The sequence below is a fragment of the Aeromicrobium panaciterrae genome (assembly GCF_039537165.1).
GTDB classification, from domain to species: domain Bacteria; phylum Actinomycetota; class Actinomycetes; order Propionibacteriales; family Nocardioidaceae; genus Aeromicrobium; species Aeromicrobium panaciterrae.
The window spans coordinates 478,407-534,532 of record NZ_BAAAZZ010000002.1; the positions used below are offsets into that span (position 1 = coordinate 478,407).

A 56,126-nucleotide genomic window follows, 5' to 3' on the forward strand; every position below is an offset into this window, starting at 1 on the left:
CAGGCAAGGCGGTAGATCGCGAGCTGCAGCGGATCGGCGCCGGCCTGCCTGTTGGTCTTCCAGTCGACGACCTCGTACGCGCCCGGCGCCGAGGAGAACACGGCATCGATGCGGCCGATGAACTGCTGACCGCCCAGCACGAGCGAGAACGGCGCCTCGATCTGCACCGGCGTGAGGTCGGCGTAGGGGCCGGCGAGGAACGCGGCCTTGACCTCCTCGAGCTCATCGTCGGAGCCAATGCCGACATCTCCGCGACCCGGCAGGTCGGTGGGATCGAGAAGCGTCTGCTGGCCGCCGAGCGCCTGGGAGAAGTGTGCCTCCACCCAGGCATGGAAGCGGGTGCCGAATCGCGCGGCGCCGGACGGTCGACGCGGCATCGGGCGGGCCAACGACCTGGTGAATTCTGCAGGGTTGTCCTGCAGCGCCATGGCCGTGGTCGCGGACATCGACGTGGGCCAGGGCACGGTCTTGAGCGGGCTCTCGGCCTCGTCTGCCTCGGCGAGGAGGAGCTCGATGTCGGCCTCCAGCTCATCGATGCGCCCGTGCTCGGGCGACACATCGTCGTCGGGCATCGCGAGGTTGCCGGCAGCGGCGGCGCGCACGTCATCGGCGAGCGCCCGCCGGCCGGCGAGTTCTGGTCCGGCTGCCGGCCAGGCGATGCCGTCGACGTCGACAAAGTGTGGATTGGTCGCCTCGTCCGGCGGCGGGTCGGCCCAGTGCACAGGCTGACGCCCCTGCTCCGCGAGCCAGTCACGGGTGGCGACGAGGTATTCGGACGCACCGAGCGGCTTCTGCTGGGTGCGGCCCCAGATGTGACCCGACACCACGAGGCGGCGGGCCGCGCGGGTGTAGGCGACATAGCCAAGCCGACGCTCCTCCATCTGCGCGTCGAACTTGTCGGCGGCAGTGAACGCCTTGGCCTCCGCCGGCGACCAGCCAGTCAGCGCCGGAAGGCTGTCGCGGTCGCCGCGCAGCGCGTTGGGCAGGGTCTGTGCGTTGCTTGTCCAGCGGCCACGACCTCGCGCGGACGGGAAGATCGTCCGCGAGGTCAGGGGCACGTAGACGCTGTGCCACTCCAGACCCTTGGACCGGTGGATCGTCAGCAGCTTGACCGAGTCTGCGTCCGAGGGAGTCGCGACGGACATGCCTTCGTTGTAGAAGTCCTCGGCGGCGAGGTAGGCGACGAGCCCGGACAGGGACGCATAGCGGTCGGACTGCGCGTAGTCGGAGATCGCCTCGAGGAACAGCGCGATGTTGTCGGCACCACCCGTGATGGCTCCGGCTTCGAGCTCCAGGTCGAGATCGAGGGCACGGATTGCCCGGCGCGCCAGCTCGAGCAGCGGCTCGCTGGCATGCCGGCGTACGGACGCGATGAGCTGCGAGATCTCGCCGAATCGCTGCAACGCCTCGGGCGAGTAGGCCAGGTCTCCCGGATCGTCGACGGCGTCGGCGAGCGCGACGATCTCGGTCGGATCGGTGCCCTCGACGGCCTTCTTGAGCTCAGACTCCAACGACTTCTCGGTCGAGCGGCCGAACGTACGTCCACTCAGCGTCGACGCCCGACGACCGAGCAGCGCGAGGTCGCGGGCACCGATGCGCCACCGCGGCCCCGTCAGCAGACGCAGCATCGCCGGGTTGGCCGTGACATCGTTGACGACCTCGAGCACGGCCAGCAGGTCGAGCACCTCAGGCTGTGACAGCAGACCCTCGAGGCCCACGATCTCGAACGGTATGCCGGCGGCCCGCAGTGCCTGGACGATCGCGCCGTTCTCGCGGCCGATGCGCACCAGGATCGCGGTATCGCGCAGGGGCGCAGGATCGGCCTTGATCGCCTCGATCAGCGCGTCGATCTCCTCCCCGACCGTCCCGTAGAGCGCGACGTCGACCGTGCCCGGCTCGGTGACGGCCGACTGCAGCGGCTGGACGACCGACGAGGTGGCATAGAAGTCGGCGGCGAGCGAGTTGGCCGCATCGATGATCGGCTTGGCGCAGCGGCGGGTCTCGACGAGGGAGAACAGCTCACCTCGAGAACCGTCACGTGCCGGGAAGTCGTCGAGGAACTGGGCGAGGTTGCCGGCCGCGGCGCCGCGCCAGCCGTAGATCGCCTGGGCTGGATCGCCGACTGCCGTGACGGCGTGCCCACGCCCGTGCTCGGCGTCAGGCCCGCTGAACAGCGCCCGCAGCAGGTCGCGCTGGGCCACCGAGGTGTCCTGGTATTCGTCGAGGAGCACGACACCGAACCGCTCGCGCAGCACCTCGCCGACCTCGGGCAGCGCGGCGAGCCGGGCTCCCCATGCCATCTGGTCGGAGAAGTCCATGACCCCGGCGTCGGCCTTGGCCTGGCGGTAGCGGTCGACCAGGTGGCTCAGCTCGATGCGCTTGCGGGCCTTCTCGGCGGCGTCACGCAGCAGCGTCGGCGGCTTGTCACCGGCAGCCTCCCACTCGGCGATCAGGGCCTCGTCGTGCGCGCGCAGCTCGTGTGGCGTGACGAGGTGCTCGGCCAGCTGGCCGTCAAGCGCGATGGCCTGGCTGACGATCGACGGGATGTGGGTCGACAACTGCTGCAGCTCTCCGCCGTATGACTCGATCGCCTTGGCCATGCGCTGGAAACGCGACGCGTCGGCGACGAGGCGCAGATCGGGCTCGATGCCGAGACGAAGCCCGTGCTCGGCGATCAGCTGGCCGGCAAATGCGTGATAGGTCGAGGTCGTCGGCTCGCCGTCGAACTCCATGCCGAGCCGCTCCAGATCAGCCCGCACCTTCTGCCCGAGCTGCGCCGCGGCCTTGTTGGTGAACGTCAGGCCGAGCACCTTCTCGGGAGCAACGCCAAGATGTCCGACCAGCCACACGACCCGGGCAGCCATGACGGTGGTCTTGCCCGAGCCGGCACCAGCGATGATCGCCGTCGGCTGGTCGAGGCTCGCGGTGATCGCCGCCATCTGCGCCGGCGTGTAGTCGATGCGAAGCAGCTCGCGAAGGTGCTGCTCATCGCGGACGAGACTCATACGGGATCACCACCAGTCGGACGGGTGAGGATCGTCTGGCCCTCGTCGTACGCGGGGCAGACCCGCTTGAACTCGCAGTACTGGCAGGCCGAGTCGGACTTGGTCGCCGGGAACGACTCGTCGGCGATCGCGTGCACCGAACGGCGCAGGTTGTCGACGGCGAAGAACGGCTCACCCTCGACCGGAGCGGGCTGGGGCTGGACCTTGGGGAGACCGGGTGCCCGCTTGTCGTCGGTGCGGAGCTGGACGAGCTCGGCCCCGGCCGACTTCAGACCCTCGGCGACATCGTCGGTCGCCCCCAGGTCGACCGCAAGCTGGTAGAACCCGAGCTGCGCGTTGGTGGTGACGTCCTTGTCGGTGGCCGGGTTCTTCATGGTCTTGAGGTCGATCACGTGCACGCCGTCGACGTCGACCTCGACGCGGTCCATCGAGCCGTTGAGGGTGACGGTGAGCCCGTCGACCTCGTGGGTGATCGTGAACTCGTGCTCGGACGCGACGACCTCGCGACCGTGCGTCTCGTGCCACGTGCAGAACCGCTCGATCGCGGTGACCGCCGCGGCGTGCTCACGGGTGCCGATCCAACCGGCCGCGAACTCGAGCTGGCCCCACACGTCGTCGAGGTGCACGGCCAGCGCGGCCGGATCGGCCTCGAGGTCGCCCTGCACGACCTCCGAGGCGATCGCGTGGACGATCGACCCAAATCCCTGCGCCGTCGTCGTGCCGCGTCCGCCCTTGGCCTCATGGCCGAGGAACCAGCTCAGCGGGCACGACACGATCTTTTCGACCGTGCTGCCCGACAGCGGGAGCGGCTCGGCGGGATCGCGGATCGGCTCGGGTGCGACCGTGACGTCGCGAAGTCCCCACCACCGCTCCGGGTCGGCCCCGCGAGCCGCGGGATGCCGCATCAGCTGGGCGAGCAGCGAGGCAGCCCGTGCACGTACGGTCGCAGAGTCCGTGCTCTCGCCGATCCGTCGCAGCTCCGCCACGGCACCGCGCAGGGACAGCCCACGAGAAGGTCGGCGCAGGGGCACCGGCAACGAACGGTCCGGTGAGCCGGTCACATGAGCGTGGAGCTCAGCCACGAAGCGGGACGGCTGCTCGCCTTCCTCGCTGCCGGCGGCGACCGCCGTGACGACGAGGCGCGAGCGAGCTCGGCTGCACGCGACGTAGAAGAGGCGTCGCTCCTCGGCTATCGCGGCGCGCGCGGAGGTCGGCGGTTGTATGCCCTCGGGTGACAGCCGGTCGAGCTGCAGGAGGCTGCTGCGCCACCGCACGTCGGGCCACTCGCCATCCTGTACGCCGGCGACGACCACGAGCTGCCACTCCAGACCCTTGGACCGGTGCGCCGTCATCAGCTGGACCGCCGGGCCGGCACCTCCGCGCTGCGACAACGTGTCGCCCGGGATCTGCTGGCTCTCGAGCGAAGCCACGACGTCGACGACCGAGCGGTGACCCTGCTGCTCCTCGGCGCGGGCGGCCTCGGCGAACAGCGCGCACATCGCGTCGAGGTCGTGGTCGGCCTGGGTCGATCCGTCACCACCGGCCTCGGCCGTCGCCTGGAGCCGCTGCGGCCAGTCGGTGCCGTCCCAGAGCGTCCACATGACCTGCTCGGCGGCCTCGCCGGCGGTGATCTGGTCGGCTGCCGTGCGGAGCAGCGTGGCCAGGCGGGCTCCGGCAGCCACCGCGTCGCCCTCGGGGTTGCCGGGTCGACCGAGCGTCGCCAGCAGCGCGGGGTCTGCCAGCGCCTCCGCGACGAGGATGCGAGACGGCCGCGGGTGATCACCCTCGTGACGGCGCAGGGCTCGGCCGAGCCGCCGCAGCGACCCGGTGTCGAGCCCGCCGAGCGGACCGGTCAGCAGTGACGCCGCGGCGTCAGGCTCGATCGGACGCCCGGCGTGCAGGTCGTCGGCGGCATGCAGGGCGGAGAGCAGCGCTCGTACGCTCGGCTCCAGCGCGAGCGGCACCTCGTCACCCGCGACCTCCACCGGGACACCGGCCGTGGTCAGGGCGCGCTGCAGGCGTCCGAGGTGCGCAGCGGAACGTACGAGCACCGCCATCTCGCGCCACGGCACCTCGTCGTGCAGGTGTGCCTCGCGCAGGGCGAGTGCGATGTGCTCGGCCTCAGCGGTCGGCGACGCATAGGTCCGCACCTCGACCGTGCCGGGCTCGTCGGACCGCGAGGCCGGCGAACGCAGCGCTTCGTACTGTGGGCCGTCGACGGCACCCAGGGCTCCGCGGTTGTGCACGATCGACCGCACCGCCGCACCGATCGCCGAGCCGTAGCGGTTGGTGTGCCGCAGCACGATCGAAGGCGCCCCGAAGCGCTCGGTGAACTCGAGGATCCCGTGCACGTCGGTGCCACGGAACCCGTAGATCGACTGGTAGGGATCGCCCACGACGACGAGGTCGCGGGCGTCGCCGGCGAGCCCTTCGAGCAGCTTGACCTGGAGCGGGTCGGTGTCTTGGTATTCATCGACCACCACGAGCTTGAAGCGGTCTCGCCAGCGCTGCCGGGTCGCCGGGTCGTCGAGCAGGCGTACGGCCTGGAACACCAGGTCGGTGTAGTCGATCGTGTTTTGCAGCGCCGCGACCGCGGTGTATTCGTCGAAGAATCGGCCGGCTGCCTCCCAGTCGTCACGGTCGACCGCGCCACCGAGCCGTTCGAGGTCGAGCGCGTCCATGCCCTGGGCGCGTGCCGTCGACATCAGCCGCTGCAGCTCGCTGGCCATGCCGCGCGTACGCAGCGCCTGGCGCAGTCCCGTCGGCCACACCTCGGCGTCTGCGCCTGCCAGCATCTCGGCGATCGCGGCGTCCTGCTCCGGGGCGCTCAGCAGCCGGATCGGCGTGCCGTACTCGGCCTCTGACTGCTCCCGCCGCAGCATCGCATAGCAGAAGGAGTGGAACGTCATCGTCGGCGACGCCGCCGTCGTACGGTCGAGCCGCCGGGCGATGCGGGACCGAATCTCGTCGGCGGCCTTGCGGCTGAAGGTGAGGACGAGGATCTCTTCGGGCCTCAGCCCGGCGTTCTCGACCCGGTCGACGACCAGCTCGACCAGCGTGGTGGTCTTGCCCGTGCCGGGGCCGGCGAGCACCAGCAGCGGACCGCCGGGATGCTCGATGACCGCGCGCTGCTCCTCATCGAGATCGGGAGGAGCGAGCCGCGCGGCGACAGGCTGATCCAGCTGGTACTCGACGGGCATGAGCCCCATCCCATCACGCAGGTGTGACAGTCAGTCCTCGAACCGCCACAGGGCCTGAGACATGTCGACCGCCGAGCCGTTGGCTTTCATCGGCGTGCCCTCCTCGACGTAGTGCACCTGGGCATCGACGCCGTGAGATGGAGGCAGGCTGCCGTCGGCTCGTACGACTCGCCACCACGGCACACCACCACCCTCGAGCGCCATCACCCGGCCCACCTGACGCGGGCCACCCTCCTGCAGGATCTCCGCGATCAGGCCGTACGCGAGGACCTTCCCCGGCGGGATCTGCTCGACCAGCTGCAGCACCCGCTCGGTGAAGTGGTCGTCCATCTGCTCAGTATGTGGGCTGGCTCGGATCGATCTGGTTGACCCAGGCGACGACGCCGCCGCCGACGTGGACCGAGTCCTTGTAGCCCGCACCCTTGAGCACCGCGAGCGCCTCGGCAGAACGTACGCCGGACTTGCAGTGCAGCACGATCTGCTTGTCACCGGGCAGCTGCTCGAGGGCCTTGCCGTTGAGGAACTCACCCTTGGGGATCAGGATCGAGCCCGGGATCTTGTTGATCTCGTACTCGCCCGGCTCGCGTACGTCGACCAGCACGAAGTCACGGCCTCCGTCGTTGCGCTCCTTGAGCCATCCCTCGAGCGTGGTGACCGAGATCGTCGAGTCGGCAGCCGCGTCGGCAGCCTCCTCGCTGATCGCGCCGCAGAACGCCTCGTAGTCGTCCATCAGCGCCGTGATCGGCGTACCGGTCGGGTCGCGGCGGATGTTGAGCGTCGAGTAACGCATCTCGAGCGCGTCATAGACCATCAGGCGGCCGATCAGCGGATCGCCGATGCCGGTGATGAGCTTGATCGCCTCGGTGACCATGATCGAGCCGATCGACGCGCACAGCACGCCGAGCACCCCACCTTCGGCGCACGACGGGACCATTCCCGGCGGCGGCGGCTCGGGGTAGAGGTCGCGGTACTGCGGACCCTCCTGGGCCCAGAAGACGCTGACCTGGCCCTCGAAGCGGTAGATCGAGCCCCACACGTACGGTTTGCCGAGCAGGACCGCAGCATCGTTGACGAGATAGCGGGTCGCGAAGTTGTCGGTGCCGTCGAGGATCAGGTCGTAGCCGGAGAAGATCTCCATCACGTTGTCGGTGTCGAGGCGCACGTGGTGCTTGATGACCGTGACGTACGGGTTGATCTCGGCGACCGATTCCGCGGCCGAGTCGACCTTGGGCTTGTCGATGTCGGACTGTCCGTGGATGACCTGGCGCTGCAGGTTGGACTCGTCGACCACGTCGTCATCGATGATGCCGAGCGTGCCGACTCCCGCGGCGGCGAGGTAGAGCAGCGCGGGGCTGCCGAGTCCGCCGGCGCCGATCACCAGCACCTTGGCGTTCTTGAGACGCTTCTGCCCGGTCATGCCGACGTCGGGGATGATCAGGTGGCGGCTGTAACGACGTACCTCGTCGATCGTCAGCTCGTCAGCGGGTTCGACTAGTGGGGCGACCACGGCGTTCTCCTCAGGTATGACTTGGTGTTGGCATAACGCCGGCACCGCCCTCCATTGTTCCGCGCACGGCCTGACGCGCCGGGCAGCGTCCGGATCGTGGGCGAACAGGGGTCGACTAGGCTGACAACGTGAGTGAAGTCATCCCGCTGCGTCCGCGTACGAGCCGCCTGCCCCGGACCGCTCGACGCGCCCAGCTCCTCGAGGTCGCCCTCAAGGTGTTCGTCGAGCAGGGTTATCACTCGGCATCCATGGATGAGATCGCCGAGCGCGCCGGCGTCTCCAAGCCGGTGCTCTACCAACACTTCCCGGGCAAGCTCGACCTCTACCTCGCCCTGCTGGAGACCTCGTGCGACACCGTCATCGACGGCGTCAAGACCGCTCTCGCATCGACGACCGACAACCGCAAGCGCGTCCAGGCCACGATGGAGCTCTGGTACGACTACGTCGCCGATCGTGGCGAGGCGTTCCGGCTGGTCTTCGAGTCCGATCTCACGAGCGACCCGTCCGTACGCGAGCAGGTCGACCGCGTGATCGAGGAGTCCGCCTCCGCGGTCGCCGAGGTCATCGCCGAGGACACCGGGCTTCCCAAGGCGGCTTCACACCTGCTTGCTGTCAGCCTGGTCGGCATGGGCCACGTGGGCGCACGCAACTGGCTTTCAGCAGACTCGAGCCTCACCCGCGACGAGGCGGTGCAGCTCGTCGCCGGCCTCGCATGGCGTGGCATAGGCGGGTTCCCCCGCAACGAAGAAGACACGAACCAAGGAGATGAATGACCGTGGAGGTCAAGATCGGCGTCCAGTACGCCTCCCGCGAGCTGTCCGTCGCAACCGAGAACGAGCCGCAGGCCGTGCTCGACCTGCTGACCAAGGCGATCGCTGACGACTCGGTGTTCGTGCTGACCGACGACAAGGGTCGCACCGTCGCCGTGCCCGCAGCACGAGTCGCCTACCTCGACTTCACCTCGGACGCGGGCCGCAAGGTCGGCTTCGGCCTGGCAGCGGTCGCCACCAAGAAGTAAGCGTTGGTCGAGCACGTCCGACCACAGCAGCGGGTCGACGGCAAGATCCATCTGGCGCCGTACGACAGGGCGTGGCCCACGACGTACGAACGGCTGGCCGCGGCGATCCGTGACGCGCTCGACGACATCGTCATCGAGCATGTCGGATCAACGTCGATCCCCGGTCTCGACGCCAAGCCGATCATCGACATCTCGAGTCGAGCGGTGAGTCAGCGTCCATCAGCAGTGGTTCAGTGGACGCCAAGTCACCGCCCCGCGGGCACGGTGGACGCTCACTCACCGCTCCACGGTCAGGCGGCGAGTCCGAGCTTCTCCATCCGGGCTGCGTGGCCCTCGGTGAGCCGGGTGAACATGCGCCCGATGCCGGCAAGGTCCATGCCGGGGTGATCGACGCCACCGACGAGCACCGCGCTCAGCGCATCGCGCTCGGCGACGACCATCTGGGCCTGGCTGAGCGCCTCACCCATCAGGCGACGACCCCACAGGGCAAGGCGACCGCCGACCTTCGGATCGTCCTCGATCGCGCCACGTACGGCATCGACCACGAACTCGGAATGCCCCGTACCGCTCAACGTGTCGAGCACGAGCTGCCGGGTGTCGGCGTCGAGGTAGGCCGCGATCTCGCGGTAGAAGTCGGCGGCAAGGCCGTCGCCGACGTATGCCTTGACCAGCCCTTCGAGCCAGTCTGCCGGCTTGGTCTGGGTGTGGAATCGATCGAACGTGTCGGTGAACGTCGACATGATCGCGTACGGGTCCTCGCCGAGCTCGACCAGACGATCCCGCAGCTGCACGAAATGGCCGAACTCCGCGGCCTCCATCGCCATGATCTCGACCCGGGTCTCGAGGTTCGGCGCCATCTTGGCGTCCTCGGCGAGCCGCTCACAGGCGGTGATCTCGCCGTACGCGAGCACGCCGAGCAGCTCGATCATCCCGGTCCGGTAGACCGGATCGTCGATCTCGTTGGGCGTGGTGGAGTCCTCAGGAGCCATAACTCCGCAGCGTAGCGCGGGCGTCGGCGCAACTGACGATAGAATGGCAGGCAACTTGACCTTGAGAGCTCGTCTGAGCCGTCTCATGCATCCGAAGAATTCGAGAAGACCATCACTACGTTTAGAGATCTGGGCGTCATGCCCGAGATCGCCAACGCCCTCAAGGACGTCGGCATCGAAGAAGCTTTCCCCATCCAGGAGATGACCCTCTCCGTCGCGCTGATGGGCACCGACCTGATCGGCCAGGCGCGCACCGGCACCGGCAAGACGCTGGCGTTCGGCATCCCTGTCATCCAGCGCACCGTCGCTCCCCACGACTCCGACTACGACCAAGTGGTCGCCGGCAAGCCGCAGGCACTCATCGTCGCTCCCACGCGTGAGCTCGCGATCCAGGTCGCCAGCGACATCGCGGTCGCCTCCAAGCTGCGCGGCACCCGCAACCTCACGATCTATGGCGGCGTTCCGTACGAGAGCCAGCTGGACGCGCTCGAGTCGGGCGTCGACATCGTTGTCGGTACGCCGGGACGCCTCCTCGACCTCGCCAACCGCGGCGCGCTCGACCTGTCGCACGTGAAGTCGCTGGTCCTGGACGAGGCCGACGAGATGCTCGACCTGGGATTCCTTCCCGATGTCGAGTCGTTGCTCGCCAAGACGCCCGAGACCCGCCAGACCATGCTGTTCTCGGCCACCATGCCGGGCGCGATCGTCGGACTGGCCCGCAAGCACATGCGCCACCCGATGAACATCCGCGCCGAGTCCGGCGACGACGACAGCCAGATGGTGCCCGCCACGGCGCAGTTCGTCTGGCAGGCGCACGACATGGACAAGCCCGAGATCGTCGGCCGCATCCTGCAGGCCGATGACGTGGGCCGTGTCATCATCTTCACCCGCACCAAGCGCACGGCGCAGCGCGTCGCCGACGAGCTCATCGACCGCGGCTTCCCCGCCTCCCCGCTGCACGGCGACATGGCGCAGCCGGCCCGCGAGAAGGCGCTGACCCGCTTCCGCGAGGGCAAGATCGACATCCTGGTCGCCACCGACGTCGCCGCCCGCGGCATCGACGTCGCCGGCATCACGCACGTCATCAACTACAACTGCCCCGAGGACGACAAGACGTACGTCCACCGCATCGGTCGTACGGGCCGCGCCGGCGCCTCCGGCATTGCCGTGACGTTCGTCGACTGGGCCGACATCACCCGCTGGAAGCTCATCAACTCGGCGCTGGGCCTGCCCTTCGACGAGCCGCAGGAGACCTATTCGACGTCCGACCACCTGTTCCACGACCTCGGCATCGACCGCGGCGTCAAGGGTCGTCTGAAGGCCGCGTCACCGCGTGAGCCCAAGAAGGACGCCGACCGTGGAGGCCGTGGTCGCAGTGGCGGCGGCCAGCGCAGCGGTGGCGGTCAGCGTGGAGGCGGAGAGCAGAAGCAGACCGCTTCGGCGGGTGCCGGCGACGGCGCACCTCGTACGCCCCGCAAGCGCACCCGCAACCGTTCACGCGGCGGCGCTCCGGTGGCCAAGCAGGACTAGTCACCAACGTCCGCCAGTGAGGCCGCCTGCGACCGAACGTGAGGGCGAAGCCCGAGGCGGCGCAAAGTCGCAGGCTCGCGTGAGCCTGCGACCTCACCAGGAGCTTCGCAGTATGGCGCCTCCGGCGCGGCACGCTCACACTTCGTTAGCTCCCTCGGGCGCTCGCTCGCAGAGCTCGCTCGTCCCTCAGGCAGTCACGACGACGCGGGTGCCGATGGGGGCGAAGTCCCACAGGGCGATCGCGTCGGGCAGCCACTGGCGCACGCACCCCGCCGAGAGCCGGGTGCCGAGCTGGGCCTGGGTCTGCTCCAGGCGTCCGGCGTTGTCCTTGGGCACGCTGTGGAAGCCGATCGGCTCGCTGAACCCGGTGGCGAAGCGTACGAAGTACTCCATCGTGCCGCTGCCGTCGAACGCGCCGGCAGTGCGCGACTTCGACAGCACCTTGTAGGAACCGGGCTGCAGGTTGTTGAACCGGCTGCCCGACACGAGATAGGTGCGCGCGACCGTGCCGTCGGCCTTGACCAGCCACACGCGCTGGTCGCTCTGGTCGAACACGATGCGATAGCCCGTGCCAGAGCCTGCCGGCAGCGCAGTGTCAACGGGGGCGGCCTCGACCGTCTGTGCCGCCGGCGTCACGCGGGGCTTGGGGATCTCGAGCTTCTCCAGCTCCGCCGTCTCGATCGCGGCCGGCGCCAAGGCGCCTGACGCCGAAGCCGGCTCTGGCGACCTCAGCTGCGGGATCGCACCCATCGCAGCTGCGCTTCCGGCCGCTGCGGTCAGCCCGAGTGCCAGCACCAGAGCAGCAACACGCCCCGTGCGACGGGGTGCGCGGTGCGAGGCGCGGTGCTTGGACACGGCCCCAATCGTATCCGCACCACGTGGGCTTGCGCAGCGAGTTCAGCTCTATTACTCTAGCCAGAGTACTTGAACTGGAATAAGGAGCCGCCGTGAAGCGACCTGCGAACGCGCTGCCGCTCGCTGTGCTGACCCTGCTGTTCGAGAAGCCGATGCACCCGTACGAGATGTCGACGACGCTGCGCCAGCGCAACAAGGAGGAGAGCATCCGGCTCAACTACGGATCGCTCTACGCCGTCGTCGAGTCGCTGCGCAAGAAGGGGCTGATCGTGGTCGGCGAGACGACCCGCGAGGGCAATCGCCCCGAGCGCACGGTCTACGAGCTCACCGACGAGGGCGCCACCGCAATGCACGAGTGGCTCAGCGAGATGTTGCGCGACCCCTCCCCTCAGTTCACCGACTTCGAGGCGGCGCTGTCGCTGATGGGCGCGATCCCGCCCGAGGAAGCACTCGAGCTGCTGCGCCTGCGCCTCAAGGCATTGCGCCTCTCGAGCAGCCAGTACGAGGGAGTGCTCGCGTCGATACCCGAAGACTTTCCCGCCTTCTTCCTGATCGAGGGCGAGTACGCCTCGGCCCTGCGCCAGGCCGAGATCGCCTTCGTCGACAAGCTCGTCACTGACCTCGAGCACGACCGTCTCGGCGGCATGCAGGTGTGGCGGCGCATCCACGAGCTCAGAGAGGCCGGCCATGCCGGCGAGGAAGCAACCGCCAAGCTCCACGAGGAGTTCGGCGGACTTCTCCACTGGGACATCTGAATCAGTGATCCCCGGCCGACTGCCATCGACCGGGGATCGAAAACTCGAGCTGCAAGCAGCCCCAGCCTCCACGCACAGGGTAGCGAGCGGCTCCCTCACAAGGAGTCACCATGCAACACACGACCAATCGCTCGATCGCGACGGGCATCCTGATGCTCGCCGCCTTCATGGACCTGCTCGACGTGACGATCGTCAACGTTGCCCTGCCGGCCATCCGATCTGACCTCGACGCCAGCCCGGCTCACCTGGAGTGGATCCTCAGCGGCTACACCCTCGCCCTGGCCGTCCTGCTGATCACCGGGGGACGCCTCGGCGACATCTTCGGGCGTCAGCGCGTCTTCCTGCTCGGGGTCGCCGGGTTCACCGCCGCATCACTGGCGGCCTGCCTGTCACAGACTGGCGACGCTCTCGTCATCGCACGCATCGTCCAGGGCACCTTCGCCGCGCTGATGGTGCCGCAGCTGCTCTCGACGGTCCAGGTTCTCTATCCCCCCAAGGAGCGCGCTGCCGTCTTCGGAATCATCGGCGCCGTCTCCGGCACGGCTGCGGTCATCGGACCAGTGCTCGGCGGCTGGCTCGTCAGCAGCGACGCGTTCGGCATCGGGTGGCGCAGCATCTTCCTCATCAACATCCCGGTCGGCATCGTGCTGATGGTCCTGGCGATCACGTACGTCCCCAACACCCGATCCGAGCGAGCCACTCACCTTGACCTGCCCGGCGTGGTGCTGGCCACGGTCGGGCTCTTCCTCCTCGTATTCCCTCTCATCGAAGGGCGCGACCAGGGTTGGCCTGCCTGGATCTGGGCGATGTTCGCAGCCGCAGTCGTCGTGCTCGCAGCGTTCGTGGTCAACCAGCGCAGGACCGAAGCGCGAACACGGTCGTCCCTGCTTCCCATGCACCTGTTCGGCAACCGTGGATTCTCGGCAGGTCTCATCACGCAGGCCTCGGTCCAGGGATCAATGGCCGGGTTCGCCCTCGCCCTGGTCATCTACCTTCAGAGCGGCCTCGGGTTCAGTGCGATCCACGCAGGGCTCGTGCTGCTGCCGTTCAGCCTCGGCGCGTTCATCGGCGTCGGCATCTCGGCGCCGTTGGGCATGAAGCTCGGCAAGGTGATCCCGGCCAGCGGCGCGTTCCTTCAGGCCGCAGGCGTCGGCTGGCTCGCGGTCGTCGTGTCGGCGAGGGGAAACGAGCTCGGCGGCTGGGACGCCACGCCGCCGATGCTGCTCACCGGCATTGGGCTCGGACTGCTCGTCGTCCCGCTGGTCGACATTGCCCTCTCGACGGTGCCGAGCGCAGATGCCGGTGCGGCGTCAGGAACGTACAGCACGTTCCAGCAGCTCGGCGCGGCACTGGGCATCGCGGTCATCGGCGTGATCTTCTTCAACGCTGTCGGTGACACCTTCACGCCCGAGGCGCTGCGCCACGGCTTCGTGGTCGCCGCGTGGAGCGCCGTGGTCGGCTATCTGGTGTGCACCGCGTCGACGTACTTCCTTCCGGCGCGCGAGGCGGTGCAGCGTCACGCCCGCGAGCAGGCCGAGCTCGCCGGTCAGGTCTGACGCCCGGGGCGTCGAGTCCTACTTCTGCGCTGCCAGCATCGCGGCAGCGACCGCGCGGTAGGCCTCGGCGCCCTTGTGCGTCGTGGCGGTGTCGAGGATCGACCGCCCATATGCCGGCGCCTCGGCAAACCGGATCGTCCGCGGGATCGGCGGCGTCACGACGGGCAGCTCGTAGGTGTCGCGGATCGCCCGTACGACGTTCTGCGCGTGCGTCGTGCGGCCGTCGTACATCGTGGGCAGCACTCCCATCACGACGAGCTTGGAGTTGATGAACTGCTTGACGTCATGGATCGTGTCGAGCAGCTGGCCGACGCCGCGATGCGCGAGCGTCTCGGCCTGGATCGGGATCAGCACCGAGTCGGCCGCTGACAGCGCGCCGACCGTGAGGACCCCGAGGGCGGGCGGGCAGTCGAGCAGGATCCAGTCGTAGTCATCGGCCACCTTCGCCAACGCGACACGCAGCCGCTGCTCACGGCCCGTACGGCCGACGAGCTGCTCCTCGGCCTGGCTCAGCCGCAGGTTGGACGGCAACAGGTGCAGGCCGTCATCGGTGATCACGATGGCGTCCTCGGCGAGAGCCGTGCCGAGCAACACCTCACCCACCGTCACGTCGAGGTCCTCGGGGTCGATGCCCAGCGAGAACGTCAGGCTGCCCTGCGGATCGAGGTCGACGAGGAGGACACGCTGCTTGAGCTCACCCAGTGCGGTGCCCAGCGAGGCGACCGTGGTCGTCTTGGCGACACCGCCTTTCTGGTTGGCCACCGCAATAGTCGTCGTCACGGTCCACATTGTGTCACCGCGGGCCACGACCTCACGGCGGCTCACCGCGGACGTTTGGCATGCTTGCCCCATGACACGACGCGCGTTGATCACCGGTCCTACTGCGGGTATCGGCAACGCATTCGCCCGCGAGCTCGCCAGGCGTGGCTACGACCTCATCCTGGTGGCCCGCGACACCGAGCGCCTCGAGGCCATCGCGGCCCAGCTGCGCAGCAAGCACCGGGTCGACGTCGACGTCATCACGGCCGACCTCACGACGGTGGACGGAGTCGCTCGTACCGTCAACGCCGTCACCGACACCACCTCCCCCGTCGACTTGCTCGTCAACAACGCCGGGGCGTCGCTCGCCGGCTGGTTCGGCACGACCGACATCGCCGACGAGGACAAGCAGCTCGACCTCCTCGTACGCGCACCGATGCACCTGATGGACGCCGCGATCAAGGTGATGGCGGGACGCCGTGGCGGGCAGATCATCAATGTCTCCAGCGTCGCCGCGTTCACCCCGCGCGGCGCCTACTCCGCCCACAAGGCGTGGCTGCTCAACCTCTCGGAGTGGGCCAACATCCACTACGCCGACGTCAACATCTCGGTGATGGCGCTGTGCCCGGGCTTCGTCCGTACCGAGTTCCACCAGCGCGGCGACATGGACACCTCGGGAATCCCGCGGTGGATGTGGCTCAATGCCGACAAGCTCGTCAAGACCTCGCTCAAGGACCTCGACAAGGGCAAGTCGGTGTCGATCCCGACGATTCGCTACAAGGTGCTCAGCATCCTGGCCCGCTACCTCCCCAAGGGCGTCGTCACCCGCGCCGCCAAGAGGGGCCGCTGATGAGCATCCCCAAGACGCTCGAGATCCCCCACGGCGTCGAGGCGGTCCGGATCAAGGCGGACGGCATCGACGTCGCCGCCCACGTCGTACGGCTCGAGCATCCCCGCGCGCACGTCCTGCTCGTTCCCGGCTGGACCGGCAGCAAGGAGGACTTCACCCAGGTCCTGCCGCTGCTCGCCGCTGCCGGTTTCGACGTCACGGCGTACGACCAGCGCGGCCAGTACGAGACCGTCGGCCTGCCGGAGGACGACTACACCCTGGCCGGCTTCGCCCGCGACGCGGCAGCGGTTGCCGCGGCGGCATCGTCGCAGCCGAGCCATCTGCTCGGCCACTCGTTCGGCGGCCTCGTGGCCCAGCAGGCGGCCGTCGACCACACCTCGCAGTGGCGCAGCCTGAGCCTGCTCGGTACCGGCCCCGGTGCGCTCGGCGAGAGCCCGCACCGACCGCTGCAGATGCTGGTGCAGGCGCTCGGCAAGGTGCCGTTGCTGCAGATCCACGAGATCCGCGAGCAGGGCGTACGCCGCCCGGCCCAGATCACCCGCTTCCTGGCGAAGCGCTTCACCAGCAACTCCGTCCCGTCCTTGCGGGCCATCACCCAGCTGCTGCTCGATGCGCCCGACATCATCGACGAGGTGCACGCACTCGACCTGCCGTTCTGGGTCGGTCGGGGCCAGGACGACGACGCGTGGGGTCACGACGTGCAGGCCTCGATGGCCGAACGCCTCGGCACGACGGTCCACGTCATACCCGACAGCGCCCACTCCCCCGGCGTAGAGAACCCCGCCGGGCTCGTCGAGGCATGGCTGCCGTTCCTGAACGAGCACAGCCTCGATCAGCACACGGCGGAGCAGCAGGGCTGATGGGCGTCACCCGAGGTTTCACCGGCCGCAGACGGAAGGGCGCGGACGAGCGCCTGCCACCGGGACAGTACGACACGGGTGCGGGGTGGCCGGTGCTGACGGCCGAGCTGGCACCGCAGGTCGACCTGTCGACATGGCAGCTCTCGATCGGCGGCCTCGTCGAGACGCCGACGACATGGTCGTGGGACGACCTCCGTGCGTTGCCGCCCTCGTCCTACAACGGTGACATCCACTGCGTGACCACCTGGTCGAAGTTCGACACGACGTTCGCCGGCGTCAGCCTCGACACACTGCTCGAGGTCGCGCGTCCCCGGCCCGAGGCCACCCATGTCGTCGCCACCGCCGTCACGGGTTACACGACCAACATGCCGATCGACGACGTCGTCGACGGCAAGGCGTGGATCGTCTGGGAGTTCGGCGGCTTGCCCCTTGCCACGGAGCACGGCGGGCCCGTACGCATGCTGGTGCCCCACCTGTACTTCTGGAAGTCGACCAAGTGGATCACCCGCATCGACTTCCTCGACCACGACGAACCGGGGTTCTGGGAACGCAACGGCTACCACGATCGCGGCGACCCGTGGCTCGAGCAGCGCTACCAGGGTGACGCGTGACGGAGGAGCCCGTGCCGGTCGGCCGGTCCTGGACGACCGGCATCGTGCGCGAGATCGAGCGACCCAACGACCAGTTCGTCAAGATCCGCTTCGAGGTAGCCGACCGCACACCTCACCGTCCCGGCCAGCACTACGTCGTACGGCTGCGCGCACCTGACGACTACACGGCGCAGCGCTCCTACTCGATCGCCTCCGATCCCGATGATCCGCTCGTCGAGATCATGGTCGAGGTACTCCCTCGCGGCGAGGTGTCGCCATTTCTCCACGAGATCGCCGAGGTTGGCGACGAGTTCGAGCTCCGCGGGCCGATCGGCCGCTGGTTCGTGTGGAACGACGAGGTACCGTCGATCTGCGTCGGCGGCGGGTCCGGTGTCGTCCCGTTCGTCTCGATGATGCGCTACGCCCAACGCCTGGGCATCGACCCCCGCCTTCGGGTGATCGTGTCGGCCCAGACCCGCGAACGCCTGCCGTACGCGGACGAGCTCGAGTCGTACGGCGCCCTGATCGCCCTGACCCGCGAAAACGACCACGATCGCGTTGCGGCCCACATCTATCCGAACGAGGTGGCCGCGCTGGCGTTCGGCGCTCAGCGCGCGTACGTGTGCGGCTCGGTCGGCTTCGTCAGCTTCGTTGGCCGCATCCTCGGTGAAGCCGGGATCCCCGAGAACGTGGTGCGCGTCGAACAGTTCGGGCCATCGGCCTAGGGAGTGCCTCAGGCCTTGCGAAGCTTGGCCCGTACGGCGCGGCGGGCGATGGGTCCGAGGTCGTCGATCAGCTCAGCGAGCACACCCAGCCGCTCCAGCCCGGCGAGATCGGTGTCGGGGCTGTCGGGGTTGGTCGTCCCGACCAGCTCGAGGCCGATGAACGTTGCCGACACGAGCTTCGCCAGTGTCTTGGCGTCGAGCGCCTCCCCGATCGGCGAGTCCTTGAGCAACCGCTGCAGCACCTGCTCGACCCGGTCGGTCCACATCTGCAGGGCTTGCCCCGTGGCCTGGGCCAGCTCCGGATTGGCCGGCGAACCTGCCAGCACCTGGGCCAGCACGTTGACGTTGCCTGCCGCATGTTCTTCGGCATGCAGCTTTGTCGCGACCTCGATGAGCCCAGCGAAGCTGTTCACGGCATCGAACTCGGCGTCGTACGTCGCCACGCGCTCGGCGGTCGTGACCAGCGATGCCTCGCCGAGCAACGCCTGCACGCTGCCAAAGTGATAGAAGATCAGCGCCTGGTTGACCTTGCCCGTCGCCGCGATCGTGCGGGCCGAGACGGCGGCGATCCCGCGCGTACGGATCGTCTCGATCGTCGCGTCGATCAGACGCCGCCGAGTCTCGGTCGTACGCGCGTCCTCGGTCACGCCGCAAACGTATCGCGGCGATGCTGGTGGATCTCCGGGCTCGCCCATTCGCTCGCCACCCGGTGCAGGGTGCGGAGCAACAGCACCGCCGCAATCGCCGGTATGACGAAGTACATCGTCGACCAAGGCTCGAATACCGCCATGACGGTGATCCCGACGATCGGGACCCCGACCACCACGGCAACCGTCACGACCACGGCGCGCACCGGATCAGTTCGACGCAGCAGGAGCTGAAACGTCAATCCAGCGAACAGGCCGATCACCATTCCCAGCATGAATCCATGCATGGCGCCGAACAACGTCCCAAAGAATGCGACAAACAGGAAGAGACCGACGAGTCCGCCGAAGGTCTCCGGAAACCAACCCTCGGCAACCGAATAGAGGGTGCCCACCAGAATCCCTGTCCCGATCCCGCAGACCGCGCCCCAACGCATCGCGGAGAGGAGCACCTGCACCCAGACCGGCACGGCATTCATCCCTGGCTCACGAACACGCGCCCAGCGGCTTGGCGAGCGGCCCGCAGATTCGCAGCACTCAGCGCTGTGATGGCCAAAGGTGCGATCGCGATGGCCGGGACCATCACGACCGTCAGCCTCCAGATCCCCTCGAACAACACCGCCATTGCACCGGCCTGGACTGCCACGACCCCAAGGACCGTCACCCAGGCGGCAACCGCCGGAGAGACGATCCGCACGAGGAGAATCAGCACCGTTCCCGCCAGCAGACCCGTGAACAACCCGATGATCCCGCCGAGCGTGGCTCCGAATCCGCCGCCGACTCCAAGGCACACGACCAGTCCGACAAGAAGCGTGGGAATTCCCTGCCAATCAAGCCCGCCGGCCGAGACGCCCGCTGTGAACATCGCCAGCATCACGGCGATCGCGACGAGGAGACCGCACAACATCCCCCACAAGAAGCCAGCGAGTGTCAGCCTCGGCCAGATCGGCAGTCCGTCGAATGCGTGCCACAAGGTCTTCATCGCGCCTCCCCAGTATTGAGCGTTCGCTCAATTGAGAGAGTACAACAAGATTGAGCAGTTGCTCAATCTGAGAGGGGTCTAGCCGCCGAAGAGGCGGTTGAACTGGTCGACAGCCGTGGTGTTGCAGCCGAGCTCGAAGTCGATCTTGCCGGTGCCGTGATAGTCGCTGGAGCCGGTGCGCACGAGATCGAGCTTCTTGGCGATGTATGCCAGCTCAGCACGATCGTCGGCGGAGTGGTCGTTGTGGTCGATCTCGAGACCGTCGAGGCCGACCTCCTTCAGCGCACCGATCTGCGTCGCGGTGAGGACCCGGTGGCTCCCTCGTGACCAGGGATGAGCAAGGACGGTCCGGCCACCCGCAGCCTTGACCAGCCGGATCGCGGTGACGAGGTCGGCGGCGTAGCGGTCGACGTACGCGGGCTTGCCGGGAGTGAGGTACTTGGCGAACGCCTCGTCGCGGTTGGCGACGACACCCAGCTCGACCAGCGCATCCGCGACGTGCGGGCGACCCATCGCTGCGGCGTTGGACGAATGACGGCGTACATCCTTCGCGTCGATGTCGATGCCGATGTCGCGGAGGCGTTCGAGCGTGGCCGGCAAGCGGGAATTGCGGCCGTCCAGCACCTTGTTGAGCTCGGTGAGCAGGGGCTTGTCGGTCGGGTCGAACTCGTAGCCGAGCAGGTGGATGCTCTTGCCACTGAGCTTCGTGGAGATCTCGATGCCCTTGATCAGCCGGATGTCGGCGCGCTTCGCCGCCTTGTCGGCCTCTGTCCAACCCTCGGTCGAGTCGTGATCGGTGAGTGCGACGACCGTGAGCCCCGCAGCGACCGCGTTCGCGATCAGCTCCTTGGGCGAATCAGTGCCATCGGACTTGTTGGAGTGCGTGTGGAGGTCGATGGTCACAGCGCTCAGACTATCGACCGGAGCCCGCCCTGATCAGCCCAGCCGGGCGAGGTAGTCCTTGGCGACCACCCGGGCGATCTTCTCGCACTCCTCGAGAGTTCGCTCGCCCTGCCCGGAGCCGACCTGCACAAAGATCGAGACAGCTCCCCGACGAGCGCGCAGCTGGTAGTCGCGAATCTCCCCCTCGTCGCCACCGTTGAGATTGGTCAGTGTCATATCTCGTTCGAGCTCGAAACCTGGCCATTTCGCGACGGTGGCGTCCGTCATCACACCGGTTCCCCTCAGCCCGAACGTGAAGCCCTTCCCGGTCTTGACGGCCTTCTCGTCAAACCTCCCGTCGTAACGGGACTGCTCCTTGCGATCCATGGCGAGCTTGGTCGTCGCGGCCGTGGCGGTCGCACTCTGGGTGACAGTGAAAGCGAGGTAGTCGGCGATGCCGTCCGCAGCTGCCTTCTCCGCCTCAGCACCACTGAAGGGGAGCTTCAGGGAGAACGTCCGACTGAACTCGACGCCCTCGTCCGGCTCGACGCAGGTGTCATCGCCCGGGCACTTCCCCGTCTGCTCCTTGCCACTGGGTAGGTCGGCGGCTTTGGGCATCGCCGCTTCGAGCTGCGCAGCCGTGTAGATCTTCGGCTTGGGTAGGCTCTTCGCCTCCGGCTCCGCAGAACCGCCGCAACCCGTGACCAGCACGAGCGCAGCAATGACGACCGCAAGCTTCTTGACCATGGTGCTGTTCCCCCGAACATGAGTGGCAGTGATGCCGTGGCTTCACCCTAAGGCGTGACGTTCCAGCTGCGGACGACCTGGGTTCCGCGGTCGACCCCGAGCACCGAGACCGTCGAGGTGTCGAGCACGAAGCGCTGACCCTCGGCGACGTCGAGCCCGAGCCATCGCACCGCGAGTGCCCGCAACGAGTGGCCGTGGGCAAACACCAGCGTCTTGCCCTCGACGGCCCGCGCCCTGGCGATCACGCGATCCAGCCGCTCCGACACCTGTTCACCGGTCTCGCCGCCCGGGCTCGGGTGGGTCCAAACGGTCCAGTCCGGCACCTTCTCGCGGATCTCGACCGTGGTCAGGCCCTCGTAGTCGCCGTAGGCCCACTCGACGAGATCGTCGTCGACCTCGGCGCCGTGAAACCCTGCAAGCTCCGCGGTACGTACGGCGCGCTGGCGCGGACTCGTCAGCACCTGCTCGAAGTCAATGCCGCTCAGCGCGTCGACCAGCTTGAGCGCGGCAGCCTCACCACCGGCGGTCAGCGGCAGGTCAGTCGTCGACGTGTGCTTGCCGTTGGCGCTCCACTCGGTCTCGCCGTGGCGCACGAGCCACAGCTGGTCCTCGACCTCGGCGTCACCGCGGGACAAGGGCCCAGTAGTCCAGGTCGAGCAGCACGCCGGGTGCGTACGTGCCGTCGTCACCGCGCAGGGTCATCGACTCGTCGCGCCCCTTGGTCGCGACCAGGCGCAGGCGCAGCGCTCCGACACCTGGGGCGCCGGTCTCGGCCTTGTCGAGCACCTCGGACCACGCGTAGATCGTGTCGCCGGCGAACGCAGGAGACGTGTGGGCGCCCGCGTTGATCGCGGCGATCAGCTGGGCGTTGGCGAGACCGTTGAACGACAGTGCCCGAGCCAGCGAGATGACGTGACCGCCGTAGACCAGCCGGGTACCGTCGGGGCGGGCCTCGGTGTTGAAGTGCACCTTGGCGGTGTTTTGCCACAGCCGTGTCGCCAGCATGTGCTCGGGATCGGTGATCGTCACGCCGTCGACGTGGTCGATCTTCTCGCCGACCGCGTAGTCATCGAAGCGGTGCGGTTCACCCGCCGCCACGTCGTCGTACGAGGTGAAGTCGAGGCCCGCGGGGATGATCAGGTCTCCTGCCGCCACGGCGTCGGCGAGCTCGGGGATGACCGTCTCGGGTGCAGGTGCTTCGTGGTCACGCTTGTGGACCATGACCCAGCGCGCCCAGTCGAGGACGACCTCGTCGCGCTGGTTGGTGGCCGTCGACCGTACGTAGACGACACCGCTCTTGCCGTTGGAGTTCTGCTTGAGGCCGATGACCTCCGACTGCGTCGAGATCGTGTCGCCCGGCACCACGGGACGGTGGAACCGGCACTCGGCATAGCCGAGGTTGGCGACCGCGTTGAGCGAGATGTCGGGGACGGTCTTGCCGAACGCGATGTGGAACGCGATGAGGTCCTCGACCGGAGCCGGGCTCAGCCCGACCGACGCGGCGAACGCCGCCGAGGACGGCACGGCGAACCGGGTCGGATAGACCGCGCCGTACAACGCACGATCACCCTCGGTCACGGTGCGCGGCGTCGCGTGATGCAGCACCTGACCGACCGTGAAGTCCTCAAAGAAATTGCCACCATTGGTCTTGGACAGCGCAGTCGTCTTCGGCATGGGACTAGAGGTCGACCTTCTTGCCGGGCATCTTGGCGAGGAGCTCCTGGCCTGCGGCGAGGTGCTTGTGCTCGACGAGGACCTCGTACTTGGTCGCCACGACCTTCTGCACCGAGCTGAAGTCGCGCTGTCCGCGCGTCGCGGCGTAGCCCATCGCCGCGGAGATGATGCCGAAGACGACACCGAACAGCAGGCCGACACCGACGATCGAGAAGAACGAGCTCTTGTCGGTGAAGATGCTCAGCAACAGCCCGATCAGCAGGCCGAGCCACGCGCCGGACACCGCACCGCCAAGCAGCACACGGCTCCAGGTCAGACGGCCGGTGACGCGCTCGACCTGGCGCAGCTCGGTGCCGACGATCAGGCAGTTCTGGACCGGGAACTCGTTGTCCGACAGGTAGTCGACGGCCTGCTGGGCGTCGGCGTACTTGTCAAAGACGCCAAGGGACTGGGGGTACTCGAGTGCAAAGATTTCGGGCATGATCCCAACCTATCGCTGCGGTCAGAGCTTGTAGTCCTTGAGGAGGCTGCGGCCGATGATCATCTTCTGGATGTCGGACGTGCCTTCGCCGATGAGCATGAACTTGACCTCGCGCATGAGCCGCTCGATCTCATACTCCTTGGAGTAGCCATAGCCTCCGTGGATCCTGAAGGAGTCCTCGACGACTTCGTTGGCGTATTCAGCGGCGACCATCTTGGCCATGCCGGCCTCGACGTCCACCCGCTCGCCGGTGTCCTTCATCCGGGCAGCTCGCACCATCATGGTGTGAGAGACCTCGACCTTGGTCCCCATGTCGGCCAGGCGGAACAGGATCGCCTGGTGCTCGGCGATCTTCTTGCCGAACGTCTCGCGCTGCTGGGCATAGGCAACGCCCAGCTCGAATCCGCGCAAGGCCAGGCCGCACGCGCGGGCCGCCACGTTGACTCGACCGACCTCGATGCCGTCCATCATCTGGAAGAAGCCCTTGCCCGGCACCCCTCCCAAGATCTGCTCAGCCGAGATCTTGTGCTTCTCGAGGATCATCTCGGTCGTCTCGACGCCCTTGTAACCCATCTTGTCGAGCTTGCCGGGGATCGTGACGCCCTGGGCGGTCTCACCGAAGCCCGGCGTCTTCTCGACGAGGAACGTCGTCATGTTCTTGTAGACCGATTCGGCACCTTCGTCGGTCTTGACCAGCAGCGCCACCAGGGTCGAGGTGCCACCGTTGGTCAGCCACATCTTCTGGCCGTCGATCGTGTAGTTGCCGTCGTCGCCCTTGACCGCCTTGGTCTTGGTCGCGGCAACGTCGGACCCGAGACCGGGTTCGGACATCGAGAACGCGCCGCGGACTTCGCCGGTCGCCATTCCCGGGAGGTACTTCTGCTTCTGCTCCTCGGTGCCGTGATTCATCAGCAGGTAGGCCACCATGAAGTGCGTGTTGATGACGCCGGACACGCTCATCCAGCCGCGCGCGATCTCCTCGACGACCAGGGCGTACGTCAGCACCGACTCGCCGAGACCGCCGAACTCCTCGGGGATCGTGAGCCCGAAGATGCCGAGCTCCTTGAGTCCCTCGATGATCTCGGTCGGGTATTCGTCCTTGTGCTCGAGATCTGTCGCAACGGGAATGATCTTCTCGTCGACGAACTTGCGTACCGTCTTCAGGATCTCTTCCTGGATTTCGGTCAGACCTTCGGTACGGGCGAGACGACCCATGCTGGGCTCCTAAGCGCTTGCTTAACGGTGACCTGCTGACTCTACCGAGAAGTAACTATTTAGGCCTCCCCTGAGATCCGTGACCTTGGCCACCCACCTACTCAGCCAGCACGACCGAGGGCGCCGGCCGGCGCAGGACCACGACCACGAGGCCGGAGAGGATGAGCGCAAGGCCGACGTACACGCCGATCGGCGGAGTCTGGTCCAGGAAGATCCCCGCGAGGATCGCCGCTCCCGGGACCTCGAGGAGCAGGAGCAGCGAGATCAGCGCCGGGCTCATCACGGCCAGCAGGTGGTTGAGCACCGAGTGCCCGAGCAGCTGCGCACAGATCGTCACGCCCACGATGGCCAGCCAGGTGTTGTGGGAGAAGTCGACCATCTCGACCTGCGCGACGAGACAGCCGAGCGCCAGCAGTGCGGCGCTGATGCCGTAGCAGGCCACGGTGTACGACGTCGTGCTGACGATCTCACGTACTCGACTGCCGGCCATCAGGTAGACCGCCGCCGTGAGTCCGCCGAGCAGGGCCAGCAGGTCACCCGACAGTGCTCGAGCCGACAACGAGAAGTCGACGCCGGTGATGACGAGCACGCCGACGATCGAGATCGAGATGCCACCGACCACTGCCGGCGGCGTGACGACACCGCGCAGCCTGTCGATGACGACGACGAACACGACCTGCATGCTGACCATCGCGGTGGCCGCGGCGACCGAGGTCATCTTGAGCGCCGTGACCCACGTGGCGAAGTGCAGTGCCAGCATCAGCCCGGCCAGCGCGACGTCTCGCCAGCCCCGACGACCGAGGAGCTTGAGCTCGCCGCGCACGGTACGGGCGGCGAACGGTGCAACTGCCAGCGTCCCCAGGGCATTGCGCCAGAAGCCGATCGCCAGCGCCGGGGCCGAGGCTCCCGCCATCAGCGGACCCGAGGCGGACACGCCAAGGATCGCGACGATGGCCAGGAACACGTTCACCCCGACAGTCTGCCGGTACGCCCGACCGCTGCCCGGAACCCGCCGACGGCCGATCGAATCTAGAACAAGTTCTTGTTTTGCGGCCTGCTCGCTGCGATGCTTCCGGCATGGACCTCGAAGCGCTCGAAAGCATCCGCCGGCTCAAGTACCGCTACTTCCGCTCGCTCGACCTCAAGCAGTGGGACGAGTTCGGCGACACGTTCACCGCCGACGCGATCGGCCGCTACGGCACCAAGGTGTACGGCGAGCTGGAGCCGCTCAAGGGCCGGGACGCGATCGTGGGGTTCATGAGCGAAAAGCTCGGCAACGACATCATCACGATGCACGTCGCCAGTCATCCGGAGATCGACGTCGTCGGCGATGCGGCGACCGCGTCGTGGGGCTTCGAGGACACCGTCATCGTGCCCGATTTCAAGGCGATGATCCGTGGGGCGGGTTACTACCGCGACCAGTATCGCCGCGAGGACGGCGTCTGGCGCATCGCCGAGACCTCGTACGAGCGCATCTACGAGGCGATGGAGTCGCTCGACGACACTCCGAGCCACAACCTCATCGCCAACCGCTGGGCCACGGCACCGACGGAGTAGCTCCGGGAGCGGTGATTTAGCGTCCAGTCGCCTGAAATGAGCGGTGATCTAGCGTCCAGATGACGGGTACGCGTGGACGCTCACAAACCGCCAGTGTCTGATCTCCGCGCTGCGTGGACGCTAACTCACCGCCCAACCCGGGAACGCTTCAGCCCCAGGCTTGTTCGAGCTCAGCGAGCGAGGTCTCGAGGTGCGTCAGCAGCCGTTGCAGGTGCGGGACTGACTTGCGGCAGCCGATCAGGCCGAAGTCGAGGAAGCCCTTGCGGCTCGTCAGCGTGATGTTGAGCGCCTGACCGTCGAGCACGATCGACACGGGATACATCCCGTCGAGGCGGGCGCCGTTGAAGTACATCTCCTCGGTCGGACCCGGCACGTTCGACACGATGACGTTGAACGGCGGATGGGTGTACTTCACGAATCCCGGGATCGGCGTCAGGGCCAGTGGCAGCACCTGCGCCGCCGACAGCGCGAGGATCTGCAGCGGCGTGAGGTCGCCCATGATCTTCTTGGCCTGACGCGACGATGAGGCGATCTCCTCGAGCCGGGTCGGCCCGTGCTGGCGATCCGTCGCAAGGTTGACGATGATCGCGCCGACCGCGTTGCCGTCACCGCTCTCCCTACCGGCCGACTCGGCGCGCAGCGCGAGCGACACCGGCACCATCGCCGTCATCGGCTCGTCCGGCAGGGCGTTCTGCTCCAGGAGGTACTCGCGGAGCGCACCCGACACCATGGCGAGCACGACATCGTTGAGCGTCGTGCCGGACTGCTTCGCGACACCCTGGATGCGATCGATCGCCCACGACTGTGCGGCGAAGCGACGCGCACCGCCGACGGGCCCGTTGAGCATCGTCTTGGGTGCGCGCGGCAGCGTGATGTCGCCGTCCCGGAAGATCTGGTTGGCGATCTTGACACCCGTCGGCACGAGCCCGGCGATCTCGCCGGCGACGCCCCCCGCCGCCCGCAGGACGCCCAGCGGGTCGAACCCTCCTGCGGTGGACTCGACGCGCGTACGTGGTGGCAGCGACCACGGCGGGATGCAGTCGGTGGCCTTCGGGTCGGCGCTCAGCGAGCGCTGCATCAGCTTGAGCGCGGAGACGCCGTCGACCATCGAGTGGTGGATCTTGCTGTAGACCGCGATGCGACCATCGGCGAGGCCCTCGACGAGGTGCGCCTCCCACAGCGGCCGGTGCCGATCGAGCAGGGCGCCGTGCCAGCGAGACGTCAGCTGCAACAGCTCACGGATGCGTCCCGGCTGGGGCACCGCCGAGTGGCGTACGTGGTAGTCGAAGTCGATCGTCTCGTCGGTCGACCACCAGGTGTTGCCCAGCGAGCCGACCGGTTCGGCCGGCCGCTTGCGGAACAGCGCCGACACGTTGTCGGTGCTGCGGAACGAGTCGAGCATGTCCCGCGCGAAATCCGGACCCGCTCCGTCCGGAGGCACGAACAGCTGAAGGCCGCCCACGTGCATGGGGTGCTCGCGTGACTCGGCCAGCAAGAACATGGAGTCCGTCGGCGGCATGAACGACATTTGTTGATCCTCCCGCGAAAGTGTGGATACTCGCAGTACGCTAACGATCGCGAGTGGCGCAAGTCACACGGCGTAAACATTCGGTAAACATGATGTTGAGACAAGCGGAGCTTGTTGAGCTGTCGAAGGGAGCGACGGGCATGGCACATCTGAGCCTGGCGGCCGAACCGCAGTTCTTCCGCGGCGCGAGCATCCAGTCCAAGGTCCTCGGTTTCGGCCTTCGCCACAGCGTCCGGCCACTGCTCGGCCTGTGGGCCCGGCTGCCGTTCGACGTGTTCCCGCCCAATGTCGTCGACCAGGTCGCCCGCCTCCTCCCGCTCCACGAGGGCACCAAGTGGCGCCCGGTCGAGCTGCGCGACTGCACGAGCGAATGGCTCCAGGCCAAGGGCGTCGACGTTGACGGCACCGTGGGAGCGATCCTCTACTTCCACGGCGGCGCGTTCCTCACCTGTGGCCTCAACACGCATCGCCGCCTGGTCTCGCGCATCTCGTATGCGTCCAAGCAGCCCGTGCTCAACGTCGGCTACCGCCAGATGCCCTACGAGCCGATCACCGAGTCGATCGCCGACGGCGTCGACGGATTCCGCTGGCTGATGGATCGCGGCTACAAGGCCGAGAACATCACGATCGCCGGTGACTCTGCCGGCGGCTACCTCGCGTTCAGTGTGGCCCGCGCCGTGATGGACGAGGGCTGGGGCCGCCCCGCCGGCGTCGTCGCCATCTCGCCGCTGCTCGACTTCGACCCGACGGGCAAGCAGGGTCATCGCAACGCCGACCGCTGCCAGCTGTTCCCCATGAACGCCGTCGCCAGGCTCAGCGATGTGGCTCTGCGCATGGACACTCGTCGCGGCATCGCCGGCACGCGTACGTGCCCCGTCGACATGCCGCTCGGCGACATGCCCCCCGCGCTGATCCACATCGGTTCGCGCGAGGTGCTGATGGCCGACGCCGAGCTGATGGCCAACCGACTCGTCTCGGCCGGCGTCCCCTGCGACCTGCAGGTCTGGGACCGCCAGGTGCACGTGTTCCAGGCGGCCGCATCGTGGCTCCCCGAGGCTCGGGTGGCGATCGACGAGATCGGCGCCTTCGTGCAACGTCTCGCCGAGCAGGAGGCCGCGCTGACACCGGCGTCGCGTGTGGCGACGCACAAGTCTCGCGAGGCCAAGACCGCCGCCGTACGCTGAACACCGTGCCCCCCACTGACCTGATCGCCGACCTCGCCAAGAAGTCCGGGCTGGTCTGGGTCACCTACGCCCGACACACCCACGCCGTCTGGCACGAATGGGTCGGCGACGCCGTCTGCGTGGTCGCCGGTGGCACCGAGCAGCCGCTTCCCGACATCGAGAAGCACCAGACCGTCACGCTCTCGCTGCGCAGCAAGGCGACGCGCGCGCTCGTCGCCGAGGCCGAGGCGCGGGTCGAGGTCGTCACGCCCGGGTCAGAGCACTGGGACGTCGTCACCGAGACGCTCAAGGGTGGCCGGCTCAACATCACCGACGGCGACCATGCAATCGAGCGGTGGGCTCGCGAGTCGGTCGTCGTACGCCTCGTGCCAACCGGCACGGTCACGCTGGCCGCCGATGTCAGCAGCTCGCTCCCCCGTACATCTCCGCATTTGTCCCGCTCATGAGCGCGCGCAGCGAGGGAGACAAAGGCGGAGTTGAAGAGCTCGAGGTCCACGACCCCAAGAACGCGGCGGCGGGAGTCACCGGCGTACGAGTCGCGCTCCAGCGTGCGGTCTCACAGATGGGTGTCAAGAACACCGCCAAGACGCTGCGCAAGCTCAATCAGGCTGACGGCTTCGACTGCATGAGCTGCGCCTGGCCCGATCCCGACCCGGAGCACCGGCACACTGCGGAGTTCTGCGAGAACGGTGCCAAGGCCGTCGCGGAGGAGGCGACCAAGAAACGTGCCGGCAGCGAGTTCTTTGCCAGCCACAGCATCGCCGAGCTCGACTCGCACGACGAGATGTGGCTGGGGCAGCAGGGCCGCATCACCCATCCGATGGTCAAGCGGCCCGGCGGCACCCACTACGAGCCGATCGCGTGGGCCGATGCTTTCGCGCTGATCGCCCAGCACCTGACCGCACTCACGTCGCCCGACGAGGCGATCTTCTACACGTCCGGGCGCACCTCCAACGAAGCCGCGTTCCTCTATCAGCTGTTCGTCCGGGCGTACGGCACCAACAACCTGCCGGACTGCTCCAACATGTGCCACGAGTCGACCAGCGTCGCGCTCGCTGAATCGATCGGCATCGGCAAGGGCAGCGTCAGCCTGCGCGACATCTACGACGCCGAGCTGATCGTGATCGCCGGTCAGAACCCGGGCACCAACCATCCCCGCATGCTGTCGGCTCTCGAGACGGCCAAGCTGCGCGGCGCCAGGATCATCTCGATCAACCCGCTGCGCGAGGCCGGGCTGGTCAACTTCCGCAACCCGCAGAAGCCTCGCGGACTCGTCGGCAAGGGCACCGACCTCGCCGACCTGCACCTGCCGGTCAAGATCAATGGTGACCTCGCGCTGTTCCAGGCGATCGGCTCGCTGCTGGTCGGCTGGGACGCCATCGACCACGAGTTCATCGAGCAGCACACCACAGGTGTCGCCGCGTGGGCAGAGCACGTCAGCGCCGTCGACTGGACGGTCGTCGAGGACGCCACCGGGTTGACCCGCGCGCAGATCACCGAAGCCGCCGAGATGATTCGCGGCTCGAACGCCACGATCTACTGCTGGGCCATGGGCCTGACCCAGCACCGCAACGCCGTCGCGACGATCAAGGAGGTCGTCAACCTGGCGATCGCGCGTGGAGACATCGGCAAGCGTGGCGCGGGGCTGTGTCCCGTACGAGGTCATTCCAACGTGCAGGGTGATCGCACGATGGGCATCTGGGAGCGGGCGCCCGAGCACTTCCTCGACGCGCTGCAGGAGGAGTTCGGCTTCGACCCGCCCCGTGCGCACGGCCTCGACGTCGTCGACTCGATCCGCGCACTTCGTGATGGCGAGGCATCGGTGTTCGTCGGCATGGGCGGCAACTTCATCCATGCGTCGCCCGACACCGACGTGACGATCGACGCCATGCGCAACGCGGCGCTCACGGTCCAGGTGTCGACCAAGCTCAACCGCTCACACCTGGTGTGCGGCGAGACGGCGCTGATCCTGCCGACCAAGGGCCGAACCGAGAAGGACGTCTCAAGCAAGGGTGAGCAGTACGTCAGCGTCGAGGACTCGATGTCGTCGGTGCACGCCTCCCGCGGACCGCTGGAGCCGGCGAGCCCGATGTTGCGCTCAGAGGTGGCGATCATCGCCGGCATCGCGCAGGCGACGCTGCCCGACAGCCCGATCGACTGGTCGGGCATGGGCGATGACTACGGGCTCATCCGCGAGCACATCTCACGCGTCGTCCCGGGCTTCGAGGACTACTCCGCAAAGGTCGACCGACCCGGCGGCTTCGTGCTCCCTCATCCCCCGCGCGACTCGCGGGAGTTCCACACGAGGTCCGGGCTCGCCGAGTTCGCGGTGTCCCCCCTCGAGGTCCTGCAGGTCCCCGACGGCCACCTCCTGCTGCAGACCCTGCGCAGCCACGACCAGTTCAACACCACGATCTACGGTCTCAGCGACCGCTATCGCGGTATCGAGGACGGGCGCCGGGTGGTCTTCGTGCACCCCGACGACATCACCACGCTGGGCTTCCAGGACGCCGATGTCGTCGACCTGGTCGCACGCTGGGACGGCGACGACATCGAACGCGTCGCCGAGTCGTTCCGCATCGTCGCCTACGACACCCCGCGCGGCTCGGCTGCCGCCTACTACCCCGAGACCAACCCGCTGGTGCCCCTCGACTCGACCGCGACCGGGAGCAACACCCCGACGTCGAAGTCGGTCGTCATCAGACTGGCTCCGCACGGTCAGGGACGACGCACGGCCCCGTTGCAGGCCTAACAGGACGATGTCGGCGCCCGACGACCACCACAAGTCACGCCCCGAGCCGACGCACCTTTCCTAGTCGTCGAGCACGAGGGCTCGGGCTGCGCCGACGATGTCGTTCTCCGACAACAGCACGTGGTCGGCGGCCGGTCCGAGCGGGATGAAGCTGTCGACACTGGTGACGCGACGGACGACCCCGGCGTAGCCGCCATCGATCAGCGCCGTGACCACTGACTCCGACACGCCGCCGCTCTCCCGGGTCTCATCGACCACCAGCACCCGGTCGAACAGCATCGCGATGCGTACGAGCTCTTCGCGTGGCAGCGGCGACAGCCATTGGAGGTCGAGGACCGTCGTGAGGATCCCGTCCTCGGCGAGGACCGGCGTGGCTCGCAGGCTCATCGGCACACCGTTGCCGAACGTCACGATGAGGACGTCTGGTCCATCGCCGATCGTGAGCACCTGCCCCAGCTCCGAGCCGTGCTCATCGCCCCATTCGCCGGGCGGTGCATACGGCGCGAGCCAGGCGCCGTCGCCCTGGTGCAGATCGCGGCGGTGATAGAGCGCGATCGGCTCGAGGTAGACGCAGACGCGCCCCTCGGCGGCGAGCTGGAGGCACTCGCGGAACAGCCCGGCGGCACTGCCTGGATGGCTGGGCACGGCGAGCACGACGCCCGGGATGTCACGCAGCACCGCGACCGAGTTGTCGTTGTGGAAATGGCCGCCGAACCCCTTCTGGTAGGCGAGCCCGGCGACGCGCACGACCATCCCGTTGGCGTACTGGCCGTTGGAGAAGAACCTCAGCGTCGCGGCCTCACCGCGGAGCTGGTCCTCCGCGTTGTGGAGGTAGGCGAGGTACTGGATCTCGGGAATCGGCAGGAACCCTGCCAGCGCCGACCCGAGCGCGGTGCCGAGGATCGTCTGCTCATCGAGCAGCGTGTCGAAGACCTGCTTCGCGCCGAAGGACTTGCGCAGCCCGCGGGTGACGCCGTAGACGCCACCCTTCTTGGCGACGTCCTCGCCGAACACGAGTGCCTCGGGCCGAGCTGCGAGGGTGTCCTTGAGCGTGGCGTTGATCGTCTGCGCCAGCGTGAGCTCACCCTCCGACTCCGGCCAACGTGTGCCGAAGGCCAGTGCACGTCGCTCCGCCGTCGCGGTCGGCGTCGCGACCTCCGCCCGGGACGTGATGGGTGACGTGATCGCCCGGGACGAGGAGAGCCGACGCACCTTCGAGATGCTCTTGGCGGACTCCATGACCCGCTCGCGGGCGTCCTCGTAGCGACCCACCGCATCCTCGACCGTGATCACCCCGGCGTCGATGAGCTCCTCGGCGGTCGCGACGAGCGGGTCGAGGGCGTACTCGTCCTCGATCTCGCGAGCCGTCCGGTAGGCGATCTCGGCGTCCGAGCCGGCGTGACCCATGAAACGCACCGTCTTGAGGTGGAGGATCGCAGGCCGACGTTCGGCTCGTACGCGATCGGCGAGGTGTTGGGCGGTGGCCAGCAGCTCGGCCGGCCTGGTGCCGTCGGCGGCGACGTACTCGATGGCAGGCAGTGACTGCAGCGACCGCTCGACCCATCCGGCGGGCGACTTGGTGCTGATGCCGATGCCGTTGTCCTCGCACACGTAGAGGATCGGCAGGGGTACGCCCTGGTGCGCGCAGTAGGCCGAGGCGTTGAGCGCACCGACGGCGGTGGAGTGGTTGGCCGAGGCGTCGCCGAAGCTGCACACGACGACCGAGTCGAACGCCCACCGCGGTGTCATCGCCGCATCGCGGGAACGCCCGAGCGCGAAGGCCAGGCCGAACGCCCGCGGCAGGTGCGAGCCGATCGTGGAGGTCTGCGGAATGATGTTGAGGTCGACGCTGCCGAACACCTTGTGCCGGCCACCCGATATCGGGTCGAGCATGGATGCCGTGGCGCTGTTGAGCACGTCCTCGACCGGCGTCGAGCCCTCGACCTGTCGCGCCCGGGCGGCGTAGAAACCACCGGACCGGTAGTGCAGCAGCGCCGGATCAGTTGGTCGCAGCGCCATCGCGACGGCGGCATTGCTCTCGTGGCCCGCCGAGCCGATGGTGTAGTAGGCGTGGCCCTGCGTCTGCAGCCAACGGATGGCGAAGTCGAGGTGCCGGCTCTCGAGCTGGGCGTCGAAGTACGTCAGGAGCCGCTCCGGATCGGCGATCCCGCCGCCGTCATGCTGTGTCGCGGGGCGCTCACGCGGCGTCCTCGTACGGAGCTTTCTCGAGAAGTGGTCGTCGACTGACTCCAACACCATCGGACCAGTCTGGCACGGCGGCCGAGTGCCCGACAGGGACGTGCTCAGCCCTTGGCGACCAGCGCCGTGAGCTCCTGGGGCTTCATGCGTACGGCGTTCTTGTCGATGCTGGTGGCAACACACGCCGCGACCGGGCTTGCCAGCTCGTGGCGCAGCATTCCAAGGAATCTCGGGTCTGCCACGAGCACCAGCCGGCGGAACCGGTTCTGCGAATGAGCCTTCGCCAGGTACGTGCTGAGCTGCTTCGCGAACTTCTTGGACTCGTCGTCGCGGAGGTTCTGGTGCTCCTCGCCCTTGCGGGTCTTTTCCATGTTGTGCTGGTTCTGGTTGGGCCTGTTGCCGATGAGGTCGCGGCCGCGCTCACGACTCGCCGGGTGGTCGAACTCCTCGACGGGTTCGAGCTTCTCCTTGTCGTACTCCAGGATCCGTGCCTGTGCCGAATCGGCGACCACTACCCAACCAGTGCTCATCGCGCCTCCTGAGTCTGTGTTCCTTCGACGGTAGGCGGGCCCATCGATGCGGACAAGCGCAACGCGGCCGACGTACCCCACGGCGGTAAGGTCTCAGGCGTGAGTGCAACGCCCGGTCGCGTCTTCCTGTCCCGCATCGTGGGGCAGGCTGTCTTTGACCCCTCGGGAGACCAGGTCGGCAAGCTCCGCGACGTGGTGGTCGCCGTACGCTCGGCCACGCAGCGACCCCGTGTCCTCGGCATCGTCGTGGAGGTGCTCGGCCGTCGCCGGGTGTTCCTGCCGATCACGCGTGTCACGTCGGTCAACTCCGGCCAGATCATCACGACCGGCGTGCTGAACGTTCGTCGCTTCGAGCAGCGCCGCACCGAGACCCTCGCGATCCACGAGCTGTTCGACCGTACGGTGACGCTTCCGGACGGCAGCTCCGCCACGGTCTACGACCTTGCCATGGAACAGGACTCGCGCCGCGACTGGCACATCAGCGACATCGCGGTCCAAGCCGGCGGCAAGCGGTTCGGCCGTCGCGGGGCCCAGCAGGTGCTGGAGTGGGACCAGGTCAAGGGTCTGGGCGGCGAGGAAGCCGGCCAGGGCGCGACCCACCTGCTCGCCACGATGGACGAGATGCGGCCCGCAGACCTCGCCAACGCGCTGCGCGACCTCAACCCCAAGCGCCGCATGGAGGTCGTCGCCGAGCTCGACGACGAACGCCTCGCCGACGTCCTCGAGGAGCTGCCCGAGAAGGACCAGGTCGAGATCCTCGGTGTCCTCGATCCCGATCGGGCGGCCGACGTGCTCGAGGAGATGAACCCCGACGACGCGGCGGACCTTCTCGGCGAGCTGTCCCCGCAGGGCGCAGAGCACCTCCTCGGCCTGATGCAGCCGGAGGACGCCGAGGACGTACGCCGCCTGCTCACGTACGAGGAGCGCACCGCCGGCGGCATGATGACGACCGAGCCGGTCGTGCTGCCGCCCGATGCCACCCTCGCCGAAGCGCTCGCCCGGCTCCGCGAGCCCGAGATCATCCCGGCGTTGGCCGCCATGATCTATGTCTGCCGTCCTCCGCTGGAGACGCCGACCGGACGATTCCTGGGCGTCGTACACTTCCAGGCCCTGCTGCGCGAGCCGCCGTCGACCTTGGTCGGCTCGATCGTCGACAACGACATCGACTGGCCGCGTCCTGACGCGTCCCTCGAGCACGTGGCCAACCTGCTGGCCGCCTACAACCTCGTCGCGCTTCCCGTCGTTGACGAGAACGCACACCTGCTCGGGGCGGTGACCATCGACGACGTGCTCGACCACTTGCTGCCCGAAGGCTGGCGCGAGCAGGACGACGCCGCACAGAACGGCACGGAGGTGGTCACGCATGGCTGAGCGCAGCCCCCGTCTCGACCAGCCTCGCGAGGTGCGGCGGTCTCTCCGTCGTCGCCGCGACTCCGACCCGGAACGCTTCGGCCGGTTCGCCGAGACGTTCGCCCGCTTCATGGGCACGGCCCGCTTCCTGACCTTCATGACGATCTTCATCGTCATCTGGCTGGCCTGGAACTCCCCGTACGGTCCCGACCGCTGGCGCTGGGACGACTACCCGTTCATCTTCCTGACGCTGATCCTGTCGCTGCAGGCCTCGTACGCCGCGCCGTTGATCCTGTTGGCCCAGAACCGCCAGGAGGCCCGCGACCGGGTCACGCAGGAGCAGGAGCGCGAGTCCAACGCCCAGTCGCACGCCGACATGGAGTTCCTCGCCCGCGAGGTGGCCAGCCTCCGCATGGGCCTCGGCGAGGTGGCCACCCGCGACTTCTTGCGCGGTGAGCTCCGCGGGCTGCTCGCAGACCTCGGCAAGTCCGACGATGAACCCGACCCGGAGCCAGAGCCGGTCAAGCCCAAGAAGCCAGCACCCAAGAGCTGACACGCGCTCTCGACAACCGCCTGAGCTGGGTGCTGGAGGGCAATAGGCCCGCAGTCCGCGAGCAGCCCACTAGCGCTTGTCAGTCATCAGAGAGACCTTCGACGGGATGACAAATACGTGGCCACCCTGTGGCGGTGACTGCCAAGCCCGCAAACTCCCAATACACCTAGTCAACCTGAGGGGCCCCGGTAGAGGCTCGCTAAACAGTTGGTGAGGAAGGAGCCACGCTCCGCAGTTGCGACCGGGGGACAGCAATGTAGAGGATCGTGCCGATGACGCCGAGAACCACCATGAGAATCACGTACACAACCTGACTCTGGCCCGCAGCCTTCCACTGCGCCGCCGGAGTCTTGAGCGCCTCAATCAGCATCAAGAGCCACCAGGCAAACAGTGCAACTGCAATGGCTACCAGGACGAGTACAAGCAATGAACTACTCATCCGAGCACTCTAGGGCGAATATCTCTCGCCGTCAGCCATTGGGATATTTGCGCCAAGCCCGCTTGTGTTCACCTGCCCTGCTGTCTGTCAGGCGGCGCGGGGTTGTTGTTTGGTGAATCTGGCGTGTCTACGTGGGACCTGATCTGGGTCGATGCGCCTTGGTGGGATGACTTCGACGACGCCGTCGTCGGCCATCAGGGCGAGCCATTCGCCTTCGTGGAGTTTGAAGTGGTGGAAGTGGCAGAACAAGGCACCTTGGTGGAGGTCGGTGGGTCCACCTTCGGACCAGGCGTTGAGGTGGTGTGCTTCGCACCAGGCTGGTGGTCGGTCGCAGCCGGGCCAGACGCAGCCTTGGTCGCGGACGGCGAGGGCCAACCGTTGGTGGCGGTCGAAGAGTCGTTTGGTCATGCCGTGATCCAACACTCGCGATTCTGAATCCAAGTAGAGGGCGACGAGGTGGGCGTTGCACGCCAGTCGCTGGGCTTTGGTTGCGGAGATGGTGGTGTTGGAGGTGTTGGTCGCAACACCTTGGCCGGTGCGGAGGTCGTCGATGTCGATCGTGACCGCGACGGTGGCGGCGAGACCACCAGCTTTGGGCAGGGACTCGGTGGGCAGGTGGTTGAGCAGCTCGGTGAACGCCAAACCCATCCGCTGGGCACGGGGCAGGGTGTTGAAGTCGTCGACACCGTGGCGGGTCTCGTTGATGCTGGACCGTCTGGGGGCGATGATCCCTTCGACCGCAGCCTGCAGGACGTCGGCGTCGGCGTCGGGGAGCTTGAATCTGCCGTCGGTGGTGCCGTCACCACAACGACGCATCGTCAGCCGGGTGGCGTCCCACGCGCGGGCTTCTTCGGCCTGGAGCTTCTTGCCCAGGACCTCGTCAGCACCGTCGGGGTCGATGACCTCCATGACGTGGTTGGCGAGCCGCTTCAAGTCGTCAAGGTTGTGGTCGCTGGCCAGCTCAATCAGGTGTTGTTCGGCGTCGGCGCGTTCTTCGTCACCGACCCACTCAGGAAGCGCGTGGATGGCTTTCATGATCACACCCGCCTGCTCCGTGGTGACGTCACCGCGCATCCACGCAGCACCGGTGAACTCGGTGGTGACACGCGCCAGGCCGACCAGCTTGGCTGCTTCGCCTTTGTGGATGCCGGTGAGGTTGGCCAACCACGCGGTGGTCGAGGTCGCCCCATCATCGGTGGCGAGACCCATGTCATCTGCTGCGCCCGCAACACGCGTCAACGCGGCGTCCATGGTGGTGCGGGCTTTCTGCAGAGCGATCGCAACCTCACGAACCTCAGAACCGGTGAGCGTCCATGCTTCGAGCGCGGCGAGGTCGTCGGTCAACGACTCAAGCTGCTCGATCAGCATCTGGACCCCCCGGTCGATGTATGGGAACGTTTGTTCGATTCTACCCGGAACTGACCGCTGCAGGCAAGAGGACAACCCAACTATTTCACTGAAATCACAGTGAAAACCTGTGGACAACTCGCCGGACGACACAAGGGTGTGGAACTACGTAACGGAGGCCGCAGCGTGTCACCAACCACCCCCAAATCCCGCGGCCCTTCATTGCCAAAACAACGCCACCACACACGAACGCGAGCCGGACGACGTAGGTCACGCCGACCCGCACCCGCCTGCACGGCGATGTGCTTGCACGAGTGACGAGACCGTCAGCGGACGAACACATCCGGAACGGGGAGCACGCGCTGGATGCGCATCGCGATTCGCTCGACGTCGCGACGTCGAGCGCGCCCGACCATCCGGAGTCGGCACCCGGACGAGTGCGCAGAAAGACTGACCTGCACCCGGTCCTCGTGGCTGATCAGCAGAAAGATGAGTCCGAACGGGAACAGCACCACGGCAGCCGCATATGCCCATGCGGGTCGGTACTTCTGCGCAAGCGTGTAGCTCCCGGCGTGGGCCTCCACGAGTGGAAGGCCACGAACCCCGGCCAGCTCGCGGAACAGCACCTGGTCGGCGGCCTCCCACGAGATCCCTTGCACGATCGTCTCGTCGGCGACGTCGTAGGTGCGGCCGCCAAACAGCACCAACACGACCAACAACGCGACAGCAACGAGGATCCACACCTCAAACGCGCCCATGCCCATCATGTTCTCGCCCCTCGTTCGCCGGTGAGGACATCATGCCCGACCCCGGGTCCCTCGCGACGGCGTTCAGCGCTTTCGTACGACCCTCGACTCGTCCCACACCGGCTCGTCCGACTCGTAGACCCGGCCATCCGCGCCGAACACCAGGAATCGGTCGAAGCCGCGTGTGAACCACCGATCGTGGGTCACGGCCACGACGGTCCCTTCGAATGTCGCCAGCGCATCCTCCAGCGCCTCGGCCGACTCGAGGTCGAGGTTGTCGGTCGGTTCGTCGAGCAGCAGCAGCGTCGCGTTCGACAGCTCGAGCAGCAGGATCTGGAGCCGCGCCTGCTGGCCGCCCGAGAGCTGCTCGAAGACCTGGTCGCCGGCGCGAGCCAAGCCGTACCGGTCGAGCGCCCTGGCCGACCCCTCGTGGCCCATGCCCTTACGGTGCCCGTCACCGTGATGCAGGATCTCGAGCAGCGTGCGACCCATCAGGGACGGGTGCTCGTGCGTCTGCGCAAACCACCCCGGCCGTACGCGCGACCCCAGCCGAACCATTCCCGTGTGGGCGACCGGCGGCGGCACGACGTCACCGACCGGCTCGTGCTCAAGATCAGGACGCGACCCTCCGGCAGCCAGAAGACGCAGGAAGTGCGACTTGCCCGAACCGTTCGAGCCCAGGACCGCGACCCGCTCGCCGAACCAGATCTCCAGGTCGAACGGCTGCATCAGTCCCGTCAGCTCGACCTGCTCGGCGATGATCGCGCGCTTGGCCGTACGTCCGCCGTCGAGCCGCATGCGCAGGTTCTGGGCCAGCGGGACAGCCTCCGGCGGTCCGTCACGCTCGAACCGGGCGAGGCGTGTCTCGGCCGCCTGCAGCCGTGAGGCCATGCTGTCGTTGAACGTCGCCTTCTGGCGATACATCAGCACCAGCGCCTTGAGCTTGGCCCGCTCCTCGTCCCAGCGGAGCCGCAGCTCCTCCAGCCGGGCATTGCGGTCGAGGCGAGCCTGATGGTAGGTCGAGAAGCGACCGGGATGCACCCACAGCGTGCTGCCGGCGGCGCCGGGCTCCAGCGTGGCGATACGACTCGCCACCCGCTCGATCAGCTCGCGGTCGTGGCTGACGAACAGCACGGTCTTGGGCGTCTCGATCAGCTGGTCCTCGAGCCATCGCTTCGCCGGCACGTCGAGGTAGTTGTCGGGCTCGTCGAGCAGCAGCACCTGCTCGGGGCCGCGCAGCAACGCCTCCAGCACGAGGCGCTTCTGCTCACCGCCCGACAGCGTCGTCACCTGTCGGTGCTGCGCGTTCTGGAACGGCACGCCCAGCGCCGACATCGTGCACATGTCCCACGTCGCCTCGTGGTCGTAGCCGCCGGCGTCGCCCCAGTCGACGAGAGCCTGCGCGTACGCCAGCTGGTCGGCCTCGTCGTCGCGCTCCATCATCAACAGCTCCGTGCGATCCACCTCGACCGCCGCATCGCGTATCGGCTTCGGCGCCACGGAGATGAGCAGATCTCGTACGGTCGACTCATCACGCAATGAACCAACAAACTGACGCATCACGCCGAGCCCGCCGGTGATCGTGACAGCACCCTCGTGCGGATCCAGGTCGCCGGTGGCGATGCGTGTGAGCGTGGTCTTGCCGCTGCCGTTCGGACCGATCAGCGCGACCTTGGCGCCCTCGCCGACCCGCAGGCTGACGTCCCGGAGCAGGGGTCGGCCGTCGGCGAGGGTGTAGCCGATGGTGTTCAGGTCGAGGTGTCCCATCGCCGCAGTCTCTCAGGATCGGGGGTTAGGCCATACTCAGCGTCCTTCCCGGGGTCCCCCACGTACGATGGGGACATGGCAGCCGTCACCGAAGAACAGGTCCGCGAGGCCCTGAGCACCGTCAACGACCCCGAGATCAAGCGTCCGATCACCGACCTCGGGATGGTCGACGGTGTCACGATCACCGACGCCGAGATCACGGTCAAGCTGCTGCTCACGGTCTCCGGCTGCCCGTTGAAGGACACCCTCAACCGCGACATCACCGCAGCGGTCGCAACCGTCGCGCCCGATGTCACGGTCGTCGTCGACATGGGTGTCATGAACGACGAACAGCGCAAGAGCATGCAGCAGATGCTGCGCGGCGGCCACACCGAGCGCGAGGTCCCCTTCGCCCAGGCCGGCTCGCTGACCAAGGTGTTCGCCATCGCGTCCGGCAAGGGCGGTGTCGGCAAGTCGACCGTCACGGTCAACCTCGGGCTCGCCATGGCCAACCGCGGTCTCAAGGTCGGCATCATCGACGCCGACATCTACGGCCACTCGATCCCCGACATGCTCGGTGTCGGCGACCTCCGACCGACCCAGGTCGAGGACATGATCATGCCGGTGCCCGTCAAGGGCATGAAGGTCATCAGCATCGGCATGCTCAAGCCCGACAAGAAGCAGGTCGTCGCCTGGCGCGGGCCGATGCTCGACCGGGCGCTGCTGCAGATGCTGAGCGACGTCTACTGGGGCGACCTCGACGTGCTGCTGCTCGATCTTCCGCCCGGTACGGGTGACGTGGCGATCAGCCTGGGCCAGCACCTGCCCAACGCCGAGGTGCTCGTCGTGACGACTCCCCAGCCCGCTGCCGCATCGGTCGCCGAGCGCGCCGGGACCATGGCGTCGATGATGCACCAGCGCGTCGTCGGCATCATCGAGAACATGTCCTACCTCCAGCTCCCCAGCGGCGAACGCATGGAGATCTTCGGCTCGGGCGGAGCGGCCACGGTCGCCGAGACCCTCACGGCCCGCTTCGGCTACGAGGTCGGCGTGCTCGGCCAGGTCCCGCTCGAGGAGAAGCTCCGCGAGGGCGGCGACAGCGGCCAGCCGATCGTGGAGTCCGATCCCGATTCGGAGTCCGCCAAGATCCTGCAGTCGATCGCCGACCAGCTCAGTGGCCGCTCGCGCGGTCTGGCCGGCATGCAGCTCGGCCTGGCACCGGCCGGCCGGCTCTAGGCCTGACCCATGTTCGGCATCGGCGTACCGGAGATGCTGGTCATCGCCATGGTGGCGATGCTGGTGTTCGGCCCCGACAAGCTGCCTGACCTCGCACGCCAGTTCGGCGGATTCGTACGCACGGTGCGCCAGATGGCCGAGAACGCCAAGAACGACCTCGGCAGGGAGCTCGGCGAGGACTTCTCGCAGATGAGCCTCAAGGACCTCGACCCGCGCGAGGTCGTGCGCAAGAACTTCCTCGAGGACGGTGGGCTCGGTGACACCACGCCCGCACCGGTCAGGGAGACACGCATCCTGCGGCCCGGTGAGGCGCCGCCCTACGACCCCGAGTCGACCTGACTCAAGCGGCCGACAACCAGGCGGTCATCCTGGCGAGTCCGTCGCCGACGCGGTCGACGGGGCCCTCGTCACCGCTTCCCCACGGAAGCTCCGCCACTGCCTGCGCGACCCGGCCCTGGTCGGCGTCGGTGACGATCGTGTAGACCACCCCGCCTGCGTCCCACGTCACCAGCCTGGGTGAACCCTCGCGGACCCATACGTCGGAGCGCCCGATGCGTGACGGCTCGAACCCGCGCAGGCTCGCCTGGTCGAGCACACCGGTCTGCTCGAACAGGTTGAGCTTGGCGGTGCCGTTGGAGTAGCTCAGCGCCACGGCGTCCTCGGCCCAGGCGCCGGACGTACGGTCGAGATCACCCGCCAGCCGTGCCTTGCACGGCCACCCGCCGCGGTCGAGGTCGTCAAGCTTGGTGTCGCTGATCGTGGCGCCGGCCTGCGTTGCCGTGGCGCCGAAGAAGTCAGCGGCGTAGCGGTCGAACGGCGGCGAGATCTTGTCGCCGTTGGTGTTGTCGTCGGCGCCACCCACGGCGTAGGCGGCGACCATCACGGCGATCGAGGCTCCGGCGACGACGATCCCGGCACGGAACGGGACCGAGCGGCGTATGCGCTCCCACAGCGACGGGTGAGTCGGGGGCTGGGCGGCGAGGCCCGCCAGCGAGGCCAGCAGCTCGGCAGGAGGTTCGGGGGTCGTGACGGTGCTCATGCGCGACTTCAGCAACCGCTGCTGGCGGACGGCCTTGGAGCAGGTGTCACACGTCTCGAGGTGCTGATAGGCAGCGCGCATCGCCGACGACGACAGCTGTCCGTCCACGTACGCTGCCACGTCGGCTCCGAGGTGCGCCGCCATCAGACGCCGAGGGGTCCCACGAAACGGGTGCGACCCTTGCGGGGCGCACGGTGGGCAAGGGCGGCACGCAGCTGCGTACGGCCGCGGTGGATGCGGGAGCGGACGGTGCCGAGCTTGATGCCGAGCACGCCGGCGATCTCCTCGTACGACAACCCTTCGACGTCGCACAGCACGACCGCGACACGGAACTCGTCGGACAGCGAGGCCAGAGCGGCCTCGATGTCAGGGTCGAAGTTGGCGTCGTGCACGGCGGACTCGGGCAGCACCTCGGCGCTGAGCAACCGGTCCTCGGCACCCTCGCCGAAGTTGTCCATCCGCAGACGCGACTTGCGGCGTACGCGGTCGAGGAACAGGTTGGTCGTGATGCGGTGCAACCAGCCCGGGAAGTTGCCCGGCTCATACGTGTCGAGCGAGCGGAAGACCCGGATGAACACGTCCTGCGTGAGGTCCTCGGCGTCCTGGCGGTTGCCGGTGAGACGGTAGGCCAGCCGGTAGACGCGCGCAGAATGCTCCGCGACGATGCTCGCCCAGTCGGACGAGGTCCACTCGAGGGTTGCGGTGCTCACGTCATCTTCTTCCGTGTGAAGCGGAGTCATGCCTAGATCGTTGACCCTTCACCTGAGAGAACGCACAGAACAGCCTGACTGTTCCCTCCAAAGTGACGGCGCAAGTCGAGGGTGCAGCCTCCCCGACCCGGGCGCCCCGCACGACTACGCTGGGTGCACGACATCCAGCCGCGAGGAGCCGATCATCACCACCGCAGCCAGCCTGGCGTACGCCGAGCACTACCGGCCCGAGGACGATCACCTCGCGACGGCACGACAGCGTGCCGTCGACGTGGGTGTCGTGCCGATCGGTTCGGGTGGCGGCGCGATGCTGACCTTCCTCGCCTCGACGATCGGCGCCAAGGCGATCGTCGAGATCGGCAGCGGCACCGGAGTCTCCGGGCTCTGCCTGCTCCGGGGCATGCAGGCCGACGGCGTGCTGACCTCGGTCGACCTCGAGGCGGAGCACCAGCGGATCGCCCGCGAGGTGTTCACCGAGGCGGGCTTCGCACCCCAGCGGTTCCGGCTCATCGCCGGCGCCGGGCTCGAGGTCATGCCGCGGCTCACCGATGCTGCCTACGACCTGGTCTTCCTCGACGGTGACAAGGTCGAGTACGGCGAATACCTCGACCAGGCCCTGCGCCTCGTCCGCCCCGGCGGTGTGATCGTGTTCGACAACGCCCTCTGGCACGACCGGGTCGCCGACCCGTCACAGCGTGACCCGGAGACCGCCGCGATCCGTGAGCTGCTCCAACACGTCGCCAACGACGAGCGACTCCGCAGCATCCTGCTGCCCGTGGGCGACGGACTGCTGGCCGCTCAGCTCGTCTGATCCGGTGGCCGCCGGCCGATTCGCCCCGTCACCGTCGGGCGACCTGCACATCGGCAACCTGCGTACCGCCGTGCTCGCCTGGCTCCACGCTCGCCGCACCGGACGCGAGTTCCTGATCCGGGTCGAGGACCTCGATCGCGTACGACCGGGTGCCGAGGAGCGGCAGCTCGCCGACCTCACCGCGATCGGGATCGACTGGGACGGTCCCGTCGTCCGGCAGTCGGAGCGATCGCGGCTGTACGACGCCGTGCTCGCGTCGCTGGGCGGTCGCGGGCTGGTCTACGAGTGCTTCTGCACCCGGCGCGAGATCCTCGAGGCCCCGTCGGCGCCGCACGAGCCGCCAGGCGTCTATCGCGGAACCTGCCGCAACCTGTCCGAGCTCGAACGGGCCGAACGAGCCGCAGTACGGCCTCCGGCAGTCCGGCTCCGCAGCGACGTGTCGACGTTCGTCGTCGAGGACGAGCTGCACGGGACCTACGAGGGTGTCGTCGACGACTTCGTGCTGCGGCGCGGCGACGGCGTGGTCGCCTACAACCTCGCGGCCGTGGTCGACGACATCCACCAGGGGGTCGACCAGGTCGTGCGTGGCGACGACCTGCTCGCGTCGGCACCACGTCAGGCCTACCTGGCGACGCTGCTGGGTGCGCGACCTCCGACGTACGTCCACGTGCCGCTGGCGCTCAACGCCGACGGCAGGCGGCTTGCCAAGCGGGACGGCGCGGTGACCCGCGAACAGCTGAGCGCACTCGGCGTCGACGTGCTCGCGCTGATCGCCCAGTCGCTCGGCCTCAGCGCGTCCACTCCGGGCGACCTGCTGGCGACGTACGATCCCGCGTCGATGCCACACCAACCGTGGGTGTTCGTACCGCCGACGTGACTCGGGGCCGATCGTGGGAGAAATCCTGAGAGAACAAGAAATTTCACGAACGCGCCCCTTCCCCCAGCCAAATACCCGGGCATACGTTGACGGATGGATCTGAAGATCCGGATCCATCCCGTAGCCCCGCACCCGGGGCACTTTGCAAGGGGGAACATCGCTATGCGTGTATTCAAGCTGGCGGCTGCCGTGGGAACCACGGCCATGCTCGCCACGTTCACAGCAGGTGCGGCACCGGCGACCACACTGGGCGCCGTGCTGCCTCTCGCCGCCCAGGCGCCCGAGTCGGCATTCACCGACGCAGCCTCGGCGGCCGACCCAGTCGCCTGTCAGCGCCCCGCGCCCGACAATCGCGTGTCGACGACGATCCACTGCTACACCCCGAACGACATCAGGGCGTTCTATGGTCTCGACCCGCTGACGCCGGACACCACCGATGGCGAGGGCCAGACGATCGTGCTGGTCGACTCGTACGGAAGTCCGACAGCCGCCGAGGACGTCAACTTCTTCGCGCAGACCTTCAACGGACCGACACCCGACTTCGAAGCGGTCTTCCCCCTCGGCAAGCCGGGCTACAAGGACCCGCCGGGCAACGGTTCAGGCACCTCGGGTCCGGCAGCTGCCGCAGGCTGGGCGGGTGAGGCCAACCTCGACGTGCAGTGGGCGTACGCCATCGCCCCCAAGGCGCACATCGTGCTGCTGGCCACGCCGCCGGCCGAGACCCAGGGTGTGCAGGGACTGCCCAACCTGATGAACGCGATCGACTACGCCATCACGAAGTACCCCGCAGGCACGGTGTTCTCGATGTCGTTCGGCACGAGCGAAGAGGCGTTCGCCTCGCCCGCAGCCGCCAAGAAGGCCTTCGACCGCTTCGACCAGACGTTCAAGCGCGGCCAGGCCAAGCACGACACGTTCTTCGCCTCGTCAGGCGACGACGGATCGCTGGGAGTCGGACGGGCGCACCACCAGACCGACCCGCTCGACCATCCCTCGACGAGCTACCCGAACGTCTCGCCCTACGTCACGTCGGTCGGCGGCACGCAGGTGCAGTCCGGATGGACCTGGAACCCGACCTCGGACGTCCCGTTCAACCCGGACGGCTCCCGCAACCCGGCCTACTGGTCCTGGACGCCGGGTGGCAGCTCCGAGGCGGTCTGGAACGAGACCTGGAGCCCGATCGGCACCGGCGGCGGGACGTCCAGCATCTACGCGCGGCCGGCCTACCAGGATGGCGTCGCCAGTGTGGTCGGCACCCACCGCGGTGTCCCCGACCTCGCCTGGAACGCGGCAGTGAACGGCGGTGTGCTGGTCTTCCACTCCTACTTCCCGAAGGCTGCCGGACCGGCCGCCTGGGGAGTCTTCGGTGGCACGTCGTCCTCCTCACCGCAGGTCGCAGCGCTGACGGCGATCGCCAACGGTGCCCGGGCAGCCGAGGGCAAGGCCGGGATCGGTGACCTCAACTCGGTCATCTACTCCGGCAGCTTCGACCGTACAGCGGGCTTCTCCGACATCGTGGCGCACACGTACGGCACGGCGGCGAGCGGCGTACTGGACGACAACCAGATGTGGGAGTTCGCGGCCGACGGCAGCGTGCACCCGGGTGCCGTACCAGGGTTCCCCACCACGACCGGCTACGACCTCACCACCGGTTGGGGCTCACCCAAGGCAGCTGGCTACATCGCGCAGCTCGCTGCCCAGTAGCTCACGGCATGGACGACCGGTGGTGGTTGGCAGCGACCACCACCGGTTCTCCGCTCGCAATGAGGCCAAGGTGCCGACCTGGGTGCTCACCTCACCGGGCTTCGCACGCTGGCGGCTTCGCCGCGGCACGCTCACGGTCGCTTCGCTCCCTGGCCTGCCGAGGACGTGATCCGCGGGGCGGGTCAGTCCTCAGTCATCCTCGCGGCCGTGCTCGAAGTGCGACGACGAGCGGAAGCCCGCCGGTCCGCGTACGACCGCGACGATCTCGCACGCCTCGATCGAGATCGGGGCAGACCCAACGATCTTGGATCCGGGTGAGTCGGCGGCGCGCTTCTCGAAGTCCTCCTGGAACTTCGCGCGTGCCTCGTCGGAGACGAACACGTAGGAACCCTCGAACCATTCACCCTTGCGGGCACGCCACGTCTTGACCCGCAGGCCATCGAGACCGGCGAACTTGGCGTAGGACTCGTCCTCGACGTAGGAGCGAAGCGCCTTGAGCGTGCCCTTGGGGGCGTCCTGCAATGACCAGCGAACGGTCAGCCCGAACATCAGACAGCTTTGAGTGCGTCGCCGAGGGTCGCGGCCTCTTCGTTGTTGAGCTCGACGACGAGGCGACCGCCGCCTTCAAGTGGAACGCGCATCACGATGCAGCGTCCCTCCTTGGTGACCTCCATCGGGCCGTCTCCGGTCCGTGGCTTCATGGCGGCCATCAGTTCCCCTCTCGTCGCGATGCGTCCGGCTGATCCTGCTGGACGCGTGCCTCCTATTATCGCCTATGCCGCGAACACCTTCGACCGCAGTCCCACAGGAGAGCCCCATGAGTGACCTGAACACCGCCCCGGTGACGTACGAGGTGGCCGACGGCGTCGCCACCGTGACGCTAGCCCGACCCGATGGGATGAACAGCCTGACGCTGGCGACCAAGGTCGCGCTGCGGGACGCCCTGCACCGGGCGGCGGCCGACAGCGAGGTGCGCTGCGTCGTGCTGACCGGCACGGGTCGCGCGTTCTGCGTGGGTCAGGACCTCAAGGAGCATGTCGCCGGTATGCAGGGTGACGAGTCGTTCAGCACCGGTGACACCGTGGCCGAGCACTACAACCCGATCATCACCGCGATCACGACGATGCCCAAGCCGGTGATCGCCGCCGTCAACGGCATCGCCGCCGGAGCGGGTTCCTCCATCGCGTTCGGAGCGGACTTCCGCATCCTCAAGCGGTCGGCGGGATTCAACACGGCGTTCGCGGCGATTGCCTTCTCCTGCGACACCGGTGCGTCCTGGACGCTCCCCCGGCTGGTCGGCCAGGCGCGGGCCATCGACCTGCTGATGCGCCCGCGCACGATCAGCGCCGACGAGGCCGATGCCCTCGGGCTCGCGACCTCGGTGGTGGACGACGACGACTTCGACGCCGCCGTGGCGGCACTCGCTCGCGAGCTGGCTGACGGGCCGACGCTCGCGTACGCATCGATCAAGCGTGCCGTCGCGTTCTCCGCGACGCACGACCTGCCGTCGTCCCTTGAGCACGAGGGCCAGAAGATGTCGATCACCGGCGCCTCGGCAGATCACGCCGTCGCGGTTGCGGCGTTCCTCGCCAAGGAGAAGCCGGTCTACGCAGGTCGCTAGGCGACTCACAGGAACCTCACAGGCTGTTCACACGTCTCCCACGCCATGTCGGGTGAGACTGGGGTCATGGCCCCCTCCTTGACCCGTGCCGACGGTTCGCCGCTGCGCGTGCTCGTGGTCGACGACGAGGTCAACATCGCCGAGCTGCTCAGCATGGCGCTGCGCTACGAGGGTTGGGACATCGAGACGGCACACAGCGGGCGTACGGCCGTCACGAGCGCCAAGGAGTTCGCCCCCGACGCGATCGTGCTCGACATGATGCTGCCCGACTTCGACGGCATGGAGGTGCTGCGGAAGGTACGCGCGCACTCCCCCGGCGTCCCGGTGCTCTTCCTCACGGCCCGCGATGCCGTCGAGGACCGCGTTGCAGGCCTCACCGCCGGCGGCGACGACTACGTCACCAAGCCGTTCAGCCTCGAGGAGGTCGTCGCCCGGCTCCGCGGACTCATGCGCCGCAGCGGCGCCACCGAGGCACGCCCCGAGGCCGTCATCACGGTCGGCGACCTCCGCCTCGACGAGGAGAGCCGCGACGTCGAACGTGCAGGGCGGCCGATCGAGCTGACCGCGACCGAGTTCGAGCTGCTGCGCTTCCTGATGCGCAACCCGCGCCGCGTGCTGTCGAAGGCGCAGATCCTCGACCGCGTGTGGGACTACGACTTCGGCGGTCAGGCCAATGTCGTCGAGATCTACATCTCCTACCTCCGCAAGAAGGTCGATGCCGGGCACGAGCCGATGATCCACACCAAGCGCGGCGCGGGCTACGTCTTGAAACCGGCGAGCTGAGCCCGGATGTTCCCGACATCGCTCACGAACCGGCTGATCGTCACAGCCGTCGCACTCGTGGCCGTCATCAGCATCCTGATAGCCGCGGTGGCGACCATCGTGATGCGCTCCTACCTCACCAACCAGCTCGACAGCCAGGTACGGGGCGCGCTCAGCCGCGGCGCGATCATCGCCGGCGGCCAGGTGCTCCTGGAGTCCAGGGGTGACCCGGGCAAGGGGCCGACGACGACGCAAGGGCCGCCGCCGGAGGTCCGCGGGACCGGGGCGGGCAGCATCACCGCGATCTTCGAGGGCGGCTCGGGCCAGGGTCAGGTCATCACCTCGTCGAGGAACCTCCAGTTCCTCACAATGAAGCAGCTCGACGCCATCAACGACCTCACGCCCGGCAAGGACCCGATCACGCGGAGCGTGCCGGGCCTCGGGTCCTACCGCGTCGCGGCCCAGAGCACGCCCACCGGACCTGTCGTGGTCCAGGGCATGCCGACCAAGGACGTCGACGGCACGATCAACACGCTGATCTGGTGGGAGGTCTCGCTCGCGTTCCTCGGCATCGCCCTCGCAGCGCTCGCGGGCAGGATCCTGGTCGGCCGCCAGCTGGAGCCGCTCCGCAAGGTCGCCACCACCGCCAACGAGGTGTCGGCGATGCCGCTGTCGACCGGTGCCGTGGGCACGACGGTTCGCGTACCCACCGAGTTGACCAGCGCGACCACCGAGGTCGGGCAGGTCGGTGAGGCGCTCAACAAGCTGCTCGAGCACATGGAGCATGCGCTGGACGCCCGGCACGAGAGCGAGCAGCAGGCTCGTACGTTTCTCGCCGACGCCTCGCACGAGCTCCGCACTCCGCTGTCGACGATCAAGGGATACGCCGAGCTCAGCCGTCGCACAGGACAGTCCGACCCCGCCGAGATCCTCGCCAAGGTCGAGTCGGAGGCCGGCCGTATGTCCACCCTGGTCGAGGACATGCTGCTCCTCGCACGCCTCGACGCCGGCCGCGAGCTCGAGCGCCATGACGTCGACCTGACCCGCCTCGTGGTCGAGGCGGTCGACGACGCGCGGGTGGTCGACCCAGGGCACCAGTGGTCGTTCGACGTGCCCGACGACCCGATCACGGTCAGCGGGGACGAGCAGCGGCTGCACCAGGCTGTGACCAACCTGCTGACCAACGCCAGCCGCCACACCCCGCCCAGGACGGTCGTCACGACGCGCATGCGTACCGAGGGTGACGACGTCGTGATCGAGGTCCACGACAACGGCCCCGGGATACCGGCCGACCAGCTCCCCACACTGTTCGACCGCTTCACCCGCGGCGACTCCTCGAGGACGCGCGCGTCCGGCGGCGCAGGCCTCGGCATGTCCCTCGTCGAGGCGATCATGCACGGCCACGGCGGGACCGCGGGTGTCACCAGCTCACCCGGTGACACGACGTTCACCCTCCGGATGCCGAGATCGGCCTGAACCGGGCGGCGGCGATACGTGGGAATGAGTTGTCTCGCCCCCCGCGATGCAGCAAGATCACAGGGGTGATCCCCCAAGCACGCGCAATCGTGGTGTTGGTTCTGCTGGCATTGGCCACCTTGGGCTTCGGCGGGGCGGCGCAGGCCGATCCCCCCTTGGACGTGAAAGGAGAGATCACCGACAACGCCGGGGTGCTGAGCACCAGCGACAAGGCGAGGGTCGAGAAGGCACTGGACGACTACCAGGAGAAGACCGGCTTCCAGCTGTTCGTCGTCTTCGTCAAGAGCTTCGACGGCAAGAGCGGCGCTGAGTGGTCCGACGAGACGGCAGCCAAGTCCGGGCTGGGAACGACCGAGATCTTGCTCGCTGTGGCGACCGAAGACCGTCGATACGGCACTTCGATCCCACCCGATCACCCGTTGTCTGACAAAGAGTTCAACCGAATCCAGCTTGAGGAGGTCGAACCAAAGCTACGCAAGAGCGACTGGGCCGGCGCCGCGATCGCCGCTGCAGAGGGCTACACCAAGGCTGCCGAGGACTCCGGCCTCCCTTGGGGCGCCATCGTGATCGGCGGTGTCGTCGTCGCCGGCGGCGGCGCCCTCGTCGTACGCCGCATGCGCCGCCGCTATGACGACACCCACGTCGTGCTCGACGAGCACGGCCAGCCCATCGATCCGCTCTCGCAGCTGTCGACCGACGAGCTCAACAAGCAGTCCAGCGCCGCCCTCGTCGCCATCGACGACGCGATCAAGACCTCCGAGCAGGAGCTGGGCTTCGCCGAGGCACAATTCGGCAAGGACGCGACCGCCGAGTTCGCCGAGGTCGTCTCATCCGGCCACGCCACGATCAAGGAGGCATTCGGGCTCCGCCAGAAGCTCGACGACTCCGAGCCCGAGACCGAGCCGCAGAAGCGCCAGATGAACGCCGAGATCATCCGGCTGTGCATGGCCGTCAGTGAGTCGCTCGACGAGCAGGTCGAGAAGTTCGACGAGCTCCGCGACCTCCAGGCCAAGGCGCCGCAGGTGCTCCAGGACATGGAGCAGCGAGCCGGCGAGATCCTGGCGCGCATCCCCGGTGCGCGCGAGACGATCACGCAGCTCGCCACCGCCTACCCCGCGGCGTCACTCGCGTCCGTCCAGGGCAACGCCGACCAGGCAGAGTCGCTGATCGCGGCCGCTCGCGAGCAGGTCGCCAAGGGCCAAGAGTCGCTCAAGACCGACGACCGGGCAACCGCCGTGACGCACGCCCGCGCCGCCGAGGACGCCGTCGGCCAGGCGTCAAAGCTGCTCGATGCCGTCGCCCACGCCGACGCCGACCTCAAGGAGGCGCCGGCCAAGATCGCGGCCCGTCTCTCGTCGCTGCAGCTCGACGTCGACGACGCGGCACGACTCGCCGCCAATGATCCGTCGATCACGCCCGCAGCCCAGGCTGCCGCCGCTGCCATCACGTACGCCCGGCAGGCAGGCAACGACCCCCTGGCCGCCGAGGCGGGCCTCCAGACCGCCGAGGCCACGCTCGACGACCTGCTGGCTCCCGTGCGTGCCGCCGCCGCCGAGGCCGAGAAGGCGCGCGTCGCGTTGTCGGAGTCCCTCGGTCGTGTCACGTCGCGGGTCAAGGCCGTCAGCGACTACATCGAGACCCGACGTGGCGCGGTGGGAGCCGAGGCACGTACGCGGCTGTCGGAGGCAGCACGACACCTCGACCGCGCCCAGCAGACCCTGCAGACCGATCCGGCGGCATCCCTCGAGGCGTTGCAGAAGGCCGAGGCCTTCGTCAACGAGGCCGAACAGCTCGCCCAGAACGATGTCGGCAGCTGGGAGCGCAGCCAGCGCCAGCAGTCCGGCGGCGGCGGCCTCAACTCGATGGTCCTCGGTGGCATCCTGATCGACGCACTCGGACGAGGCGGGGGTGGCGGCGGAGGGCTCGGCGGCATCCTCACCGGCGGCGGGGGCGGAGGAGGCGGCGGAGGCCGCGGCCCCGGCAGCTTCGGCGGCGGCGGCACACGCGCACGGCGCGGCGGAGGTGGAAGGTTCTAGATCCAGCACGGCACCTGATCGACATCCAAGCAGCACGGGCACTACCTACAGAAAGTTGACGAAACCATGGCAAAGAAGCAGTCCATCCTCGGCCGTATCGGCCAGCTGACCCGCGCCAACATCAACTCGCTCCTCGACAAGGCCGAAGACCCCGAGAAGATGCTGGACCAGCTCGTACGCGACTACACCAGCTCGATCGCCGAGGCCGAAGAGGCGGTCGCGCAGACGATCGGCAACCTGCGCCTCGCCGAGGCCGACCACGCGGAAGACATCGCCGCGGCCCAGGAGTGGGGCGCCAAGGCACTTGCCGCATCGCAGAAGGCCGACTCGCTCCGCACGTCGGGCACCCCTGCCGAGGCAGACAAGTTCGATGCGCTCGCCAAGATCGCCCTCGGCAAGCAGATCGGCTACGAGAACGAGGCCAAGCAGGCCGCCCCGCAGATCGCCTCGCAGAACGAGGTCGTCGAGAAGCTCAAGACCGGCCTGATCACCATGAAGGGCAAGCTCGAGGAGCTGCAGACCAAGCGCGACCAGCTCGTGGCCCGGTCCAAGACCGCCGAGGCACAGAACACCGTGCACGACGCCATCAAGTCGATCGATGTCATGGATCCGACCAGCGAGGTCTCGCGCTTTGAGGAAAAGGTCCGCCGCGAGGAGGCCAAGGTCGCCGGCAAGTCCGAGCTGGCAGCCTCCAGCCTGGACGCGCAGTTCGAGGAGCTCGAGGGTGACAGCAGCAGCGCCGAGATCGAGGCGCGTCTGTCGGAGCTCAAGGCCGGCGGTTCGACCGCAGCCATCGGCTCGTCAGAGTGATCTCGTGAAGCTCACCGAATCCTTCAGCTACGAGGGCGCCGACGTCGAGAGCGTGTATGCCCTGATCTCCGATCAGGCGTTCCGCACCGAGTCGTGCGCCAACCAGGGTGCGACCGACTACGACGTCAAGGTCGAGCCGGACGGTGACGGTGCGACGGTGACGTTGCTCCGTACGCAAGAGGCCGACATGCCCGACTTCGTCAAGAAGCTCACCGGAAGCACCGTCAAGGTCAAGCAGACCGAGGTGTGGAGCGCTCCTGACGCGGACGGCAACCGTACGGCCAACGTCAAGGTCAGCATCATCGGACAGCCCGCCGAGATGGTCGGTACGGCCACCCTCAAGGCCTCGAGTGGCGGGACCGAGTTCACCCTGAACGGGGACGTCAAGGTCAACATCCCGTTCATCGGCAAGAAGATCGAGCCCGAGGTTGCCAAAGCCATCGTCGCGTCACTGCGCGAAGAGGTCTCCTACGGGATGCAAAGGCTCTGACTCTTGCTGCTGCCTCCGACGTAAAGCCACGACACGGAGGCAGCAGCAGGACAGTCCTCGTGGTGAGCTCGCTGGCGCTCGTCCCACAGATCGACGCCGTGCGCCGCGATCAGTGCTCCTGCACGATCCGGAGCACGGCGTCGATCTCTTGCGTGGCGAACCACGCGAGGTCGCCCGTGCCGTCGAGGTCGACGTGCAACGCCGCGACGTCCTCGAGCGTCACGTCGTCCGTACCGTCCACGTCAGCTGCCACCACGACGCAGCCGTGCTCGGCGGCGTCCTCGAGTGCGGCTGCCTCGTCCTCCTCGTCCTCGGTCTCGGCCCTGAACGCCGGTGCGCTGACACGCTCGCCCGCGGCCAGCTGCCGGAGCAGCTCGGCGTCGACGGCGACGTAGATCCTCACGTCTTCTCCGGCCTCTGCCGGCCGCGCGGAGCGTGGGCGCGCCGTTGGTCGATCGTCTCGACCAGCTCGAGCAGCGCATCCTCGATGCACTGGGCCAGCACGTCGACGTCGGGCACCGCGTCGCGGTCGCCGACGATGCCGAAGAACACCTTGCTGGTGTAGGAGGTGACACCGATCGCGACGGCGCGGCTGCCGCTCAGCGGCACGCACGGGTAGACCTCGCTCACCGCTGCACCGTCGATGTAGACGGGGTCCTGTGGTCCCGGAACGTTCGTGATGACGATCTGGTGGCCGCGGCCCTCCTCGGACGCGGCGACCCGGGCGCCCACGGCGTGGAACGTCGAGGTGGCGAAGCCCGGCAGGTTGGCCAGCTTGTTGGCCGCCACCGCCGAGCCGGTCTCGCGGTGGTCCTTGAGCGCGTACGAGACCTGGTGGAGGCGTACGACGGGGTTGGTCTCCCCCACCGGCAGCGACAGCAGGTGGCCACGGACCTTGGAGCCGAACGACGTGGGCAGGCCGTCGTCGGAGACCACCGACATCGGCACCATTGCCCGAAAGCGGGTCTTGGCGGAGACGGGCTCGGCGCGGGTCAGCATCCAGCCTCGGATGCCGCCGGTGATGGCGGCCAGGATCACGTCGTTGACCGTGCCGCCGTGTGCGTCGCGCACCGCGCGGAAGTCGTTGAGGTCGGCCGCGAGCGAGGCGAATCGCCGGTGCCGGCCGAGCTCGGTCGCGAGCACGCTGTGGGGTGCCTGCGCGTCCGCGCCGGGCAGCAGCCGGGCGATCCGGCCCAGGGCGACCTCGGCGACCCGCAGGGCCTCGCCGGGATGCTGCACGGTCTGGGTGAGCGTGCCCGCGACCAGTGCGACGGTCGTGGGTGTCGGGCGCGGGTTCCAGTCCTCGTGCGGGATGTCGCGCTCGTTGGCGGTCTCCTCGAGCAGGACCTGGGCGAGGTCGACCGTCTCGGATCCGTCCACGAGCGCCTGGTGCGCCTTGAACAGCAGGGCAACGCGGCCCTTGGTGAGCCCTTCGATCAGGTAGAGCTCCCACAACGGACGGTCGAGGTCGAGCCGGCGGGCGATCAGCCGGCCGACCAGCTCGTGCAGCGCATCAGCCTTGCCGGGCCGCGGAAGGGCCGAGCGGCGTACGTGCATCGAGATGTCGAAGTTCTCGTCGTCGACCCAGACCGGCGCACCGAGGCCGACGCCACGCGGCACCTGTCGATAGCGCGGCACCAGGTCGATGCGCTCGTTGATGACGTGGATCAGCCGGTCGTAGTCGAGCGGGTCCTTGCCGGGCTCGAGGATGGCCAACGAGGCGATCTGTCGGGGTACGGTCGGGCTGTCCTGCTGCAGGAACATCGCATCCAGCGGGCTCAACCGTTGCATGACACTCCTTT

Annotated in this window: 57 protein-coding genes (1 of these 57 only partly in view); 27 read left to right on the top strand and 30 right to left on the bottom strand. The window is 67.8% G+C overall.

All coding sequences use genetic code 11. The features are described 5' to 3' along the window. The 4 genes in view from ABD683_RS02815 to moeZ are tightly spaced (at most 30 nt apart) and all read right to left on the bottom strand, a layout consistent with a single transcriptional unit that may run on beyond the window. Window positions 1-3,005: the 5' portion of an ATP-dependent helicase gene (locus tag ABD683_RS02815; RefSeq protein WP_344767106.1), read on the bottom strand. Its footprint begins 130 nt before the window's first position; 3,005 of the gene's 3,135 nt are visible here — the first part of the coding sequence; it begins with the start codon at window positions 3,003-3,005; its stop codon lies off the left edge, out of view. Further along, window positions 3,002-6,205: an ATP-dependent helicase gene (locus ABD683_RS02820; RefSeq protein ID WP_344767108.1), complete on the bottom strand. Its 3,204-nt coding sequence runs from the start codon at window positions 6,203-6,205 to the stop codon at window positions 3,002-3,004. Before ABD683_RS02820 ends, ABD683_RS02815 begins: the two co-directional genes overlap by 4 nt. A gap of 30 nt (window positions 6,206-6,235) precedes the next feature. Next, window positions 6,236-6,535, bottom strand: a complete 300-nt coding sequence (locus ABD683_RS02825) for an MGMT family protein (protein WP_344767110.1) — start codon at window positions 6,533-6,535, stop codon at window positions 6,236-6,238. A 4-nt stretch (window positions 6,536-6,539) separates the two neighbouring features. Next, window positions 6,540-7,712 carry an adenylyltransferase/sulfurtransferase MoeZ gene (gene moeZ / locus ABD683_RS02830; protein WP_344767111.1) on the bottom strand — a complete coding sequence of 391 codons (1,173 nt, stop codon included), beginning with the start codon at window positions 7,710-7,712 and terminating at the stop codon, window positions 6,540-6,542. Window positions 7,713-7,840: 128 nt separating this feature from the next. Here moeZ and ABD683_RS02835 point away from each other — a divergent pair, with 128 nt between their 5' ends. From ABD683_RS02835 to ABD683_RS02845, 3 genes are read left to right on the top strand one after another with little or no spacing between them, the layout of a single operon-like run. Further along, window positions 7,841-8,485, top strand: coding sequence for a TetR/AcrR family transcriptional regulator (locus ABD683_RS02835; protein ID WP_344767113.1), 645 nt, complete (start codon window positions 7,841-7,843; stop codon window positions 8,483-8,485). Beyond that, complete coding sequence (locus ABD683_RS02840) at window positions 8,482-8,730, top strand: DUF3107 domain-containing protein (protein WP_344767114.1); 249 nt, start codon at window positions 8,482-8,484, stop codon at window positions 8,728-8,730. Before ABD683_RS02835 ends, ABD683_RS02840 begins: the two co-directional genes overlap by 4 nt. A gap of 3 nt (window positions 8,731-8,733) precedes the next feature. Further along, a complete protein-coding gene (locus ABD683_RS02845) occupies window positions 8,734-9,117 on the top strand; it encodes a GrpB family protein (RefSeq protein WP_344767116.1) in 384 nt (127 codons plus the stop codon). On the opposite strand, the gene ABD683_RS02850 is transcribed toward ABD683_RS02845, so the two are convergent. Continuing rightward, on the bottom strand, window positions 9,021-9,719 hold the full coding sequence (locus ABD683_RS02850; RefSeq protein WP_344767118.1) for a ferritin-like fold-containing protein: 699 nt from the start codon (window positions 9,717-9,719) through the stop codon (window positions 9,021-9,023). The genes ABD683_RS02845 and ABD683_RS02850 overlap by 97 nt on opposite strands. Before the next feature lie 138 nt (window positions 9,720-9,857). On the opposite strand from ABD683_RS02850, the gene ABD683_RS02855 reads away from it, so the two are divergent. Then, entirely contained in the window at window positions 9,858-11,249 is a 1,392-nt protein-coding gene (locus tag ABD683_RS02855; protein WP_344767119.1) for a DEAD/DEAH box helicase, read from the top strand. Window positions 11,250-11,435: 186 nt separating this feature from the next. Here ABD683_RS02855 and ABD683_RS02860 read toward each other — a convergent pair whose 3' ends face one another. Further along, entirely contained in the window at window positions 11,436-12,104 is a 669-nt protein-coding gene (locus tag ABD683_RS02860; RefSeq protein WP_344767120.1) for a L,D-transpeptidase, read from the bottom strand. Between the two features lie 92 nt (window positions 12,105-12,196). Here ABD683_RS02860 and ABD683_RS02865 point away from each other — a divergent pair, with 92 nt between their 5' ends. Beyond that, complete coding sequence (locus ABD683_RS02865) at window positions 12,197-12,859, top strand: PadR family transcriptional regulator (protein ID WP_344767121.1); 663 nt, start codon at window positions 12,197-12,199, stop codon at window positions 12,857-12,859. A 110-nt stretch (window positions 12,860-12,969) separates the two neighbouring features. Then, complete coding sequence (locus tag ABD683_RS02870; RefSeq protein ID WP_344767123.1) at window positions 12,970-14,415, top strand: MFS transporter; 1,446 nt, start codon at window positions 12,970-12,972, stop codon at window positions 14,413-14,415. A gap of 18 nt (window positions 14,416-14,433) precedes the next feature. Here the strand turns inward: ABD683_RS02870 and ABD683_RS02875 are convergent, their stop codons facing one another. Beyond that, the gene (locus ABD683_RS02875) at window positions 14,434-15,204 is read right to left on the bottom strand and encodes a ParA family protein (RefSeq protein WP_344771561.1); all 771 of its coding nucleotides are present in this window, start codon (window positions 15,202-15,204) and stop codon (window positions 14,434-14,436) included. A 61-nt stretch (window positions 15,205-15,265) separates the two neighbouring features. On the opposite strand from ABD683_RS02875, the gene ABD683_RS02880 reads away from it, so the two are divergent. Genes ABD683_RS02880 through ABD683_RS02895 form a run of 4 tightly spaced genes read left to right on the top strand, consistent with a single transcriptional unit; the run spans window position 15,266 to window position 18,199 of the window. Next, window positions 15,266-16,024, top strand: coding sequence for an SDR family NAD(P)-dependent oxidoreductase (locus tag ABD683_RS02880; protein WP_344767125.1), 759 nt, complete (start codon window positions 15,266-15,268; stop codon window positions 16,022-16,024). Continuing rightward, window positions 16,024-16,884, top strand: a complete 861-nt coding sequence (locus tag ABD683_RS02885) for an alpha/beta fold hydrolase (protein WP_344767126.1) — start codon at window positions 16,024-16,026, stop codon at window positions 16,882-16,884. The genes ABD683_RS02880 and ABD683_RS02885 overlap by 1 nt, the downstream gene beginning before the upstream one ends. Beyond that, window positions 16,884-17,495 carry a sulfite oxidase-like oxidoreductase gene (locus ABD683_RS02890; protein WP_344767128.1) on the top strand — a complete coding sequence of 204 codons (612 nt, stop codon included), beginning with the start codon at window positions 16,884-16,886 and terminating at the stop codon, window positions 17,493-17,495. Before ABD683_RS02885 ends, ABD683_RS02890 begins: the two co-directional genes overlap by 1 nt. Then, a complete protein-coding gene (locus ABD683_RS02895) occupies window positions 17,492-18,199 on the top strand; it encodes an FAD-binding oxidoreductase (RefSeq protein WP_344767129.1) in 708 nt (235 codons plus the stop codon). The genes ABD683_RS02890 and ABD683_RS02895 overlap by 4 nt, the downstream gene beginning before the upstream one ends. A gap of 8 nt (window positions 18,200-18,207) precedes the next feature. Here the strand turns inward: ABD683_RS02895 and ABD683_RS02900 are convergent, their stop codons facing one another. The 10 genes from ABD683_RS02900 to ABD683_RS02945 all read right to left on the bottom strand — a co-directional run bounded on the left by ABD683_RS02900 (window position 18,208) and on the right by ABD683_RS02945 (window position 25,794). Beyond that, entirely contained in the window at window positions 18,208-18,846 is a 639-nt protein-coding gene (locus ABD683_RS02900) for a TetR/AcrR family transcriptional regulator (RefSeq protein WP_344767131.1), read from the bottom strand. Beyond that, window positions 18,843-19,322 carry a hypothetical protein gene (locus ABD683_RS02905; protein ID WP_344767133.1) on the bottom strand — a complete coding sequence of 160 codons (480 nt, stop codon included), beginning with the start codon at window positions 19,320-19,322 and terminating at the stop codon, window positions 18,843-18,845. The genes ABD683_RS02900 and ABD683_RS02905 overlap by 4 nt, the downstream gene beginning before the upstream one ends. Beyond that, window positions 19,319-19,825, bottom strand: coding sequence for a hypothetical protein (locus tag ABD683_RS02910; protein WP_344767135.1), 507 nt, complete (start codon window positions 19,823-19,825; stop codon window positions 19,319-19,321). The genes ABD683_RS02905 and ABD683_RS02910 overlap by 4 nt, the downstream gene beginning before the upstream one ends. A gap of 78 nt (window positions 19,826-19,903) precedes the next feature. Further along, entirely contained in the window at window positions 19,904-20,728 is an 825-nt protein-coding gene (locus ABD683_RS02915; RefSeq protein ID WP_344767137.1) for a PHP domain-containing protein, read from the bottom strand. 33 nt (window positions 20,729-20,761) lie between these two features. After that, on the bottom strand, window positions 20,762-21,454 hold the full coding sequence (locus ABD683_RS02920; RefSeq protein ID WP_344767139.1) for a hypothetical protein: 693 nt from the start codon (window positions 21,452-21,454) through the stop codon (window positions 20,762-20,764). Window positions 21,455-21,501: 47 nt separating this feature from the next. Beyond that, window positions 21,502-22,089, bottom strand: a complete 588-nt coding sequence (locus tag ABD683_RS02925) for a histidine phosphatase family protein (RefSeq protein ID WP_344767141.1) — start codon at window positions 22,087-22,089, stop codon at window positions 21,502-21,504. Beyond that, window positions 22,076-23,128, bottom strand: coding sequence for a MaoC family dehydratase (locus ABD683_RS02930; RefSeq protein ID WP_344767143.1), 1,053 nt, complete (start codon window positions 23,126-23,128; stop codon window positions 22,076-22,078). Before ABD683_RS02930 ends, ABD683_RS02925 begins: the two co-directional genes overlap by 14 nt. Before the next feature lie 4 nt (window positions 23,129-23,132). Beyond that, on the bottom strand, window positions 23,133-23,609 hold the full coding sequence (locus tag ABD683_RS02935) for a YflT domain-containing protein (protein WP_344767145.1): 477 nt from the start codon (window positions 23,607-23,609) through the stop codon (window positions 23,133-23,135). Window positions 23,610-23,630: 21 nt separating this feature from the next. Continuing rightward, on the bottom strand, window positions 23,631-24,824 hold the full coding sequence (locus tag ABD683_RS02940; RefSeq protein WP_344767147.1) for an acyl-CoA dehydrogenase family protein: 1,194 nt from the start codon (window positions 24,822-24,824) through the stop codon (window positions 23,631-23,633). A gap of 97 nt (window positions 24,825-24,921) precedes the next feature. Next, the gene (locus ABD683_RS02945; protein ID WP_344767148.1) at window positions 24,922-25,794 is read right to left on the bottom strand and encodes a DMT family transporter; all 873 of its coding nucleotides are present in this window, start codon (window positions 25,792-25,794) and stop codon (window positions 24,922-24,924) included. Window positions 25,795-25,901: 107 nt separating this feature from the next. On the opposite strand from ABD683_RS02945, the gene ABD683_RS02950 reads away from it, so the two are divergent. Next, window positions 25,902-26,381, top strand: a complete 480-nt coding sequence (locus ABD683_RS02950; protein ID WP_344767150.1) for a nuclear transport factor 2 family protein — start codon at window positions 25,902-25,904, stop codon at window positions 26,379-26,381. A 148-nt stretch (window positions 26,382-26,529) separates the two neighbouring features. Here the strand turns inward: ABD683_RS02950 and ABD683_RS02955 are convergent, their stop codons facing one another. After that, window positions 26,530-27,909: a WS/DGAT/MGAT family O-acyltransferase gene (locus ABD683_RS02955; RefSeq protein ID WP_344767152.1), complete on the bottom strand. Its 1,380-nt coding sequence runs from the start codon at window positions 27,907-27,909 to the stop codon at window positions 26,530-26,532. Window positions 27,910-28,049: 140 nt separating this feature from the next. Between ABD683_RS02955 and ABD683_RS02960 the strand changes: the two genes are divergently transcribed. Genes ABD683_RS02960 through ABD683_RS02970 form a run of 3 tightly spaced genes read left to right on the top strand, consistent with a single transcriptional unit; the run spans window position 28,050 to window position 31,845 of the window. After that, window positions 28,050-29,093 carry an alpha/beta hydrolase gene (locus ABD683_RS02960; RefSeq protein WP_344767154.1) on the top strand — a complete coding sequence of 348 codons (1,044 nt, stop codon included), beginning with the start codon at window positions 28,050-28,052 and terminating at the stop codon, window positions 29,091-29,093. 5 nt (window positions 29,094-29,098) lie between these two features. Beyond that, window positions 29,099-29,539: a hypothetical protein gene (locus ABD683_RS02965; protein WP_344767155.1), complete on the top strand. Its 441-nt coding sequence runs from the start codon at window positions 29,099-29,101 to the stop codon at window positions 29,537-29,539. Then, the gene (locus ABD683_RS02970; protein ID WP_344767156.1) at window positions 29,536-31,845 is read left to right on the top strand and encodes an FdhF/YdeP family oxidoreductase; all 2,310 of its coding nucleotides are present in this window, start codon (window positions 29,536-29,538) and stop codon (window positions 31,843-31,845) included. The genes ABD683_RS02965 and ABD683_RS02970 overlap by 4 nt, the downstream gene beginning before the upstream one ends. Window positions 31,846-31,905: 60 nt before the next feature. Here the strand turns inward: ABD683_RS02970 and ABD683_RS02975 are convergent, their stop codons facing one another. Both ABD683_RS02975 and ABD683_RS02980 read right to left on the bottom strand, forming a co-directional pair. Then, entirely contained in the window at window positions 31,906-34,104 is a 2,199-nt protein-coding gene (locus ABD683_RS02975) for a thiamine pyrophosphate-dependent enzyme (protein WP_344767157.1), read from the bottom strand. Between the two features lie 44 nt (window positions 34,105-34,148). Further along, window positions 34,149-34,574, bottom strand: a complete 426-nt coding sequence (locus ABD683_RS02980; RefSeq protein WP_344767159.1) for a host attachment protein — start codon at window positions 34,572-34,574, stop codon at window positions 34,149-34,151. A gap of 99 nt (window positions 34,575-34,673) precedes the next feature. Here ABD683_RS02980 and ABD683_RS02985 point away from each other — a divergent pair, with 99 nt between their 5' ends. After that, window positions 34,674-35,945 carry a magnesium transporter MgtE N-terminal domain-containing protein gene (locus ABD683_RS02985; protein WP_344767161.1) on the top strand — a complete coding sequence of 424 codons (1,272 nt, stop codon included), beginning with the start codon at window positions 34,674-34,676 and terminating at the stop codon, window positions 35,943-35,945. Continuing rightward, window positions 35,938-36,477 (top strand): DUF1003 domain-containing protein, encoded by a 540-nt coding sequence (locus ABD683_RS02990; protein ID WP_344767163.1) that lies wholly within the window; start codon window positions 35,938-35,940, stop codon window positions 36,475-36,477. Before ABD683_RS02985 ends, ABD683_RS02990 begins: the two co-directional genes overlap by 8 nt. 199 nt (window positions 36,478-36,676) lie before the next feature. Here ABD683_RS02990 and ABD683_RS02995 read toward each other — a convergent pair whose 3' ends face one another. From ABD683_RS02995 to ABD683_RS03010, 4 genes are all read right to left on the bottom strand, one after another. Continuing rightward, entirely contained in the window at window positions 36,677-36,916 is a 240-nt protein-coding gene (locus ABD683_RS02995) for a hypothetical protein (RefSeq protein WP_344767165.1), read from the bottom strand. An 87-nt stretch (window positions 36,917-37,003) separates the two neighbouring features. Beyond that, the gene (locus ABD683_RS03000) at window positions 37,004-38,284 is read right to left on the bottom strand and encodes an HNH endonuclease signature motif containing protein (protein ID WP_344767167.1); all 1,281 of its coding nucleotides are present in this window, start codon (window positions 38,282-38,284) and stop codon (window positions 37,004-37,006) included. A gap of 305 nt (window positions 38,285-38,589) precedes the next feature. Continuing rightward, on the bottom strand, window positions 38,590-39,021 hold the full coding sequence (locus ABD683_RS03005) for a hypothetical protein (RefSeq protein ID WP_344767169.1): 432 nt from the start codon (window positions 39,019-39,021) through the stop codon (window positions 38,590-38,592). 72 nt (window positions 39,022-39,093) lie between these two features. Further along, a complete protein-coding gene (locus ABD683_RS03010) occupies window positions 39,094-40,776 on the bottom strand; it encodes an ABC-F family ATP-binding cassette domain-containing protein (protein ID WP_344767171.1) in 1,683 nt (560 codons plus the stop codon). 75 nt (window positions 40,777-40,851) lie between these two features. On the opposite strand from ABD683_RS03010, the gene ABD683_RS03015 reads away from it, so the two are divergent. Further along, window positions 40,852-41,991: an Mrp/NBP35 family ATP-binding protein gene (locus ABD683_RS03015; protein ID WP_344767173.1), complete on the top strand. Its 1,140-nt coding sequence runs from the start codon at window positions 40,852-40,854 to the stop codon at window positions 41,989-41,991. A gap of 9 nt (window positions 41,992-42,000) precedes the next feature. Further along, window positions 42,001-42,330, top strand: a complete 330-nt coding sequence (locus ABD683_RS03020) for a sec-independent translocase (protein WP_344767175.1) — start codon at window positions 42,001-42,003, stop codon at window positions 42,328-42,330. 1 nt (window position 42,331) lies between these two features. Here the strand turns inward: ABD683_RS03020 and ABD683_RS03025 are convergent, their stop codons facing one another. Both ABD683_RS03025 and sigE read right to left on the bottom strand, forming a co-directional pair. Continuing rightward, entirely contained in the window at window positions 42,332-43,150 is an 819-nt protein-coding gene (locus tag ABD683_RS03025) for an anti-sigma factor family protein (protein ID WP_344767177.1), read from the bottom strand. 23 nt (window positions 43,151-43,173) lie between these two features. After that, window positions 43,174-43,740, bottom strand: a complete 567-nt coding sequence (sigE, locus tag ABD683_RS03030) for an RNA polymerase sigma factor SigE (protein WP_344767179.1) — start codon at window positions 43,738-43,740, stop codon at window positions 43,174-43,176. A gap of 28 nt (window positions 43,741-43,768) precedes the next feature. On the opposite strand from sigE, the gene ABD683_RS03035 reads away from it, so the two are divergent. From ABD683_RS03035 to ABD683_RS03045, 3 genes are all read left to right on the top strand, one after another. Then, window positions 43,769-44,551, top strand: a complete 783-nt coding sequence (locus ABD683_RS03035) for an O-methyltransferase (protein WP_344767181.1) — start codon at window positions 43,769-43,771, stop codon at window positions 44,549-44,551. A 4-nt stretch (window positions 44,552-44,555) separates the two neighbouring features. Further along, window positions 44,556-45,428: a tRNA glutamyl-Q(34) synthetase GluQRS gene (gene gluQRS / locus ABD683_RS03040; RefSeq protein ID WP_344767182.1), complete on the top strand. Its 873-nt coding sequence runs from the start codon at window positions 44,556-44,558 to the stop codon at window positions 45,426-45,428. Between the two features lie 162 nt (window positions 45,429-45,590). Beyond that, the gene (locus tag ABD683_RS03045; protein WP_344767184.1) at window positions 45,591-47,129 is read left to right on the top strand and encodes a S53 family peptidase; all 1,539 of its coding nucleotides are present in this window, start codon (window positions 45,591-45,593) and stop codon (window positions 47,127-47,129) included. A gap of 189 nt (window positions 47,130-47,318) precedes the next feature. On the opposite strand, the gene ABD683_RS03050 is transcribed toward ABD683_RS03045, so the two are convergent. Then, window positions 47,319-47,678, bottom strand: a complete 360-nt coding sequence (locus tag ABD683_RS03050) for a hypothetical protein (protein ID WP_344767186.1) — start codon at window positions 47,676-47,678, stop codon at window positions 47,319-47,321. Beyond that, window positions 47,678-47,839, bottom strand: coding sequence for a DUF3117 domain-containing protein (locus tag ABD683_RS03055; RefSeq protein WP_019145023.1), 162 nt, complete (start codon window positions 47,837-47,839; stop codon window positions 47,678-47,680). Before ABD683_RS03055 ends, ABD683_RS03050 begins: the two co-directional genes overlap by 1 nt. Window positions 47,840-47,946: 107 nt before the next feature. Between ABD683_RS03055 and ABD683_RS03060 the strand changes: the two genes are divergently transcribed. The 6 genes from ABD683_RS03060 (at window position 47,947) to ABD683_RS03085 (ending at window position 54,324) form a co-directional block, all read left to right on the top strand. Beyond that, window positions 47,947-48,750: an enoyl-CoA hydratase-related protein gene (locus ABD683_RS03060; RefSeq protein WP_344767188.1), complete on the top strand. Its 804-nt coding sequence runs from the start codon at window positions 47,947-47,949 to the stop codon at window positions 48,748-48,750. 66 nt (window positions 48,751-48,816) lie between these two features. Then, window positions 48,817-49,533 carry a response regulator transcription factor gene (locus ABD683_RS03065; RefSeq protein ID WP_344767190.1) on the top strand — a complete coding sequence of 239 codons (717 nt, stop codon included), beginning with the start codon at window positions 48,817-48,819 and terminating at the stop codon, window positions 49,531-49,533. 6 nt (window positions 49,534-49,539) lie between these two features. Continuing rightward, the gene (locus ABD683_RS03070; protein WP_344767192.1) at window positions 49,540-50,988 is read left to right on the top strand and encodes a sensor histidine kinase; all 1,449 of its coding nucleotides are present in this window, start codon (window positions 49,540-49,542) and stop codon (window positions 50,986-50,988) included. A 65-nt stretch (window positions 50,989-51,053) separates the two neighbouring features. Beyond that, window positions 51,054-53,024 (top strand): TPM domain-containing protein, encoded by a 1,971-nt coding sequence (locus ABD683_RS03075; RefSeq protein WP_344767194.1) that lies wholly within the window; start codon window positions 51,054-51,056, stop codon window positions 53,022-53,024. Window positions 53,025-53,090: 66 nt separating this feature from the next. Then, entirely contained in the window at window positions 53,091-53,834 is a 744-nt protein-coding gene (locus tag ABD683_RS03080; RefSeq protein WP_344767196.1) for a PspA/IM30 family protein, read from the top strand. 4 nt (window positions 53,835-53,838) lie between these two features. Continuing rightward, window positions 53,839-54,324 (top strand): DUF2505 domain-containing protein, encoded by a 486-nt coding sequence (locus ABD683_RS03085; protein ID WP_344767197.1) that lies wholly within the window; start codon window positions 53,839-53,841, stop codon window positions 54,322-54,324. Window positions 54,325-54,433: 109 nt separating this feature from the next. On the opposite strand, the gene ABD683_RS03090 is transcribed toward ABD683_RS03085, so the two are convergent. Both ABD683_RS03090 and ABD683_RS03095 read right to left on the bottom strand, forming a co-directional pair. Then, window positions 54,434-54,727, bottom strand: coding sequence for a hypothetical protein (locus ABD683_RS03090; protein ID WP_344767198.1), 294 nt, complete (start codon window positions 54,725-54,727; stop codon window positions 54,434-54,436). Beyond that, window positions 54,724-56,115, bottom strand: coding sequence for a WS/DGAT/MGAT family O-acyltransferase (locus ABD683_RS03095; RefSeq protein ID WP_344767200.1), 1,392 nt, complete (start codon window positions 56,113-56,115; stop codon window positions 54,724-54,726). Before ABD683_RS03095 ends, ABD683_RS03090 begins: the two co-directional genes overlap by 4 nt. Window positions 56,116-56,126: the final 11 nt, after the last annotated feature.

Coding starts and splice junctions, on each gene's coding strand:
- ABD683_RS02910 (WP_344767135.1), bottom strand. CDS start 19,825: ATGAAGACCTTGTGGCACGCATTCGACGGACTGCCGATCTGGCCGAGG.
- ABD683_RS03060 (WP_344767188.1), top strand. CDS start 47,947: ATGAGTGACCTGAACACCGCCCCGGTGACGTACGAGGTGGCCGACGGC.
- ABD683_RS02955 (WP_344767152.1), bottom strand. CDS start 27,909: ATGTCGTTCATGCCGCCGACGGACTCCATGTTCTTGCTGGCCGAGTCA.
- ABD683_RS03050 (WP_344767186.1), bottom strand. CDS start 47,678: ATGTTCGGGCTGACCGTTCGCTGGTCATTGCAGGACGCCCCCAAGGGC.
- ABD683_RS02840 (WP_344767114.1), top strand. CDS start 8,482: ATGACCGTGGAGGTCAAGATCGGCGTCCAGTACGCCTCCCGCGAGCTG.
- ABD683_RS02935 (WP_344767145.1), bottom strand. CDS start 23,609: ATGCCCGAAATCTTTGCACTCGAGTACCCCCAGTCCCTTGGCGTCTTT.
- ABD683_RS02930 (WP_344767143.1), bottom strand. CDS start 23,128: ATGCCGAAGACGACTGCGCTGTCCAAGACCAATGGTGGCAATTTCTTT.
- ABD683_RS03015 (WP_344767173.1), top strand. CDS start 40,852: ATGGCAGCCGTCACCGAAGAACAGGTCCGCGAGGCCCTGAGCACCGTC.
- ABD683_RS02980 (WP_344767159.1), bottom strand. CDS start 34,574: ATGAGCACTGGTTGGGTAGTGGTCGCCGATTCGGCACAGGCACGGATC.
- ABD683_RS02995 (WP_344767165.1), bottom strand. CDS start 36,916: ATGAGTAGTTCATTGCTTGTACTCGTCCTGGTAGCCATTGCAGTTGCA.
- ABD683_RS03045 (WP_344767184.1), top strand. CDS start 45,591: ATGCGTGTATTCAAGCTGGCGGCTGCCGTGGGAACCACGGCCATGCTC.
- ABD683_RS02825 (WP_344767110.1), bottom strand. CDS start 6,535: ATGGACGACCACTTCACCGAGCGGGTGCTGCAGCTGGTCGAGCAGATC.
- ABD683_RS02960 (WP_344767154.1), top strand. CDS start 28,050: ATGGCACATCTGAGCCTGGCGGCCGAACCGCAGTTCTTCCGCGGCGCG.
- ABD683_RS03000 (WP_344767167.1), bottom strand. CDS start 38,284: ATGCTGATCGAGCAGCTTGAGTCGTTGACCGACGACCTCGCCGCGCTC.
- ABD683_RS02975 (WP_344767157.1), bottom strand. CDS start 34,104: ATGGTGTTGGAGTCAGTCGACGACCACTTCTCGAGAAAGCTCCGTACG.
- ABD683_RS03020 (WP_344767175.1), top strand. CDS start 42,001: ATGTTCGGCATCGGCGTACCGGAGATGCTGGTCATCGCCATGGTGGCG.
- ABD683_RS02870 (WP_344767123.1), top strand. CDS start 12,970: ATGCAACACACGACCAATCGCTCGATCGCGACGGGCATCCTGATGCTC.
- ABD683_RS03035 (WP_344767181.1), top strand. CDS start 43,769: ATGCCTAGATCGTTGACCCTTCACCTGAGAGAACGCACAGAACAGCCT.
- ABD683_RS02820 (WP_344767108.1), bottom strand. CDS start 6,205: ATGCCCGTCGAGTACCAGCTGGATCAGCCTGTCGCCGCGCGGCTCGCT.
- ABD683_RS02990 (WP_344767163.1), top strand. CDS start 35,938: ATGGCTGAGCGCAGCCCCCGTCTCGACCAGCCTCGCGAGGTGCGGCGG.
- ABD683_RS02885 (WP_344767126.1), top strand. CDS start 16,024: ATGAGCATCCCCAAGACGCTCGAGATCCCCCACGGCGTCGAGGCGGTC.
- ABD683_RS02875 (WP_344771561.1), bottom strand. CDS start 15,204: ATGTGGACCGTGACGACGACTATTGCGGTGGCCAACCAGAAAGGCGGT.
- ABD683_RS02970 (WP_344767156.1), top strand. CDS start 29,536: ATGAGCGCGCGCAGCGAGGGAGACAAAGGCGGAGTTGAAGAGCTCGAG.
- ABD683_RS03065 (WP_344767190.1), top strand. CDS start 48,817: ATGGCCCCCTCCTTGACCCGTGCCGACGGTTCGCCGCTGCGCGTGCTC.
- ABD683_RS02850 (WP_344767118.1), bottom strand. CDS start 9,719: ATGGCTCCTGAGGACTCCACCACGCCCAACGAGATCGACGATCCGGTC.
- ABD683_RS02880 (WP_344767125.1), top strand. CDS start 15,266: ATGACACGACGCGCGTTGATCACCGGTCCTACTGCGGGTATCGGCAAC.
- ABD683_RS02905 (WP_344767133.1), bottom strand. CDS start 19,322: ATGAATGCCGTGCCGGTCTGGGTGCAGGTGCTCCTCTCCGCGATGCGT.
- ABD683_RS03005 (WP_344767169.1), bottom strand. CDS start 39,021: ATGGGCGCGTTTGAGGTGTGGATCCTCGTTGCTGTCGCGTTGTTGGTC.
- ABD683_RS03055 (WP_019145023.1), bottom strand. CDS start 47,839: ATGGCCGCCATGAAGCCACGGACCGGAGACGGCCCGATGGAGGTCACC.
- ABD683_RS02920 (WP_344767139.1), bottom strand. CDS start 21,454: ATGGTCAAGAAGCTTGCGGTCGTCATTGCTGCGCTCGTGCTGGTCACG.
- ABD683_RS03080 (WP_344767196.1), top strand. CDS start 53,091: ATGGCAAAGAAGCAGTCCATCCTCGGCCGTATCGGCCAGCTGACCCGC.
- ABD683_RS03095 (WP_344767200.1), bottom strand. CDS start 56,115: ATGCAACGGTTGAGCCCGCTGGATGCGATGTTCCTGCAGCAGGACAGC.
- ABD683_RS02855 (WP_344767119.1), top strand. CDS start 9,858: ATGCCCGAGATCGCCAACGCCCTCAAGGACGTCGGCATCGAAGAAGCT.
- ABD683_RS02950 (WP_344767150.1), top strand. CDS start 25,902: ATGGACCTCGAAGCGCTCGAAAGCATCCGCCGGCTCAAGTACCGCTAC.
- ABD683_RS03070 (WP_344767192.1), top strand. CDS start 49,540: ATGTTCCCGACATCGCTCACGAACCGGCTGATCGTCACAGCCGTCGCA.
- ABD683_RS02890 (WP_344767128.1), top strand. CDS start 16,884: ATGGGCGTCACCCGAGGTTTCACCGGCCGCAGACGGAAGGGCGCGGAC.
- ABD683_RS03010 (WP_344767171.1), bottom strand. CDS start 40,776: ATGGGACACCTCGACCTGAACACCATCGGCTACACCCTCGCCGACGGC.
- ABD683_RS02940 (WP_344767147.1), bottom strand. CDS start 24,824: ATGGGTCGTCTCGCCCGTACCGAAGGTCTGACCGAAATCCAGGAAGAG.